The 57,318-nt window shown below is 68.8% G+C and carries 52 protein-coding genes, 1 tRNA gene and 1 pseudogene (1 of these 54 cut by a window edge); 36 read left to right on the top strand and 18 right to left on the bottom strand.

The annotated features are described in order from the left end of the window. Window positions 1-30: 30 nt before the first annotated feature. The 8 genes from proB (at window position 31) to ctaD (ending at window position 6,651) form a co-directional block, all read left to right on the top strand. Window positions 31-840 carry a glutamate 5-kinase gene (proB, locus tag ACU5E9_RS03945; protein WP_456812324.1) on the top strand — a complete coding sequence of 270 codons (810 nt, stop codon included), beginning with the start codon at window positions 31-33 and terminating at the stop codon, window positions 838-840. Between the two features lie 4 nt (window positions 841-844). Continuing rightward, entirely contained in the window at window positions 845-2,158 is a 1,314-nt protein-coding gene (locus ACU5E9_RS03940) for a glutamate-5-semialdehyde dehydrogenase (RefSeq protein ID WP_456812323.1), read from the top strand. A gap of 94 nt (window positions 2,159-2,252) precedes the next feature. Next, window positions 2,253-2,459, top strand: a complete 207-nt coding sequence (locus ACU5E9_RS03935) for a hypothetical protein (RefSeq protein ID WP_456812322.1) — start codon at window positions 2,253-2,255, stop codon at window positions 2,457-2,459. Window positions 2,460-2,474: 15 nt separating this feature from the next. Continuing rightward, the gene (gene nadD, locus ACU5E9_RS03930; protein WP_456812321.1) at window positions 2,475-3,068 is read left to right on the top strand and encodes a nicotinate-nucleotide adenylyltransferase; all 594 of its coding nucleotides are present in this window, start codon (window positions 2,475-2,477) and stop codon (window positions 3,066-3,068) included. Between the two features lie 224 nt (window positions 3,069-3,292). Beyond that, a complete protein-coding gene (locus tag ACU5E9_RS03925) occupies window positions 3,293-4,069 on the top strand; it encodes a hypothetical protein (RefSeq protein ID WP_456812320.1) in 777 nt (258 codons plus the stop codon). 48 nt (window positions 4,070-4,117) lie between these two features. Further along, on the top strand, window positions 4,118-4,537 hold the full coding sequence (gene rsfS, locus ACU5E9_RS03920; RefSeq protein WP_456812319.1) for a ribosome silencing factor: 420 nt from the start codon (window positions 4,118-4,120) through the stop codon (window positions 4,535-4,537). 73 nt (window positions 4,538-4,610) lie between these two features. Then, window positions 4,611-4,684 (top strand) — tRNA-Ala (locus ACU5E9_RS03915). A 209-nt stretch (window positions 4,685-4,893) separates the two neighbouring features. After that, complete coding sequence (ctaD, locus tag ACU5E9_RS03910; RefSeq protein ID WP_456812318.1) at window positions 4,894-6,651, top strand: aa3-type cytochrome oxidase subunit I; 1,758 nt, start codon at window positions 4,894-4,896, stop codon at window positions 6,649-6,651. 20 nt (window positions 6,652-6,671) lie between these two features. On the opposite strand, the gene ACU5E9_RS03905 is transcribed toward ctaD, so the two are convergent. Continuing rightward, entirely contained in the window at window positions 6,672-7,463 is a 792-nt protein-coding gene (locus ACU5E9_RS03905; protein ID WP_456812317.1) for a PspA/IM30 family protein, read from the bottom strand. Beyond that, window positions 7,460-8,056, bottom strand: a complete 597-nt coding sequence (locus tag ACU5E9_RS03900; protein WP_456812316.1) for a hypothetical protein — start codon at window positions 8,054-8,056, stop codon at window positions 7,460-7,462. The genes ACU5E9_RS03905 and ACU5E9_RS03900 overlap by 4 nt, the downstream gene beginning before the upstream one ends. Window positions 8,057-8,282: 226 nt before the next feature. Here ACU5E9_RS03900 and ACU5E9_RS03895 point away from each other — a divergent pair, with 226 nt between their 5' ends. Together ACU5E9_RS03895 and ACU5E9_RS03890 are read left to right on the top strand one after the other, a co-directional pair. After that, entirely contained in the window at window positions 8,283-8,633 is a 351-nt protein-coding gene (locus tag ACU5E9_RS03895; protein WP_456812315.1) for a zinc ribbon domain-containing protein YjdM, read from the top strand. A gap of 49 nt (window positions 8,634-8,682) precedes the next feature. Then, window positions 8,683-9,198 carry an SOUL family heme-binding protein gene (locus tag ACU5E9_RS03890; protein WP_456812314.1) on the top strand — a complete coding sequence of 172 codons (516 nt, stop codon included), beginning with the start codon at window positions 8,683-8,685 and terminating at the stop codon, window positions 9,196-9,198. A 9-nt stretch (window positions 9,199-9,207) separates the two neighbouring features. Here ACU5E9_RS03890 and ACU5E9_RS03885 read toward each other — a convergent pair whose 3' ends face one another. Continuing rightward, window positions 9,208-9,630 carry a hypothetical protein gene (locus tag ACU5E9_RS03885; protein ID WP_456812313.1) on the bottom strand — a complete coding sequence of 141 codons (423 nt, stop codon included), beginning with the start codon at window positions 9,628-9,630 and terminating at the stop codon, window positions 9,208-9,210. 56 nt (window positions 9,631-9,686) lie between these two features. Between ACU5E9_RS03885 and ACU5E9_RS03880 the strand changes: the two genes are divergently transcribed. The 9 genes from ACU5E9_RS03880 (at window position 9,687) to ACU5E9_RS03840 (ending at window position 22,182) form a co-directional block, all read left to right on the top strand. After that, window positions 9,687-10,091: a YchJ family protein gene (locus ACU5E9_RS03880; RefSeq protein ID WP_456812312.1), complete on the top strand. Its 405-nt coding sequence runs from the start codon at window positions 9,687-9,689 to the stop codon at window positions 10,089-10,091. A gap of 39 nt (window positions 10,092-10,130) precedes the next feature. After that, window positions 10,131-11,816, top strand: a complete 1,686-nt coding sequence (abc-f, locus tag ACU5E9_RS03875) for a ribosomal protection-like ABC-F family protein (protein ID WP_456812311.1) — start codon at window positions 10,131-10,133, stop codon at window positions 11,814-11,816. Between the two features lie 86 nt (window positions 11,817-11,902). Beyond that, entirely contained in the window at window positions 11,903-13,342 is a 1,440-nt protein-coding gene (locus tag ACU5E9_RS03870) for an FAD-binding oxidoreductase (protein ID WP_456812310.1), read from the top strand. 107 nt (window positions 13,343-13,449) lie between these two features. Beyond that, the gene (locus ACU5E9_RS03865; protein WP_456812309.1) at window positions 13,450-14,484 is read left to right on the top strand and encodes an LLM class flavin-dependent oxidoreductase; all 1,035 of its coding nucleotides are present in this window, start codon (window positions 13,450-13,452) and stop codon (window positions 14,482-14,484) included. Window positions 14,485-14,590: 106 nt separating this feature from the next. Further along, a complete protein-coding gene (gene glgX, locus ACU5E9_RS03860; RefSeq protein WP_456812308.1) occupies window positions 14,591-16,819 on the top strand; it encodes a glycogen debranching protein GlgX in 2,229 nt (742 codons plus the stop codon). Between the two features lie 5 nt (window positions 16,820-16,824). Further along, window positions 16,825-19,173, top strand: a complete 2,349-nt coding sequence (gene treY, locus ACU5E9_RS03855; protein WP_456812307.1) for a malto-oligosyltrehalose synthase — start codon at window positions 16,825-16,827, stop codon at window positions 19,171-19,173. A gap of 14 nt (window positions 19,174-19,187) precedes the next feature. Next, window positions 19,188-20,951, top strand: a complete 1,764-nt coding sequence (gene treZ, locus ACU5E9_RS03850) for a malto-oligosyltrehalose trehalohydrolase (RefSeq protein WP_456813494.1) — start codon at window positions 19,188-19,190, stop codon at window positions 20,949-20,951. A 13-nt stretch (window positions 20,952-20,964) separates the two neighbouring features. Next, complete coding sequence (locus ACU5E9_RS03845; RefSeq protein WP_456812306.1) at window positions 20,965-21,507, top strand: hypothetical protein; 543 nt, start codon at window positions 20,965-20,967, stop codon at window positions 21,505-21,507. Between the two features lie 84 nt (window positions 21,508-21,591). After that, a complete protein-coding gene (locus tag ACU5E9_RS03840; RefSeq protein WP_456812305.1) occupies window positions 21,592-22,182 on the top strand; it encodes a hypothetical protein in 591 nt (196 codons plus the stop codon). Between the two features lie 12 nt (window positions 22,183-22,194). Here the strand turns inward: ACU5E9_RS03840 and ACU5E9_RS03835 are convergent, their stop codons facing one another. Continuing rightward, window positions 22,195-23,007, bottom strand: a complete 813-nt coding sequence (locus tag ACU5E9_RS03835) for an oxygenase MpaB family protein (protein WP_456812304.1) — start codon at window positions 23,005-23,007, stop codon at window positions 22,195-22,197. Window positions 23,008-23,201: 194 nt separating this feature from the next. Here ACU5E9_RS03835 and ACU5E9_RS03830 point away from each other — a divergent pair, with 194 nt between their 5' ends. Then, the gene (locus ACU5E9_RS03830; protein ID WP_456812303.1) at window positions 23,202-23,762 is read left to right on the top strand and encodes a YceI family protein; all 561 of its coding nucleotides are present in this window, start codon (window positions 23,202-23,204) and stop codon (window positions 23,760-23,762) included. Window positions 23,763-23,848: 86 nt separating this feature from the next. On the opposite strand, the gene ACU5E9_RS03825 is transcribed toward ACU5E9_RS03830, so the two are convergent. From ACU5E9_RS03825 to sepH, 4 genes are all read right to left on the bottom strand, one after another. Further along, window positions 23,849-24,475, bottom strand: coding sequence for a TMEM175 family protein (locus tag ACU5E9_RS03825; RefSeq protein WP_456812302.1), 627 nt, complete (start codon window positions 24,473-24,475; stop codon window positions 23,849-23,851). Window positions 24,476-24,601: 126 nt separating this feature from the next. Beyond that, the gene (locus ACU5E9_RS03820; RefSeq protein ID WP_456812301.1) at window positions 24,602-25,645 is read right to left on the bottom strand and encodes an FUSC family protein; all 1,044 of its coding nucleotides are present in this window, start codon (window positions 25,643-25,645) and stop codon (window positions 24,602-24,604) included. A gap of 55 nt (window positions 25,646-25,700) precedes the next feature. Further along, window positions 25,701-26,894: a winged helix DNA-binding domain-containing protein gene (locus ACU5E9_RS03815; RefSeq protein WP_456812300.1), complete on the bottom strand. Its 1,194-nt coding sequence runs from the start codon at window positions 26,892-26,894 to the stop codon at window positions 25,701-25,703. A gap of 69 nt (window positions 26,895-26,963) precedes the next feature. After that, window positions 26,964-28,145, bottom strand: a complete 1,182-nt coding sequence (gene sepH, locus ACU5E9_RS03810) for a septation protein SepH (RefSeq protein WP_456812299.1) — start codon at window positions 28,143-28,145, stop codon at window positions 26,964-26,966. Between the two features lie 196 nt (window positions 28,146-28,341). Here sepH and ACU5E9_RS03805 point away from each other — a divergent pair, with 196 nt between their 5' ends. Further along, the gene (locus ACU5E9_RS03805) at window positions 28,342-28,635 is read left to right on the top strand and encodes a DUF4193 domain-containing protein (protein ID WP_066599570.1); all 294 of its coding nucleotides are present in this window, start codon (window positions 28,342-28,344) and stop codon (window positions 28,633-28,635) included. A gap of 8 nt (window positions 28,636-28,643) precedes the next feature. Here the strand turns inward: ACU5E9_RS03805 and ACU5E9_RS03800 are convergent, their stop codons facing one another. Continuing rightward, window positions 28,644-29,099 carry a DUF3093 domain-containing protein gene (locus ACU5E9_RS03800; protein ID WP_456812298.1) on the bottom strand — a complete coding sequence of 152 codons (456 nt, stop codon included), beginning with the start codon at window positions 29,097-29,099 and terminating at the stop codon, window positions 28,644-28,646. 38 nt (window positions 29,100-29,137) lie between these two features. Here ACU5E9_RS03800 and dut point away from each other — a divergent pair, with 38 nt between their 5' ends. The 5 genes from dut (at window position 29,138) to dxs (ending at window position 36,349) form a co-directional block, all read left to right on the top strand. Then, window positions 29,138-29,653, top strand: a complete 516-nt coding sequence (dut, locus tag ACU5E9_RS03795) for a dUTP diphosphatase (RefSeq protein WP_456812297.1) — start codon at window positions 29,138-29,140, stop codon at window positions 29,651-29,653. A gap of 188 nt (window positions 29,654-29,841) precedes the next feature. Beyond that, entirely contained in the window at window positions 29,842-30,477 is a 636-nt protein-coding gene (locus tag ACU5E9_RS03790) for a DUF3710 domain-containing protein (RefSeq protein WP_456813493.1), read from the top strand. 24 nt (window positions 30,478-30,501) lie between these two features. Continuing rightward, a complete protein-coding gene (locus ACU5E9_RS03785; protein ID WP_456812296.1) occupies window positions 30,502-31,284 on the top strand; it encodes a DUF3159 domain-containing protein in 783 nt (260 codons plus the stop codon). A 134-nt stretch (window positions 31,285-31,418) separates the two neighbouring features. Next, window positions 31,419-34,238 (top strand): aconitate hydratase AcnA, encoded by a 2,820-nt coding sequence (gene acnA, locus ACU5E9_RS03780; RefSeq protein WP_456812295.1) that lies wholly within the window; start codon window positions 31,419-31,421, stop codon window positions 34,236-34,238. A 143-nt stretch (window positions 34,239-34,381) separates the two neighbouring features. After that, window positions 34,382-36,349: a 1-deoxy-D-xylulose-5-phosphate synthase gene (dxs, locus tag ACU5E9_RS03775; RefSeq protein ID WP_456812294.1), complete on the top strand. Its 1,968-nt coding sequence runs from the start codon at window positions 34,382-34,384 to the stop codon at window positions 36,347-36,349. An 80-nt stretch (window positions 36,350-36,429) separates the two neighbouring features. Here the strand turns inward: dxs and ACU5E9_RS03770 are convergent, their stop codons facing one another. The 4 genes and pseudogenes from ACU5E9_RS03770 to ACU5E9_RS03755 all read right to left on the bottom strand — a co-directional run. Then, a complete protein-coding gene (locus ACU5E9_RS03770; RefSeq protein WP_456812293.1) occupies window positions 36,430-38,625 on the bottom strand; it encodes a 3-hydroxyacyl-CoA dehydrogenase NAD-binding domain-containing protein in 2,196 nt (731 codons plus the stop codon). Then, window positions 38,622-39,827, bottom strand: coding sequence for a thiolase family protein (locus ACU5E9_RS03765; RefSeq protein ID WP_456812292.1), 1,206 nt, complete (start codon window positions 39,825-39,827; stop codon window positions 38,622-38,624). The genes ACU5E9_RS03770 and ACU5E9_RS03765 overlap by 4 nt, the downstream gene beginning before the upstream one ends. A 77-nt stretch (window positions 39,828-39,904) precedes the next feature. Next, window positions 39,905-41,116 carry an HRDC domain-containing protein gene (locus ACU5E9_RS03760; RefSeq protein WP_456812291.1) on the bottom strand — a complete coding sequence of 404 codons (1,212 nt, stop codon included), beginning with the start codon at window positions 41,114-41,116 and terminating at the stop codon, window positions 39,905-39,907. Between the two features lie 421 nt (window positions 41,117-41,537). After that, window positions 41,538-42,083 (bottom strand): annotated as a pseudogene (locus ACU5E9_RS03755) (DUF3000 domain-containing protein); the annotation flags it as partial. A gap of 73 nt (window positions 42,084-42,156) precedes the next feature. Here ACU5E9_RS03755 and ACU5E9_RS03750 point away from each other — a divergent pair. Further along, a complete protein-coding gene (locus ACU5E9_RS03750; RefSeq protein ID WP_456812290.1) occupies window positions 42,157-43,443 on the top strand; it encodes an alpha/beta hydrolase family protein in 1,287 nt (428 codons plus the stop codon). Window positions 43,444-43,455: 12 nt separating this feature from the next. Here the strand turns inward: ACU5E9_RS03750 and ACU5E9_RS03745 are convergent, their stop codons facing one another. Next, complete coding sequence (locus tag ACU5E9_RS03745; RefSeq protein WP_456812289.1) at window positions 43,456-43,902, bottom strand: SufE family protein; 447 nt, start codon at window positions 43,900-43,902, stop codon at window positions 43,456-43,458. Between the two features lie 46 nt (window positions 43,903-43,948). After that, window positions 43,949-44,851, bottom strand: a complete 903-nt coding sequence (locus ACU5E9_RS03740; RefSeq protein WP_456812288.1) for a sulfurtransferase — start codon at window positions 44,849-44,851, stop codon at window positions 43,949-43,951. A gap of 209 nt (window positions 44,852-45,060) precedes the next feature. Between ACU5E9_RS03740 and zapE the strand changes: the two genes are divergently transcribed. The 8 genes from zapE to ACU5E9_RS03700 all read left to right on the top strand — a co-directional run bounded on the left by zapE (window position 45,061) and on the right by ACU5E9_RS03700 (window position 54,224). Then, window positions 45,061-46,116, top strand: a complete 1,056-nt coding sequence (zapE, locus tag ACU5E9_RS03735; protein ID WP_456812287.1) for a cell division protein ZapE — start codon at window positions 45,061-45,063, stop codon at window positions 46,114-46,116. A 190-nt stretch (window positions 46,117-46,306) separates the two neighbouring features. Beyond that, window positions 46,307-47,527 (top strand): ammonium transporter, encoded by a 1,221-nt coding sequence (locus ACU5E9_RS03730; protein ID WP_456812286.1) that lies wholly within the window; start codon window positions 46,307-46,309, stop codon window positions 47,525-47,527. Window positions 47,528-47,587: 60 nt separating this feature from the next. Further along, window positions 47,588-48,112 (top strand): type II toxin-antitoxin system PemK/MazF family toxin, encoded by a 525-nt coding sequence (locus ACU5E9_RS03725; protein WP_456812285.1) that lies wholly within the window; start codon window positions 47,588-47,590, stop codon window positions 48,110-48,112. Between the two features lie 227 nt (window positions 48,113-48,339). Further along, window positions 48,340-51,006, top strand: a complete 2,667-nt coding sequence (locus tag ACU5E9_RS03720; RefSeq protein WP_456812284.1) for a LuxR C-terminal-related transcriptional regulator — start codon at window positions 48,340-48,342, stop codon at window positions 51,004-51,006. Window positions 51,007-51,121: 115 nt separating this feature from the next. Then, entirely contained in the window at window positions 51,122-51,556 is a 435-nt protein-coding gene (locus tag ACU5E9_RS03715; RefSeq protein ID WP_456812283.1) for a DUF6325 family protein, read from the top strand. Between the two features lie 10 nt (window positions 51,557-51,566). After that, window positions 51,567-51,929 (top strand): SHOCT domain-containing protein, encoded by a 363-nt coding sequence (locus ACU5E9_RS03710; RefSeq protein WP_456812282.1) that lies wholly within the window; start codon window positions 51,567-51,569, stop codon window positions 51,927-51,929. A 121-nt stretch (window positions 51,930-52,050) separates the two neighbouring features. After that, a complete protein-coding gene (locus tag ACU5E9_RS03705; protein WP_456812281.1) occupies window positions 52,051-53,487 on the top strand; it encodes a flotillin family protein in 1,437 nt (478 codons plus the stop codon). A gap of 8 nt (window positions 53,488-53,495) precedes the next feature. Then, entirely contained in the window at window positions 53,496-54,224 is a 729-nt protein-coding gene (locus ACU5E9_RS03700; protein WP_456812280.1) for a YqjF family protein, read from the top strand. A gap of 30 nt (window positions 54,225-54,254) precedes the next feature. Here ACU5E9_RS03700 and ACU5E9_RS03695 read toward each other — a convergent pair whose 3' ends face one another. The 3 genes from ACU5E9_RS03695 to ACU5E9_RS03685 form a co-directional block, all read right to left on the bottom strand. Next, window positions 54,255-54,899, bottom strand: a complete 645-nt coding sequence (locus ACU5E9_RS03695) for a class I SAM-dependent methyltransferase (protein ID WP_456812279.1) — start codon at window positions 54,897-54,899, stop codon at window positions 54,255-54,257. Further along, on the bottom strand, window positions 54,899-56,062 hold the full coding sequence (locus ACU5E9_RS03690) for an NAD(P)/FAD-dependent oxidoreductase (protein ID WP_456812278.1): 1,164 nt from the start codon (window positions 56,060-56,062) through the stop codon (window positions 54,899-54,901). Before ACU5E9_RS03690 ends, ACU5E9_RS03695 begins: the two co-directional genes overlap by 1 nt. 75 nt (window positions 56,063-56,137) lie before the next feature. After that, entirely contained in the window at window positions 56,138-56,428 is a 291-nt protein-coding gene (locus tag ACU5E9_RS03685; protein ID WP_456812277.1) for an antibiotic biosynthesis monooxygenase family protein, read from the bottom strand. 54 nt (window positions 56,429-56,482) lie between these two features. Between ACU5E9_RS03685 and ACU5E9_RS03680 the strand changes: the two genes are divergently transcribed. Then, window positions 56,483-57,318, top strand: partial view of a fructose-bisphosphatase class II family protein gene (locus ACU5E9_RS03680; RefSeq protein WP_456812276.1) — the 5' portion only. It continues 85 nt past the right edge of the window; the window shows 836 of its 921 coding nt (coding positions 1-836); it begins with the start codon at window positions 56,483-56,485; its stop codon lies off the right edge, out of view.

Here is a 57,318-nt window from a genome sequence, read left to right as displayed (position 1 = left end):
GCGGTCGAGCGTGCCCGGGTGCGTGGCCGGATGAGCGGCCTGACCCGGGAATCGGTGCGGAATGCGTCCCGCATCGTCGTCAAGGTGGGCTCGTCGTCCATCAGCGGAGACAACGTCGGCCAGATCGCGAAGCTGGTCGACGCCCTCGCCGCCGCCCACGGTCGGGGGACCGAGGTCGTGCTGGTGTCCTCCGGCGCCATCGCCACCGGAATGCCCTACCTGCGCCTCGACGAACGGCCCACGGACCTGGCCACCCAGCAGGCCGCCGCCTCGGTGGGCCAGAACCTGCTCATCTTCCGCTACCAGGACAGCCTGGACCGATACGACATCATCGCCGGCCAGGTGCTCCTCACCGCCGGAGACCTCGAGAATGCGGCGCCGCGCAGTAACGCCCAGCGGGCCATGGACCGGCTGCTGGGGCTGCGCATCCTGCCGATCGTGAACGAGAACGACACCGTCGCCACCCACGAGATCCGGTTCGGCGACAACGACCGCCTGGCCGCGCTCGTGGCGACCCTCGTGAAGGCCGACCTGCTCGTGTTGCTGAGCGATGTCGACGCCCTGTACACCAAGCCGCCGCACCTGCCCGGAGCCGAACGCATCGACCACGTAGCGCTGGGGGATACCCTGCCCGGTGTCGAGTTCGGGTCGTCGCAGTCCGGGGTCGGTACCGGCGGGGCCGGAACCAAGGTCTCCGCCGCACGCATCGCGGCGCAGGCCGGCACCGCTGTGCTGGTGACGTCGACGGCGCTGGTCGCCGAGGCGCTCGGCGGGGACAGGATCGGCACCTGGTTCGAGCCGGCGCACCCGGCCCGCCAGGGTGCTCCTGGCCTAAACTAGGGGCATGTCGCAGACCCTTTCCACTTCCGTGCTGCCCACATCCTCAGCTGCCTCCGCAACCGAAACCCCGCCGGATGCCTTCACGGCCCTGCTGGCGGCCGGCCGGGAGGCGTCGCTGGCGCTGTCGACGGCGCCCACCGAGGTGAAGAACCTGGCCCTCGGCGCCATCGCGCAGGCGCTCCGTGACAATGTCACCGATATCGTCGCCGCGAACGCGCTCGACCTGGCCGCCGGTGCCGCGAACGGCCTCAGCGCCGGCCTGCTCGACCGGCTCACGCTCGACCAGGCCCGCATCCTGGCGCTGGCGGACGCGGTCGGCGACATCGAACGCCTCACCGACCCGGTCGGCGAGGTGATCCGCGGCAGCAGCCTGCCCAACGGCGTCAAGATCAGCCAGGTCCGGGTCCCGTTCGGCGTCGTCGGCGTGATCTACGAGGCCCGTCCCAACGTCACCGTCGATATCGCCGCCCTGGCGCTCAAGAGCGGCAACGCCGCCGTGCTGCGCGGCGGGTCGGCCGCCGAGAACTCCAACCGGGTGCTCGTCGAGCTGATCCAGCAGGCGCTCGTGGAGTCCGGCCTGCCCGCGGCCTCCGTGCAGACCATCGACCCGTTCGGCCGTTCGGGGGCGACCCGGCTGATGCAGGCCCGCGGATTCGTGGACGTGCTGATTCCCCGCGGCAGCGCCAGCCTGATCCAGGCCGTAGTCACGGAGTCCACGGTCCCCGTGATCGAGACCGGCGCCGGCGTCGTACACATCTTCCTGGACGCCTCCGCCGACGCCGACTGGGCACGGGACATCGTGCACAACGCCAAGGTGCAACGACCCAGTGTGTGCAACGCCGTGGAGACCGTGCTGGTGCACGAGGCCGCCGCGGCCCGGGTTCTGCCGGCGGTGCTCGCGAAACTGGCCGAAGCCGGCGTCACCATCCACGGCGACGAGGTTGTCCGGGGCCTGTTCCCGGCCGCCGTGGTGGCCACCGACGACGACTGGGCCACCGAATACATGAGCCTGGACCTCGCCGTCGCCGTCGTCGCCGACCTGGATGCGGCGATCGCGCACATCCGCCGCTACTCCACCGGTCACACCGAGTCGATCATCACCAACGACATCGTCAACGCGGAACGCTTCCTCAACGAAGTCGACTCCGCCGCGGTGATGGTCAACGCCTCCACCCGGTTCACCGACGGCGGCGAATTCGGGTTCGGCGCCGAGGTCGGCATCTCGACCCAGAAGCTCCACGCCCGCGGCCCGATGGGGCTGCCCGAGCTCACCAGCACAAAGTGGATCGTGCGCGGCTCCGGCCAGGTCCGGGCGTAACCGGCTCGCTCGGGCACCCCCGCTAGACTGGTCGCGGTGTCGCAGCCCGCCCGGCGCGCATCAGCTGAACCACGTCTTTGTGAACGGAGATCCCATGTTGTTCGTGACCGCTGTCCTTGCCGAGGTCGAGCACACCCAGCTGCCCGTACCCACCTGGGTCTACGGGCTCGTCGCCCTGGTCATCTTCGCGGCCCTCGGCTTCGTGCTGTGGACCTACCGCGACGTCGCCAACCGTCACAGCGCCAAAGCCGATGCCTACGCGGCCGCCCACGGTGGCGCAGCCAGCCACGGCGGCCACTAAGCCGACTGGCAGACGGTGACGCGTCACCGCCCACGCATCGGCGTGATGGGCGGCACCTTCGACCCCATCCATCACGGGCACCTCGTGGCCGCCAGTGAGGTGGCCCAGAGTTTCGACCTCGACGAGGTCATCTTCGTACCCACCGGTCAGCCCTGGCAGAAGCCGGACGTGACCCTGGCTGAGCATCGCTACCTGATGACCGTCATCGCGACGGCGTCGAACCCCCGGTTCACGGTGAGCAGGGTCGACGTCGACCGCACCGGCCCCACCTTCACCATCGACACGCTGCGCGACCTGCACGCCGAACGGCCGGACGCCGAACTCTTCTTCATCACCGGCGCCGACGCCATCACCCAGATCCTCGGGTGGAAAGACGTGGCGGAGCTCTGGAAACTGGCGCACTTCGTGGCTGTGAGTCGTCCGGGACACGACCTGAGCATTTCAGGTTTACCTAACCAGGACGTAAGCTTGTTGGAGGTTCCGGCTCTGGCTATTTCGTCCACTGACTGCCGGGCACGCGTGAACCGGGGATTCCCGGTCTGGTACTTGGTCCCCGATGGGGTTGTCCAGTACATCTCAAAGCATCATTTGTATCGGAGTGTGGCATGACGTTGGGTAATAGCCCGCAGCCACTGACGCGACGACAGTTGCGCGAGTTGGCTCGGGAGAATGAGCCGGCCGCTGCCGAAAACGGCCCGGCAGGCGATTCCGCCGATGCCGCACCCGTCACGCCCGAACCGCATCACTCCCGGCACACCTCGCCGCCCGTCGACCGGCCCGAAGCAGCCCGGCCCGCGCCGGCTCCACTGCCGATCCCCGATGAATCTCCAGCCGTGACTGCCGAGCCCGCTGTGGCCGAGCCGGCTGTCGCCAAGCCGGCTGTTGCTGAGCCCGCTGCTGCCAAGCCCGCCGTCGCTGAACCCGCCGTCATCGACTCCGTCGTCGTCGACCCGGGCCACACCCTGACCCGCCGCGAACTGCGGGCGCTGCAAGCCGCGGCATCCGCCGGCGTCGAACCGGCCGGCGCGAGCGCGGACCCGGCTCCGCTGCCCCTGGCGACTCCCTCCGTTCCCATCGACGCCGCCACTCCCGGTGGCGGGCTGAACCCGCCCATCGGGCACTGGTCCGTCGACCGCGAGGACGACAGTCACATCCAGAGCATCGGTCGTCGTGACGACCAGACCTTCGACGACCTGGTCGGCAGCGGCATGGGCGCCGGCGGCATCCCCACGACCACCAACGCCCTGATCCTGCCCGCCATCCCACGGCAGGGCACGGCCGGTCCCATCACGAGCACCGGCGAGATCATGATCACCGGCTCGATCGACCTGCCGCGCAGCCTCGGCGCCACCGGCCAGCACCCGAATCTCTTCGACTCGTCGGAGATGGACCGGATGCTCGACCAGCTCGACGAGGGTGGGCACCACAACGATGTCGCGCCCGTGAGCGCCAGTCGTGCCGTGAGCACCCACACGTCCACTCGGGGGGTGATGACGCCACCGCGCAAGCGGGGTGCGTCGTTGCCGACCGTCCTGGCCATCACCGCCGCGGTTCTCGCGATCGGCGTGCTGTCACTCTTCGTGGTCGGCTACGCCTTCAACATCTACTAATTCTTCTCCTGCCATCCTTTTCGCTTTACTAACTCAGGGATTCAATCCATGACCGCTTCTGCTCACGCTCTCGAGCTCCTCAAGGTGGCTGCCGCCGCCGCCGACTCGAAAGCGGGGGAGGACCTCGTTGCCATCGACGTCTCCAACCCGTTGCCGTTGGCCGACATCTTCCTCATCGTCACGGGGCGCTCCGAGCGCAACGTCGTCGCCATCGCCGGCGAAATCGAAGACAAACTGATCGAGGCCGGCTACAAGCCGTTGCGTCGTGAGGGCCGCGCCGAGGGCCGCTGGGTGCTCGTGGACTTCGGCGATCTCGTGGTGCACGTGTTCCACGAGGAAGAGCGGGTCTACTACTCCCTGGAGCGCCTGTGGAAGGACTGCCCGGTCATCCCGATCGAGCTGGCCAGCGCGCGCGCATCCGACGACGCCGAGAAGGAAATTTCCGTCGAAATTGAGTCCGCGGAATAGCGTTTGGTTCTTGAGCACTCAAAACATGTAGTAACCTAATGAAGTTGTTTCGGAGGAATTCGAAACAAAGTCTGGGTCCGTGGCGCAGCCCGGTAGCGCACCTGCATGGCATGCAGGGGGTCAGGGGTTCGAATCCCCTCGGATCCACCCAGAGACAGAAACCCCCGATGACAGTAGTCATCGGGGGTTTTTGCATACCCGCGGTCAGAAAAGTTTTTCTGATTATTTTCCGCCGGCCCGGTCGGGTCCCACCCGGCGGAAAAATGTTTCCTCGACCGATCAGGCTCTAGCCCCGGCCGCACCATCGCCTTACAGTGGCCCGAAGTATCGTCGAGACGTGTTGGGAGGTGTCGGCCATGACGTCCACCACGGATGCACCCGCCGGTTCGACCATCCCGGAACGCGGGGCCGGGCAGAGCGATACTGCGCCCGCGCCCGTCAGCCGGCGCCAGCGTTCGGTCATCGTGTCCTGGATCACGTCGACCGACCACAAGGTCATCGGGTACATGTACCTGATCACCTCGTTCCTGTATTTCTCCCTCGGCGGGGTGATGGCGCTGATCATCCGCGCCCAGCTGTTCGAACCGGGGCTGCAGATCGTGCAGACCAGGGAGCAGTACAACCAGCTCTTCACCATGCACGGCACGATCATGCTGCTGATGTTCGCGACCCCGCTGTTCTTCGGTTTCTCCAACGCGCTGATGCCGCTGCAGATCGGCGCGCCCGACGTGGCCTTCCCCCGGCTGAACGCGCTGTCGTTCTGGTTCTTCTTCTTCGGCAGCCTGATCGCCGTCGGCGGCTTCCTCACCCCACAGGGGGCGGCGTCGTTCGGCTGGTTCGCCTACCAACCGTTGTCGAGTACGACATTCTCGCCCGGCGTGGGCGGCAACCTGTGGATGGTGGGCCTCGGACTCTCCGGCTTCGGCACGATCCTCGGCGGCGTGAACTTCATCACCACGATCGTCACCATGCGCGCGCCGGGCATGACGATGTTCCGGATGCCGATCTTCACCTGGAACACGCTGGTCACGTCCCTGCTCGTGCTGATGGCCTTCCCGGTGCTGGCATCGGCGCTGCTGGCGGCAGCGAGCGACCGGGTGTTCGGCTCCCACGTGTACGACCCGGCCAACGGTGGCGCCCTCCTCTGGCAGCACCTGTTCTGGTTCTTCGGCCACCCCGAGGTGTACATCATCGCGCTGCCGTTCTTCGGCATCGTGTCCGAGGTGTTCCCGGTCTTCAGCCGCAAGCCGATCTTCGGCTACAAGACCCTGATCTACGCCACCATCTCCATCGCCGCCCTGTCGATGACGGTCTGGGCGCACCACATGTACGTCACCGGTTCGGTGCTGCTGCCGTTCTTCTCCCTGATGACCATGCTCATCGCGGTACCCACCGGCGTGAAGATCTTCAACTGGATCGGCACCATGTGGAAGGGGTCCGTGACCTTCGAGACACCCATGCTCTGGGCGATCGGTTTCCTGGTCACGTTCACCTTCGGGGGCCTCACCGGCGTGATCCTGGCGTCGCCGCCGCTGGACTTCCACGTCTCCGACACGTACTTCGTTGTGGCGCACTTCCACTACGTCGTGTTCGGAACCGTCGTCTTCGCCATGTTCAGCGGGTTCTACTTCTGGTGGCCCAAGTGGACCGGCAAGATGCTCAATGAGCGCCTCGGCAAGTGGCACTTCTGGTTGCTCTTCATCGGTTTCCACACCACCTTCCTGATCCAGCACTGGCTCGGCGTGCTGGGCATGCCGCGCCGGTACGCCTCCTACGTGCCGGAGGACGGCTTCACCTGGCTGAACCAGGTGTCGACCGTCGGCGCGATGCTCCTCGGGGTCTCGATGATCCCGTTCCTGTTGAACGTGTGGATCACGGCCCGGCGTGGGCAGAAGGTCGTGGTGAACGACCCGTGGGGTTATGGCGCCTCGCTGGAATGGGCCACGTCCTGCCCGCCGCCACGGCACAACTTCCGCTCCATTCCCCGCATCCGCTCCGAGAGGCCCGCGTTCGACCTGAACCACCCGGAGGCCGGCGCGCCGGTGGGAATCGGTCCGGCCAAGGACGCCCCGGAGGCCCCGACGGTCGAACTGAACACCGACCAGGTGAAGTGACCTAAGCGCGTGACCTGAGCTCAGGCGGGCCCCTGGCCGATGCCCAACCACGCGTCCGGATTAGCTGCGCCGTTGTCGGCGCCACCGTTCGCGCCGGCCGGCCGGGGGGACTGCGCGGCGCGCGCGGACTTCATCGACTGCAGCTGACGGTCCACGTCGGCCCGGATCGCGCCGGAGGACAGCTGGCGCTCCAGGTCCGAGTCGGGCTGAGCGGTGAGGTCGTCGAGTGCGCCGGTGGCGAGTAGTTCGTCAGTGGCGGCAGCACGGGCCTGCATCTGCGCGACCCGGTCCTTGGCGCGGTCGAGGTTGACGCCCACATCCGTCATCTGCGAGCCGATGCCGGCCGCGGCCTCATTCGCCTTGACTTGTGCGACGGATGCCGCGTAATTCGCCTTGATGGTCTCCTTCTCGGTGCGGAACGCCGCGACCCGTTCGGCGAGGCGCCGCTCGTTGTCCTGCAGGCGTTGCTGCTGCTGTTGGAGCCCGGTGTACTGGTCCCGGATCGACGCCACCTGGTTCTCCAGCAGGGTGCGCCGCTCCAGGGCGGTCCTGGCCAGGTCCTCGCGGCCCTGGTTGAGCGCTTCGTCGGCCTGTGCGCCCAGGCGGCGGTAGCGGGCACCCATCTCCTGCCCCTGCAATTCGATGCGCTTCTTTGCCGTGGCCACCTCCGCCAACCCCTGGCGCACCTGCTGCAGCATGGCGACCTGCTGGTCGTAGCTGTCGTCGAGGGCTTCCCGGGGGTCCTCCAGCCGGTCCAGCGCCTGGGAGGTCTTGCTGCGGAAGATGACGCGCAGCCGTGAGGAGAAGGTCATGATTCGCTCCGTCCGGTGAAGGGATTGATAACGCTCCGGGGCTCGCGCCCGTTGAGGGTGTGCAATTCGCGCAGCCCGGCATCGAGGGCGACTATCTCACGGTCCAGGTCGTCCGTGAGCGCGGCGAGGGAGTCATCGGTCCGGTCGCCGAGCCCCGCCGCGACGGCGGAGCGGAGGCGCCGCACCAGCCAGGCGACCTGGTCGACCCGGCGTCCGGCCACCGGAATCGATTCGGCGAGAACGACGGCGTCGCGTTCGCTGAGCAGCAGCAGGAGCTGCGCGTCGAGGGTGGTGGCGTCGGAGCGGATGCGGTCGTAGAGCCTGTGCAACTCCCCGAGCTGGCTGCCGTTGCTCCCGGCCAGGTCAAGGGCCGCGCGGCCGCTGGCGAGCGTGTCGGCCAGCCTCAGCCGCAGGGTGTGCACCTCGTGCTGCCGACCGACGCTGACCAGGGCGCGGGTGCGCAGCACCGAACTGGTCACGGTGCGGCTGCGCCGGATCCGGCGAATCAGCACCCGGGCGAGGACGATCACTGACACCGTGGAGATGACGACGATGCTCGCCAGCGCGAGCATGATTTCGGCGAGCATGCTCACAGCAACCACCCGCGTTCCGGTGAGGTCCGGTCGGTGTCGACCGTGTGGATGATTCCGTTCAGATCCATGCTTCCGCCTTCGTCACAGCAGCTCTCCGGTGCGTCCGGGTGCCGGGCTGTGGGCACCGGGTACGCGTTTCTAGCGCACAAGGTACGCTCGTTACCCGCGATTTGGCTCAATGTCTTGACTGGCCTCCGCGGCGGCGGCGCGGCTCTACGATGGGGAGGTGAATGAGACCCTGCCCCCGTGCCCGGAATGCTCCAGCGACATGACCTACGAGATGGGGTCCCTGCTGGTCTGCCCGCTGTGCGGGCACGAGTGGGCCCCGGCCACGGCTTCCACTGACGACACGCCCGCCGAGACCGTCATCACCGACGCCTTCGGCAGCCCCCTCGCCGACGGCGATTCCGTGACGATCATCAAGGGCCTCAAGGTGAAGGGCGGCTCCAACGTGATCAAGGTCGGCACCAAGGTGCGCGATATCCGCCTGCGCAACGGTGTCGGCGACCACGACATCGAGGCGCGCATCGAGGGCGTCACCACGCAGCTCAAGTCCAGCGTGGTCAAGAAGGCCTGACCCGCCCGTGGGACACCCCCGTTCGGGGTGACGGGATTACACTCCCGGTATGACCGAGCAGCTGCCGTACACGGTCGTACGGGCCTTTCCCCGCTTCGACGTCCGTCGCTATCCGGCCTGCGTGCTCGTGCAGGTGCGGGTGGACGCCGGCGTCGCCAGGGCAGCCGCCGTTGGCGCTCGGGAGCTGCACCGCTTCCTCAGCGGCGGCAACCAGGCCGAGGCGGCCTTCAGGGTGACCGCCCCGCTGTTGCAGGAGCCGACGGGGGAGTCCCAGCACCTGGTCAGCGTCGCCCTCCCGCCGGGCACCGACCCGGCCGCCGTCCCGCTTCCACTGGACGATTCCGTGCGCATCCGCTCCGTTGCCGCCCACGAGGCCGCCGCCCTGCGATTCGGTGGCGGCTGGACCGGCAAGAGGTTGTCGGAGCACAGCCGAGAACTCCTCGCCCACGTCACCGCGGTGCGGTTGGAGCCGAGCGGTGGCGTCTACTTCGCCCGGCTGGATCCGCCCTGGAAACCGGGCTTCCTGGCCCGTCACGAAGCTCTCGTCCGGGTGATCTCGGCCTGACCGGCCCCGTCAGGGACCCACCGGCGACCGCAGGACCATGCCCAGATAGCGTGTACCGGCGTGAGCGGGCTTTCTTCGGCCGTCTATTTCCCAGCCGCGCCGGACGTAGAACTCACGCGCTCGGTGATTGAGCGACCACACCTCGAGTTCCGCCCGGTCGTGGCCCGCGAGCACCTGGACGGCGGGCAACTGGACGGCGGTGAAGCCCACCAGGTCCCGGCCTGAAGACGCGCCGGTGAGTTGCCAGTCCTCCCGGCCGAGCCGGGAGTGCCACATCCGGGCGTACGCCTCCGCCTGTGCCGGCGCCCCGGACGGATCCGGCTGAACGGAGTAATACGCCTCCCTTGCCGTGAGGTGCACTCCGGCCACGGCCTCCGCCGACGCGGGGGTCAGTGACCGCAAGCTGGGCGGCGGGTCCGTCGACGTGAGCATGGGCACGAGCATAGCCAGCGGACCCGGGATGCCGCGGGTCAGGCGATAATTGCTGCGTGCCCTCTTCGGAACCCCAGACCGCTGCTCCTGTTCGCTGTCCCTGCCTGAGTGGCAACAGCTACGCCGAGTGCTGCGGACGCCTGCACAGCGGGCAGGCCAGGGCCGCCACCGCGGAGATGCTGATGCGCTCGCGCTACTCCGCCTTCGCTGTCGGTGATGCCGACTACCTGCTCCGCACCTGGCATCCGCGCAGCCGGCCGACCACCCTCGAGCTGGATCCCGGCGTGCACTGGCTGCGGCTGGATATCGAGCGCACCCAGACGGGCGGGCTCTTGGACACGGAAGGCATCGTCGAATTCACCGCCCATGCCCGGCAGGACGGCGTGCGCACGCAGCAGCACGAGGTGAGCAGGTTCGAAAAGGTCGCCGGCGAGTGGCTGTACGTCGACGCCGTCGACTGACCAGCGGGAACCGGCGGCCCGGAATGGGAAACTAGTTTCATGACCGCAACACTCGTCGCCAAGGGCCTGGCCGGCGGCTACGCCCATCGCACTCTGTTCGACTCCCTCGACCTCACGGTAGCCCCCGGCGACGTAGTCGGGGTGGTGGGCGTGAACGGCGCCGGCAAGTCCACCCTGTTGCGCCTGCTGGCCGGCCTCGACGAGCCCCAGGCCGGCACTGTCACGTTGTCGCCGGCGGATGCGTTCGTCGGGTGGTTGCCGCAGGAGCACGAGCGTGTGCCTGGCGAGACCGTCGCGGGCTACATCAACCGCCGCACCGGCTGCGCCGCGGCCACCCGGGAGATGGATGCCGCGGCAGCGGCCCTCGCCGAGCCCGCCACGCCGGGCGGGGCCGACCCCGCCGATGTGTACTCCACCGCCCTGGACCGCTGGCTGGCCAGCGGCGCCGCCGACCTCGACGACCGGCTGCCCGCCGTGCTGCACGACCTGGGCCTCACCCTCGACACCGACGTCGCCGCATCCGCCCCGATGACGTCGCTCTCCGGCGGTCAGGCCGCCCGCGTGGGACTGGCCGCGCTGCTGCTGTCCCGGTTCGACATCGTGCTGCTCGACGAGCCGACCAATGACCTCGACCTCGACGGCCTGGACCGGCTGGAGGGCTTCGTCAGGGGCCTCCGCGGCGGCGTCGTCCTGGTCAGTCACGACCGGGAGTTCCTGGCCCGCTCCGTGACCCGGGTGCTCGAACTCGACCTCGCCCAGGGCGCCAACAGGGTCTTCGGCGGCGGCTACGAGTCCTACCTCGAGGAACGCGAAACGGCCCGGCAGCAGAAGCGTGCTGCCTACGACGAATTCGCCGACACCAAGGCCGACCTCGTGGGCCGCGCCCGCACCCAGCGGGAATGGTCGAGCCAGGGGGTGCGGAACGCCATGAAGAAGGCGCCGGACAACGACAAGATCCGCCGCAAGGCGTCGGCTGAATCCAGCGAGAAGCAGGCGCAGAAGGTTCGCCAGATGGAGAGCCGGATCAATCGCCTTGACGAGGTCGAGGAGCCCCGCAAGGAGTGGCAGCTGGAGTTCACGATCGGGTCGGCGCCCCGGTCGAGCACCGTGGTGTCGATCCTGAACGAAGCCGTGATCAGACAGGGCGACTTCGTCTTCGGACCGGTGTCGCTGCAGGTCAACGCGGGGGAGCGGATCGGCATCACCGGGCCGAACGGGGCGGGCAAGACCACGCTGCTGCGGGCGCTGCTGGGCCGCAGCACAGCCGATTCCGGGACGGCGACCCTGGGCACCAGCGTCGCGATCGGCGAGATCGACCAGGCCAGGGCCAGTGTCACCGGCCAGGCGAGCCTGGTCACCATCTTCGAGGAGAGACTTCCGCACCTGGCCGCCAGTGAACTGCGCACCTTGCTGGCGAAGTTCGGCCTCACCGCCGACCACGTCAACCGGCCCGCCGACGCCCTCTCACCCGGCGAGCGCACCCGCGCCGGCCTGGCCCTGCTGCAGGCCACCGGCGTCAACCTGCTGGTGCTCGACGAGCCCACCAACCACCTCGACCTGGCCGCGATCGAACAACTCGAACAGGCGCTCGACTCCTACACCGGCACGGTGCTGCTGGTCACGCACGACCGGCGGATGCTCGCCACGGTGCGCCTGGACCGGCACTGGGCCGTCGACGCGGGCCGGGTCACCGAGAGCATGACGGGCGTTGCCATCGGCCGCTGATGGTGCTGTCATGGTCGCGGACGGCGCCGGGAGAGGGGGCTTCGCCGGCGCCGGATACCCGCCGTCGACCCGTTGGAGGTAGTCCGATGAACGCCCAGTCCAACCGCGACACCCACGGCTCCACCCACCGCTCCGTGCTCTCCCAGCTGCGGAGCCGCATTACCGGCGACTTGATCGACCGTTCCGACCCACGCTACGACGACGCTCGGCGGGTGTGGAACGGCATGATCGACCGGCGGCCGATCGCCGTCGTGCGCGCCGGATCACCCGCGGACATCGCCCCCACCCTCGACCTCGCCGCTGAGCAGGGCCTGCCGCTCGCAGTGCGCGGCGGCGGCCACAACGTCGCCGGCAACGGCACGGTCGCCGACGGGCTGGTCCTCGACCTGTCGGACCTCAACGGGGTGCAGGTGGACGCTGGGGCGCGCACGGTGCGGGTCCAGGCCGGCGCCACCCTCGCCCACATCGACCGCGCCACCGAACCGTTCAACCTGGCCGTTCCGATCGGGGTGGTCTCCAACACCGGCATCGCCGGTTTGACCCTGGGCGGCGGGGTGGGCTGGCTCACCCGGGCATACGGGCTCACCGTCGACAACCTGCTGTCGGCCGAGGTGGTGACCGTCGCCGGTGACACCGTCACGGCGAGCGAGACCGAGAACCCCGACCTGTTCTGGGGCCTGCGCGGCGGCGGCGGGAACTTCGGTGTCGTCACCGAGTTCACCTTCCGGGCCCATCCGATCCCCGCCCTGCCCTTCACCGGTACCTTCGTCTATCCGGCGCCACTCTGGGAATCCGCCCTGTCGGCTTACGAGGCCTGGACGAGGGACCTCCCGGACGAGTTGACCAGCGTGCTCACCTTCACCGTTCCACCGCCCGTGATGGGCATGGGAACCGCCCCGCTCATGCTCGTCGGGTTCGCCTGGGCGACGGATGACTCGGCGCGGGCGGAGCAGGTCGTCGACCGGCTGCGCCGCGCCGCGCCGCCCGCGATGGAGGCCACCGAACCGGTCAGCTGGCCGGCCTGGCAGTCCTCCGTCGACGCGGTCTTCCCCAAGGGATCCCGCGGCTATTGGCGGAACTCCTCCTTCGACCAACTGGACCCCGACGTGATCGCCGCCCTGATGCGCAGGGGCACCGAGCAGACCTGGGTGGGAACCGGGTTCGACATCCACCACCTCGGCGGCGCCTTCGGCCGGGTCCCCGAGGAGGCGACACCCTTCCCGAGCCGGGCCGCACGGTACTGGCTGAACATCTACGGATTCTGGGCGGCCGCCGAGGACGACCAGGCCCGGACGGCCTTCATCCGCTCCTTCGGCGCCGAGGTCGAACCGCTGGGATCCGGCGGCCGGTATGTGAATTTCCTCGGCGAAGAGCAGAACGCCGACCCCGTACAGCAGGCCGAGCAGGTCTACGGGGTGTCCAAGCTGGAACGGTTGGCGGTTCTCAAGCGCGACTACGACCCGCAGAACCTGCTCCGCCGCAACCACAACATCCTGCCGGCCGTCGCCACGGGGGACACCGACTGAACCCGGGATGACGGCTGCGCCCCGGCATGCTGGAATAGACCGGTGCCCCGCCCGGTTGGGGCTTAGTATGCGTATGCATACAAACTGATCGGAAGGGCGCACCACACATGGCACCGACACTGGAACTGGGTCTCGACACGTTCGGCGACGTCACCTACGCCGCCGACGGGAGCCTGCTCAGCCAGGCCCAGACGCTGCGGAACGTCGTCGCGGAGGGTGTGCTCGCCGACCAGGTCGGCCTGAGCTTCTTCGGCATCGGGGAGCACCACCGCGAGGACTTCGCCGTCTCCGCGCCCGAGGTCGTCCTGGCCGCCATCGCCAGCAAGACCGAGACTATCAAGCTCGGCTCGGCCGTCACCGTGCTCAGCTCAGACGACCCGGTGCGGGTGTTCCAGCGCTTCGCCACCCTCGACGCGGTCTCCAACGGGCGCGCGGAAGTCATCCTCGGCCGGGGTTCCTTCACCGAGTCCTTCCCCCTGTTCGGATTGGACCTGGGCGACTACGAACAGCTCTTCGAGGAGAAACTCGAACTGTTCACCGAACTGCTCAAGGAACAGCCCGTGACCTGGTCCGGCAGCACCCGCGGCGCGCTGAGTGAGCAGCGGGTCTTCCCACCCACCGAGTCCGGCTCCATCCGCACCTGGATCGGTGTCGGCGGCAGCCCCCAGTCGGTGGTGCGCGCCGCCCACTACGGCCTGCCCCTGATGCTGGCGATCATCGGCGGCGAGCCCCTCGCGTTCGCCCAGTTCACCGACCTCTACCACCGCGCCCTCGACCAGTTCGGCCGCGAGATGCAGCCCATCGGCGAGCACTCGCCCGGCTACGTCGCCGCCACCGATGAGCAGGCCCGCGAGGAGATGTGGCCGCACTACCGCGCCATGCAGGACCGGATCGGCCGTGAGCGCGGCTGGGGCCCGGCCACGAAGGCGAGGTTCCTGCAGGATGCCGGCCCCGACGGCGCCCTGTTCGTGGGCTCCCCGCAGACCGTCGCCACCAAGATCGCCCGGATGGCCACCGGCCTGTCGCTGTCCCGCTTCGACCTGAAATACAGCCTGGGCACCCTTTCGCACGAGAAGCTGATGACCAGTATCGAGCTGTACGGCACCGAAGTGGCGCCCCTCGTGCACGAACTCATGGCCTGACCGGCAAAGCGGGGCTCTCCGGACGGGGTAGCGTGAACTGGTGGGCCCGGCTCAGGCAAACCGCCCACGCTCACCCTTTCGTTCTTATCTCCTCGAGGAGTCCACCGTGGAAACCTGGCCCGGATCTGCCTACCCGCTCGGCGCAACCTATGACGGCAGCGGCACCAACTTCGCCCTCTTCAGTGAGGCCGCCGAACGGGTGGAGCTCTGCCTGTTCGACGAGAACGGCGCGGAAACCCCCGTCGAGGTGCGCGAGTCCAGCGCGTTCGTCTGGCACGTCTACCTGCCGGAGGTGCAGCCGGGCCAGCGCTACGGCTACCGCGTGCACGGCGAGTACAACCCCAGCGAGGGCAAGCGCGCCAACCCGAACAAGCTGCTCCTCGACCCCTACGCCAAGGCCACCTGCGGTGTCATGGACTGGGACCAGGCGTTGTTCTCCTACAACTTCGGCGACCCGGATTCCCGCAACGACGAGGACTCCGCCCCGCACATGATGCTCGGTGTCGTCGTGAACCCGTTCTTCGACTGGACCGGTGACCGCTCGCCGCGGACCCCCTACAGCGAATCGGTCATCTACGAGGCGCACGTCAAGGGCCTCACCCAGCTGCAGACCGAGGTCCCGGAGTCCCAGCGCGGCACCTACGCGGCCGTGGCGCATCCGTCGGTCATCGAGCACCTGCAGAAGCTCGGCGTCACCGCGATCGAGCTGATGCCGGTGCACCAGTTCGTCAACGACTCCACCCTGCAGGACCAGGGCCTCAGCAACTACTGGGGTTACAACACCATCGGCTTCTTCGCCCCGCACAACAGCTACTCCTCCAGCGGAGACCTCGGCCAGCAGGTGCAGGAGTTCAAGGGCATGGTCAAGAACCTGCACGCCGCGGGCATCGAGGTCATCCTCGACGTGGTGTACAACCACACCGCGGAGGGCAACCACCTCGGCCCGACCATCTCGTTCAAGGGCATCGACAACGCCGCGTACTACCGGTTGATGGACGACGACGGTCGTTACTACATGGACTACACCGGCACCGGCAACACCCTCAACGTGCGGCACCCGCACTCGCTGCAGCTGATCATGGACTCGCTGCGCTACTGGGCCATCGAGATGCACGTCGACGGTTTCCGCTTCGACCTCGCCAGCGCCCTGGCCCGCGACCTCTACGACGTCGACAAGCTGTCCACCTTCTTCGAGCTCGTGCAGCAGGACCCGATCGTCTCCCAGGTGAAGCTGATCGCCGAGCCCTGGGACGTCGGCCCCGGCGGTTACCAGGTCGGCAACTTCCCGCCCCAGTGGACGGAATGGAACGGCAAGTACCGCGACACCGTGCGCGACTTCTGGCGCGGCGAGCCGTCCACACTGGGTGAATTCGCCTCCCGCATCTCCGGTTCCGCCGACCTCTACGAGCACTCCGGCCGTCGCCCGGTCGCGTCGATCAACTTCGTCACCGCGCACGACGGCTTCACCCTCAACGACCTGGTGTCCTACAACGAGAAGCACAACGACGCCAACGGCGAGGACAACAACGACGGCGAAAGCCACAACCGGTCCTGGAACGCCGGCGTCGAGGGCCCCACCGACGACGACACCATCCGCAGCCTGCGCGGCCGCCAGCAGCGCAACTTCATCGCCACGATGCTGCTGTCCCAGGGCGTCCCGATGATCCTGCACGGCGACGAACTCGGCCGTACCCAGCAGGGCAACAACAACACCTACGCCCAGGACTCCGAGCTGAGCTGGATTCACTGGGACGAGGCCGATCAGCCACTGATCGAGTTCACGTCCGCCGTGGTGCGACTGCGCAAGGAACACCCCACCTTCCGCCGCAGCCGGTTCTTCGACGGCCACCCGGGCAAGCGTGGCGAGGGCGACCCGCTGGCGGACATCGTCTGGCTGAACACCGACGGCCAGGAGATGCGGGCGGAGGACTGGGATGAGAGCCGGTCCCGCACCGTCAGCATGTTCCTCAACGGCCAGGGAATCCGCGAGCGCGACTCCCGCGGCCGCGACGTCACCGACGTCAACTTCATCCTGCTGTTCAACGCGGATGGCGAGGACGTCGAATTCACGCTGCCGAGCGAGGAGTACTCGCCCGCCTGGGAGATCGTGATCGACACCGGGGGAGAGGGTGCCGACTCGCTGCCGCGCCCCGCCGGTGCGATCCACACCGTCATGGCCCGATCCCTGGTGGTGCTGCGGGAGTACCACGAGCCCGAGGTGGCGCCGGACCACTCGGTCGCCGCATCCCTGGCCAGTCACCCGGCCCCGCCCACCGCCACCATCACCCTGCCCGTGGTGAGCGACCCGTACGCCTCGACCGAAGGACCCTCGTAACCGCAATGAGCATCCCCGTCTCGACCTATCGCCTGCAGATCACCTCCGCCTTCGACCTGGACGAGGCGGCCGCCGTACTCGATTACGTCAACGAGCTCGGTGCCGACTGGATCTACCTCTCCCCGCTGCTGAGCGCGGAGGAGGGGTCGGACCACGGCTACGACGTTGTCGACCACGGCAGCGTTGACCCCGCCCGCGGCGGGCCGGAGGCACTCGCCCGGCTCGCCGCGCGCGCCAGCGCGGCCGGCCGGGGCATCCTGGTCGACATCGTGCCCAACCACGTCGGCGTGAACACGCCGCACGCGAACGCCTGGTGGTGGGACCTGCTGCGCGCCGGGCAGTCCTCCCGCTACGCCGAGGCCTTCGATGTGGACTGGCCCGCCGGCAACGGACGCCTGCTGCTGCCGGTGCTCGGCGACGGCGAGACCGAGCTGGACCGGCTGAGCATCGTCGGCGACGAACTGCACTACTACGACAACCGGTTCCCGATCGCCGAGGGCACCGCATCCGACGGCGCCAGCGCCCGGGTGGTACACGACCGTCAGCACTACGAACTGGTCAACTGGCGCCGGGCGGATGCGTCCCTCAACTACCGCCGCTTCTTCGCCGTGAACACCCTCGCCGGTGTCCGCGTGGAGGTGCCCTGGGTCTTCGACGAGTCCCACCGCGAGATCCTGCGTTGGGTACACACCGGCCAGGTGCAGGGTTTGCGGGTCGACCACCCCGACGGCCTCGCCGACCCGGGCGGATACCTCGACCGGCTGCGCGCGGCCATGGGCGACGGCTACCTGCTCGTTGAGAAGATCCTGGAGGGCCGTGAGCAGCTGCCCACCAACTGGTCCACCGACGGCACCACCGGCTACGACGCCCTCGCCGATTTCGACCGGGTGCTCGTCGATCCCGCCGGGCAGGACCGGCTCGACGCCCTGGAGGCCACCCTGCAGGCCGAGCGCACGGCCGGGACCCCGGCCGGCGACGTCTCCTGGCCCGAGCTGGTCTACACCGGCAAGCGCGCCATCGCCGACGGCATCCTGCAAAGTGAGGTGCGCCGGCTGGCCCGCCTGCTGCCAGAGGTGGCCGACACCGACGAGCGCACGGCCGCCGTTCGTGACGCCCTCGCCGAACTGATCGCCTGGTTCCCGGTCTACCGCTCCTACCTGCCGGTCGGCCGCCACGAGCTCGACACCGCCGTGCGGCTGGCCCGCCAGCGCCGCCCCGACCTCGATGCCATCATCACCGCGCTGCTGCCCTACCTGACCGATCCGGCCCATCCCGCCGCCGTGCGGTTCCAGCAGACCTCCGGGATGGTGATGGCCAAGGGCGTGGAAGACACGGCGTACTACCGCTACAGCCGGCTCACCTCACTCAACGAGGTCGGCGCCGACCCGAGCGAGTTCGCGGTGTCCGTCGACGAGTTCCACCGCCGGCAGCAGACCCGGCTGGCGGTCGTGCCAGCCTCGCAGACCACCCTCTCCACCCACGACACCAAGCGCGGCGAGGATGTGCGCGCCCGGATCTCGGTGCTCGCTGAGATCCCGGACGACTGGGCCGGCGTGCTGGCCGACCTCCGTGCCCTGGCCCCCCTCGGCGACGCCCCGTTCGAGAACCTGCTCTGGCAGGCCATCGTCGGGTCCTGGCCCGCCTCGACCGACCGCCTGATCGGCTACGCCGAGAAGGCCTCCCGCGAGGCGAACCTGTCCACCACCTGGACCGCCCCGAACGAGGAGTTCGAGAACGCCATGCGCGCCCTGGTGCGCGACGTGGCCGAGCCGGGTCCGCTCCAGGACACCGTGTCGGCCGTTGTCGGCCGGGTGCAGCAGGCGGGTTGGAGCAACTCACTCGCGCTCAAGCTCATCCAGCTCACCGCGCCGGGCGTGCCCGACGTCTACCAGGGCAGCGAACTCTGGGAGATGTCCCTCGTCGACCCCGACAACCGGCGCCCGGTGGACTACACCGTGCGGAGGGACTACCTGGCCCGGATCGACGACGGCTGGTTGCCACCGATCGACGAGACCGGGGCCGCGAAGCTCCTCATCACCTCCCGCGCCCTGCGGCTTCGCCGGGAACGGCCGGAGCTGTTCTCCCGGCACGCCCCCGTCGAGGCCTTCGGCCCGGCCGCCGCGCACGTGGTGGCGTACGATCGCGGCGGCGCCGTGACCGTCGCGACCCGGCTGCCGGTCGCGCTGGCCCGCACCGGCTGGGGCGACACCACGGTCCTGCTGGCCGGGCACGCCTGGCAGGACGCCCTCACCGGCGCCCGGTTCGACGGCGGCCCGGTGCGCCTGGCGGACCTGCTCTCGCGCTACCCGGTGGCGCTGCTGATTCCCGCAACGACCGAGGAGGTCTCTCAGTGACCGAACAGATCTCAGTGACCGAACAGATCGGGGCCCCACAGGCCGTCGACGTGTGGGCGCCGACCGCCGACTCCGTTGAGCTGGTGACCGGCGACAGCCGCGCCCCGATGACCCGCGACGACTCCGGCTGGTGGCACGGCACCCTGCCGGGCGCCGAATCGGACGGCACCGATTACGGCTTCCTCGTCGATGGCGCCGGCCCGTTCCCCGACCCGCGCTCCCGCCGCCAGCCGCAGGGCGTGCACAAGCTCTCGCGCACTTTCGATCCCGCCGCCCACACCTGGCAGGACGACGCCTGGACCGGCCGCCAGCTCGCCGGCAGCACCATCTACGAGCTGCACCTGGGTACCTTCACCCCCGAGGGCACCCTGGCCGCCGCCGCCGGGCGACTGGACCACCTGGTCGAGCTCGGCGTCGACTTCGTCGAGCTGCTGCCGGTGAACGGTTTCAACGGAACCCACAACTGGGGCTACGACGGCGTGCTCTGGTACGCCGTGCATGAGGGTTACGGCGGCCCGGCCGCGTACCAGGCCTTCGTCGACGCCTGCCACGCCGCCGGGATCGGCGTCATCCAGGACGTCGTGCACAACCACCTCGGCCCCAGCGGCAACTACCTGCCCAATTTCGGCCCATACCTCAGCGACGCCGAGGGCAACACCTGGGGCGCGTCGGTCAACCTCGACGGCCAGGACTCCGGTGAGGTGCGCCGGTACATCATCGACAGCGCCCTGATGTGGCTGCGCGACTACCACGTCGACGGTCTCCGGCTGGATGCCGTGCACGCCCTCAAGGACCACTCGGCCGTGCACCTGCTCGAACAGCTCGCCACCGAGGTCGCGGTGCTCAGTGCCCACGTCGGCCGCCCGCTCACCCTCATCGCCGAGTCCGATCTCAACGACCCGCGTCTGATCACCCCGCGTGAGGCCAACGGGTACGGCCTCGACGCCCAGTGGAGCGACGACTTCCACCACGCCGTGCACGTCGCCCTGACCGGCGAGACGGTGGGCTATTACGCCGACTTCGCCCCGCTCGGAGCCCTGGCCAAGGTGCTCACCCGCGGGTTCTTCCACGACGGCACCTTCTCCAGCTTCCGAGGCCGGCTGCACGGCCGCCCGGTCGATGTCGAACAGATGCCGGCCTGGCGTCTCGTCGTGGCCAACCAGAACCACGACCAGATCGGCAACCGGGCCATCGGTGACCGGCTGAGCGCCCAGCTCGACACCGGCCAGCTGGGCATCGCCGCGGCCCTCACCCTCCTGGGCCCGTTCACCCCGATGCTGTTCATGGGCGAGGAGTGGGGCGCCAGCACCCCCTGGCAGTTCTTCACCTCCCACCCGGAACCCGACCTGGGCCTGGCGACCGCCGAAGGCCGCATCGGCGAGTTCGCCCGGATGGGCTGGGACCCGGCCGTGGTGCCGGACCCGCAGGATCCCGAGACCTTCGAGCGGTCCAAGCTGGACTGGACGGAGACCACCCGGCCCGACGCCGGCCGGCTCCTGGCCTTCTACCGCGAACTCGGCGCCCTGCGGCGGCAGCTTGCCGACGTGACCGACCCGCGCTTCGGCCAGGTCTCCGTCGCCTACGACGAAGACGACGGCTGGCTGCTGCTCACCCGCGGCAGCACGGAAATCGCCATCAACCTGTCCAGGAGCGACCGGTGGATTCCCGTGTCGACGGCGGACGTGCTGGCCTCGTTCGCGAACAACGCCGACGCGCGTCCCGTTTTCGAGGGCGGCCGGGTGCTGCTGCCGCCGCATTCCGTCGCCGTGCTCGTCTAGGCCGGGAGGAACCGTGGGCCATTTCCTATCCACCGAGACCGCGGCGGCCCTTGCCCGGCTCGCGGCACTGGACGCCGACGAGACGGCCCCCGCCCTCGAACGGATGCGGGCCATCCGCGCCGTGTTACAGCACCTCGACGCCGACCCGGCGGCGCTGGCGAGCGTGCGGGATGCCCTGGCGGAGGGGGCCGGCTGGCCGCAGATCGCCGACGCTGCCGGGCTCAAGCCCACCGCCGCGAAGTGGCGGTGGCAGGGAACGGACGCCGAGATCGCCGCGCGGCTCGACGCGGGCCGCAAGCGCAGCATCCGGCCGAGCAGCGTGCCCACCGACCTGCCCGGCCATTCGGTCGCGGACGCCGCTGCCCGGCTCGGGGTGAGCCCGCAAGCGGTGTACCTGCAGGTGAGCAGGGGTAAGCTGACCAGCCGCACCGTCGAGCTGCCGGATGGCCGGAGCTACAAACGGGTGTTCCTGCCCGGCGACGCGCTACCCTCCACAACAGAATCCGCAACAGATTCCACGGGACAGGAGCCGGCGACACCCGACCAGGGTGCCTGATCCGGTAAAACCCGGCCCGCAGCCCCGAATGCACACTCGAACCGCACACCCGCCACGCAGGCGTCCAACCGACTTGGAGTGATGATGACCGACCAGAATTTCGACCCCTTCGACCGCACCCGCCCGATCGACCACGTCGCCACGACGGAGCGGCTGGAGATGCCTCGCGCCGAACCGGCCGCACCCGCCGGCAGTTCCGGCACGGCTGGGGAAGCCGACGTCCTGGCCGGTACCGAACCGGCCGCGACGGCCGCCCCCGCCAAGACCCGCAACCGCACCCTGATGTCGGACCTGCGCACGCCGCCGCCGCAGCGCGCCGCCGTCGTCGTCCTGGTCGGGATCGCGGTGTTGACCATTGCCTTCCTGATCATGATCTTCGTGAACGTCTCCAACGAGAGTGTCATCGCCCTGGCCGTGATCGCGACGCCGATCGCCTCCATGGTGGCCGCGTACTACGCCGTCACCCTGAGCATCCAGCAGGTGCGCACCGAACGCGCCGACAAAGAGAAGGCCATCGCCAAGCTCGAGGCCGTGCAGGAGAGCGCCCGCGAGACGGAGGTCTGGGCGTCGCAGATGGAGTCCGGCCTGCGTGTGGCCATGGCCATGCTCGACGGCGCCGGTGTCTCCACGGCTGCGGTCACCCGCGCCGCCGGCACCCCGGACGACTTCTTTTAGCTTCCAGTTCGCCTAGTCGGCGGCGCGGCCGGCCCGCAGGTAGTGCCGCATCGGCGCGTGCCGTAACCGGGCCGGCAGTCGCGGGTAGACCAGGCGCATCACGCCGAGCAGCGCGTCGAAGCGGCGCTGCCGGCCGGCGGACCAGGGCAGCGCGAACAGGGCCCGCTCATCCGGCTCCAGCAGCCCGGTGGTGACGAGCCGAGCCAGCGGCATGGCCAGGCGCAGCCAGGGTGGCCCCGTGCGCGAATGCAGTAGCTGGTCGGCCACGCCGCGCGTCGTCGTGTCGGTGGACAACTCCGCCGTGGCCCGGAGCCAGTAGGCGGCGAAGGCGGCCCGGTCCACAGGCCACATGCCCGGCGGCACCTGCAACGCCGTGCCCAGCACGCCGTAATCCCGGTAGACGGACTCGGCGTCGGCATCCGCCAGCGGGCCGTAGACCAGGTCGTGCATGCGGGTGGCCGACTCGTACAGGGTCGCGGCCACCCACAGCTGAAGGTGCGGGTCGAAGGCGTTGTACGCCGGTGCCGGGGAGTCCGCGCCCGGTGCGCTGTGCACCGGCCGGTGGGCGAGGGCCACCCGGCGCACGGCCGCAGCCCGGTCGATCGGGGTGCCGCAGGTGACGGCGTAGACAAAGGCCAGGGTGCCGTTCAGCCGCCCGAGCGGCCTGCTGGCGAAGTCGCTGTGCCTGGCCACCCCGTGCCCCACGGCGGGATTGGCCAGCTGGAGCAGGATCGCGCGCCCGCCCGCGAGCACCAGGACGCTTTCCGGGGCGACGTCCCGGATGCCGAGCGCCGGGCGGTCCGCCTTGGCTGGTGTGGGTCGCATGTGCAGGTCCTCTCGAGAGGCCGAGCCTACTTCCTCCGCCGGGACACAGGTGGGGAACCGGCGGGGAAGAGTCGTGAGTCGTTCCTGAAGCGTTCAGATATTTTCTTGCGAATGATGGAATAACCTACAGACGTATGCACTTGCATATATCTGAGGGCGAGGGATCGACTTGCCCCACGGACTTGAGGAGCACCATGAGCGACACCGACATCATCACCATCCCCGGCTACAAAGCCGGAACCTGGACCATCGACCCGACGCACAGCGCGGTCGGCTTCAGCATCCGTCACATCATGATCAGCAAGGTCAAGGGCACGTTCGAGAACTTCGACGCCACCTTCGTCACCACCGAGAACCCCCTCGAGACCAGCGTCACCGCTTCCGCCACGGTCGCGTCCATCAACACCAACGAGGCCAACCGCGACGGCCACCTGCGCACCGGCGACTTCTTCGACGCCGAGACCTACCCGACCATCGACTTCGTGTCGACCGGCGTGCGCGTCGTCAAGGGCGACTACCTCGTTGACGGCAACCTCACCATCAAGGGTGTCACCAAGCCCGTCACGTTCGACTTCGACTTCGGCGGCTTCGGCGGAGACCCCTACGGCAACTACAAGTTCGGCGCCACCGCCAAGACCGAGATCAACCGTGAAGACTTCGGCCTCACCTACAACGCCGCCCTCGAGACCGGCGGCGTGCTGCTCGGCGACAAGGTCACCATCACCCTCGAGCTGCAGGGCGCCCTCCAGGCCTAAGCAGTCTGCGTTTCCAACGCTTTCAACGGGGATCCCACGTGGTGGGGTCCCCGTTCTGCGTGCCGCACGGGTATGTCCGCTCGGATTCAGAGGGCGGATTCCTCGTCCGGGTCGCGCCGCAAAGTACCGGTGCGACGCAACACCCGGGCGATGAGCGGGTCGAGCGCGAAGACGAGGAACGCCACGGAGCCGATATACGCGGCCAGGACGACCACCATGAAGGCCTGGGCGAGCGAACTGGCGGAATTCACCCTGGCGTTGTGCACGCCCGCGGTCGAAGCACCCTGCACCAGCCCGCGCTTCGGGGAACTGGCGTGGAACCACTGCCAGGTGCTGAAAGCGAGGATCAGGAACACATTCACCGGCAGCAGGATGCGGCCGAGCAGGTAATCACCGTAGGCGTCGTTGAGGCTGGTGGTGAACGGAACCAGCACGACACCGAGCAGGCGGAAGTTGTTGAGCCAGACGATGGTGGTGTCGACCCGCGGGATGACCTCGAACTGGCGCACGTGGATGAGCCAGAGCAGGCTGAGCAACAGGAAGCTGATCACCACGTTGAGGATGCTGGGCGCTAGGACGAGAACGGCGTGCACGAGTGCCGTATTGGATCTCACAGCACCGACACCGTCCACGGACAGGTTCAACACCAGCAGTGTCGCCGCGATCGCGAAGACACCATCCGTATACGCCTCGAGGCGCCTCGTGGACAGCACCGTACGCTGACTCGGCCTCGCCCTGCCTGAAGCCGGCACCGCTTCGCCTACGGCCCCACTGGCGGGCTCCGGCGGTACGGTTGGCTCCTCGGGCTCAGGCTCCGGCGGGCGCTGCATGCGGGCAGCCTACTCGCCGGTGATCTCCTCGCGCACCCGGCGCAGGTCTTCCATCAGCGCGCCGATCAGGATCCAATGCAGCGGATGCGGGGTCATGATCATCAGCGGAGCCGTGAGCGCGGGCGGCTCGACCGCCGGCGGGGCCTGGGCCGACATGCTCGCCTCCGGCACCACGGTGAGCAGGCGCAGGTCATGCGCGGCCCGTTCCAACTCGATCGAGAACGCCTGCACGGTGGGCTCGAGGTGCAGGGATTCGTCGTAGTGGTCGCGCAGCGCCCGGGTCATGCCGAGGGCACGGGTGACCAGCGGCACGAGCCGGGCGTACAGCGCGGTGTCGGCGTCGAGCACCTCGCGGTGCCTGGCCTGGCGGGGGTTGAGGGTGAGGCTCTCCTCGGCCTGGCTGATGGCCTTCTCCGCCTTGGCCAGCATCGGGCGCAGCAGGCGGGCCTGGATCATCAAGGTCTCGAGGTCGGCGTACTTCTGCGGGCTCAGCAGCGCATTCGCCACCCGGTCGAAGGTTGCGGCCACCTCCAGCGTGAGCCGGGTCACGGCATCATGCGCCGGGGTGAGCAGCACCGGCGGAACGATCAGGGCGTTGACGATCACGGCGATCGCGGCACCGAGGATGGTCTCGATGATGCGGTCCCTGGCGTAGGTGGGTGTCGCGGCTCCGAGCGTCAGCACGAGCATGGCGCTGATCGGGATCTGGTTGGCGGAACCGGGGGAGAGCTTGAGCGCCCAGGCGAGCAGGATGCAGAGCACGATCGCCGAGAGCACGATCCAGCTGGACTGGCCGAACATCAGCCCGATGGCGAGGGCCACCAGCACGCCGCCCACCACGCCGAGGCTGCGCTCGAGGGCGCGGCCGAGGGACTGGTTGACGCTGGGCTGGACGACGAAGATCGCGGCCATCGCGGCGAAGATGGGCAGTTCTCCCGGCAGCAGCCACTGCGAGATGATCCAGGCCAGCGCGACGGCGACAGACGTTTTGAGGGTCTGCAGAAGCGGGATCCGTCTGGACACTCGCAGGTTGGCCGTTATTCGCACTGTCATAGGGTACAAGCCCACTGCATGGGCCCATTGCATGGGTCCGGTGCGCCCGGCCGGGTCACTCGCCGGCGGCTCCGAGCAACGCCGATACCGTGGCCGGAAGGACGTTCACCGGACGGTTCAGGAATGTGGCGTATTCGTGCAGGGAGCGGTCAGCGCTGCGGGCCGCGGCGTCGGAGAGCGGGTCGAAGGGGAGCGGCTCGACGGTGATCATCCGCGGTTGCCAGTCCCGGCGCCAGGTGCCGATGACGCGCCCGCCACGAACCAGGAGGGGCAGGAAGATGCCGTTCTTCCCCGGCACGACACGGGTCAGGTTCTCCGGCTCGATGGCGAAGCTGCGATCCCGGTAGCCGAGTAGGTACTCGTCGAACCCGGGGAGGGCGCGGACGGCATCCCTGCCCCTACCCGGAGCGGCCCGGCCGAGCGGGCCGACGTCACTGGCCTGCGGGAACAGGTGCCGAACACCATCCACCTCCAACCCGGTGAGCCGGGGTTCGGCCACGGCCAGGGCCGTCTTCGCGTCCGCCATGGTGAGCTGGGACCACCAGGCGAAGTCGGTCAGCGGGGCCGGGCCGTGGCCCACGAGGTAGCGCAGCAGGAATTCCCCCAGCGCCTCGTCGCGCTCGAGCCGACGGGGCCGGGGAACCCACTCGTCCAGCAGCACCAGCATCTGCTGCGTGTCCAGTTGGCGTCCCCAGCACAGGGTGCCGGATTGCGCGAGGTGCCAGATCAGGTGATACCCACGCTGGCCGGCGGCATCGATGCCGTTGCGGTTCAGCTCGGCCAGGAAGTCGGCCCGACTCAGCTCCCGGCCTCCGGACAGGGCGGCGATGGCGACGGCCCTGGCCCGCTCGATGGTGGACTCGTCCAGGCCGAGATCCCGGCGCCGGCTCGTTGACCCCGCCCAGAGGCGGGGTGTGGTGAGCTCTAGCATCCAGCCGAGTTCCTGCGCCGGCACCAGGTGCAGGGTTCCCCGCATCGGCCAGGAGCGGACGATCCGGCCGGAGTCGATCAGGGCATCGACATCGGCGCTGGTGGTTCCGGGCGAGCGGATGGCCACGGCCCACTTGGCCCAGCGCAGGTCCTGCGCCTGCAGGGCGAGGAACCTGTCGACGACCCAGGCCAGGTCGTCACCGTCTGTGGTGGTCGCGGTGTTGGTGGCTTTGCCGGTGTGTCGCCCGGTGAGCGGCCCGGTCAGCGCCTGGCTTTCCAGGCGCCGCCGGGTGATGTCGGTGCGGGACGCGCGCGTCATTCCACCAGAGTGCCAGGGGTCATGGCCCTGGCACCAGTGCCCGGCGGTTCACGCCGGGAGCGTGCTGGGTCAGGCCAGGTCGTCGTCGGTGCGGGCGCCGAAGACGATCTCGTCCCAGCTGGGCATCGAGGCGCGGCCGCGGCGGCCGGTCTGGGCTGCGCGTGGCTGCCCGGTCGCGGCCTGGCTCGCCCACACGTTGCGGGCCGGCTCGGGTGCGGCGGGGGCGGCTTCGGCGGCCGGAGCGGTTTCGGCGACGGCACGGATGCCCGCCTCGGTACCGGCCCGCTCCGTGTTGGCCCGCTCGGTGTTGGCCCGCTCGGTGTTGGCCCGCTCGGTGTTGACTCGCTCCGTGTTGGCCCGCTCGATGCGTGCAGCCGGAACGACCGGAGTGTCGGCCTCCACGGCTGCGGCTTCCCGTTCGCCGCGGCGACGACGCAGGGACTCGAGCAGGTCTGCGGTCTCGCTCAGGCTCTGGGCCGGCTCGGCCGCGCGCTTGATGGCCGCCTTGGAGACGGCCTCAGTCGTTCCGGCGTTCCGTCCGTAGGGAACCACATCGTGCAAAGGTGCGGTGTCGTTGAGGATGTCGTCGGCCAGGGACTCCTTGAACGTGAAGGCTCCGCTGTCGAAACGGCTCACGTCGGACAGGCTGGTCTCCGCGCCCACGGCGCGCAGGCGCGGAATGAGCGCGCCCTTGAGCTCACCCTGTTGCGACAGGGCGATGGCCTCGCTGCCGATGGGGGAGAGTGCGTTCTTCTTCGGCTCGAAGCCCCAGCGGGCGTCGTGGTCGATGTCGTCGGCCGTGAAGGCGAGCTTCACGATCCAGCCGGCTCCGGGTTCCTTCCAGCTGGCCCAGCGTTCGTTCGACGCGCCGAGCGACGCCAGGCGTTCGCGGATGACGCTGCCGAAGTTCGCTGGCTCGTCGAGCGGCTCGGGATCGATCGCGGCGTGCACGGGCACGCTGAGCGCGGAGGACACGATGTATTCGCGTTCGGCGACCACCGGCCCCTCGAACCTGCGCACGAAGTCCAGGGACGCGCCGGTGACGGCCGCCACATCCTCCGCGGACATCCCGGCGCGAATGTGCGCCTGCACCTCCCGCGGGGACAACTTGGGCCGGACGGACGCATCCGTCTGGGTTTGGCGAAGCCGGGACTGGAGAACCGCATCGATGGGGATCCTGAAACGATCACCCTCCTCTGACGCTGCAAGCAGCGCGCCGTTCTCTACTCCGATAACCTTCAAATCCTGCATGGCGAAAGCCCTCTCGCGATCACTGATGGGCCAACCTTGCCATGCAAAGTGACCAAAACGGGGGAATACTGCGGGCGTGCCGCAAGTTGATTCCAATGCCAACCTGAGAGGTTGGTGATTGGTTTGCTATTCCGCACGGATTGTTGCAAACTATGGCCGCCGATTTCGTTTATCGGCGTTAATGAAATGGATGGGCATGGCAACCGACTACGACGCACCGCGAAAGACCGAAGACGACTCAGAGTCGATCGAGGCCCTCAAGGAGCGTGTACCCGACAAGATGTCAGGTGTCGTTGATGTTGACGACTCCGACAACCCCGGTGGTTTCGACCTCCCGGGCGCCGATCTGTCCGACCTCGACCTCGACGTCGTTGTCCTGCCCCCGCAGGCTGACGAGTTCACCTGCGTGGAGTGCTTCCTCGTGAAGCACCGTTCGCAGATGTCGCACGAGACCAAGCTCGGCCCGGTCTGCCTGGAGTGCGACGCCTAAAAGCGCGCTTAGTTACTTGATGCTGGCCGTCGCGATCCATTGATCGCGGCGGCCATTTTCTGTGGCCGGCGACTGGACACGAGCCAGTACGGCGCCGGGTCGGTGGGGTCCTCGAGCGGGATCCGCACCACGGGGGCAATCCAGCCGCGAATCAACAGCCAGGCGCGGGCATCCAGGCGCTGACCGCGTTCGAGCGTGGCCTCCGCACCGTCAATGGGCACGGCCTCGCCGAGCAGGCGGGTCTCGATGCTGGCCCGGCCGGCCGTGAGCACACCACCGGCGACCTGCACGGTGGGGGAGGCCAACACCAGCAGAGCGGCGCTGCCGAGGTAGAGTCCCGCCGCCGTGAGCACGCCGACGAGGAGCGAGATCGGCAGGAAGACCAGCAGGCTCGCAGGGATGACGAGGGCGATGATGACGAACAGCCACGGGGATGGCCAGAGTTTTTCGCGATATTCGGGCATGGCTCTATTCGACCAGATAACTGCACTACCCTCGACACGTGTCCGAAAGCGTTGAAGTCCTGATTACCGCGTCCGTTCTCCCGACATACTCCCATCCGGGAGACGCCGGAGCCGACCTCCACGCCGCAGAAGCGCTCGTCCTGGCGCCGGGTGAACGAGCCCTCGTCGGCACCGGGGTGTCCATCGCCCTGCCCGACGGCTACGCGGCGTTCGTCGTACCCCGGAGCGGCCTCGCCGCCAAGCACGGCATCACCGTGGTGAATTCGCCCGGAACCGTCGACGCCGGCTACCGCGGTGAGATCAAGGTGTGCCTGCTCAACACCGACAGCGCCACGGCGTTCACGATCGCCGTCGGCGATCGGATCGCCCAGCTCATCGTGTCGCCCGTCGTGCGCGCCCAGTTCATCCCCGTCGAACGGTTGCCGGGCAGCCAGCGCGGCGACGGCGGTTTCGGCTCGACCGGCGTGGCGGCCCGTGCGGCAGCCCAGCCGACCCCACACACCATTGCGGCACCGCATCCCGCGGACGCCCCGCAGAGCGGAGAAAACCAGTGAGTGACGACGTGAACCCCAACACGCGCTCGAACATCGACGAGACCCAGCCGGCCAAGAAGAAGAAGCTGGGCAGGAACAAGCTGGGCAAGAACAAGCGGGCCGAGAACACTGACCTGGCCGGCGCCCCGGTGGCCGAGAACGAGGCCGCCGACAACGACCTGGCCGGTACCGATCTGGCCGGTACCGATCTGACCGGTACCGACCTGGCCGAGGCCGACGCCGCCCCCGACCTCACCGCCAAGTCGGCTCCGGAGGACCGCGACATCGAAGGTCCCCTGGACGAATCCGAGGCAAACCCGGTTCGACCGTACGTCGACCTCGGTGGCGTGAAGATCCTGCCGCGGGAGGGCCTGCACCTCCGCCTCGAAATCGAAGAGGGCAGCAAGCGCGTCGTCGCCATCGGCCTGGACTACGCCGGCTCCACCCTGCAGGTGCAGCCCTTCGCCGCACCCCGCTCGAGCGGTCTCTGGCACGAGATCCGCACCCAGATCGCCGACCAGATCGCCAAGCAGGGCGGTTCCACCACGCCCCGTGAAGGCCCGTTCGGCCCGGAGCTCGTCGCCGAGATCCCCGTCGCTGCCGGCCAGGGCCCCAGCGGCACCACCCGCCTGGCCCGGTTCATCGGCGTCGACGGGCCGCGTTGGTTCCTGCGCGGCGTCATCGCGGGCGAGGGCGCCATCGACCCGGAGGCCGCAGCCCAGATCGAGGACCTGTTCCGCAGCATCGTTGTCGTGCGGGGAGCATCACCGATGCCGCCGCGTGACCTCATTCCGCTGCGGATGCCGGCCACTCCCGCCGGCAACCCCGAGCCGACCGGCGTTTAGCCGGCCCCAGCCGAAAGTTCCCCGATGACCGATCACCCCTCGGCCGCAGAGCCGGAACCCCGCCCTGGCGATTCCACCTCCCCGGAAACGGGTGCACCCGAAACACCGGCCGGAGGCGCCTTCGCCGACAGCATGGCCGCCGCGGCACGCCGGGCCGGGTTCAGCCCGGCCGCCGAGGGCGAGCCGATCACCGGACACGCCCTGATCGCCGCCATGGGCGGGATCCGTGGGGTGGTCGAGGCCGTCCTGCCCGGTCTCGTCTTCCTGGTGGCCTACACGATCACGCGCGACCTCATTCCGGCCCTGATCGCCTCGGTGCTCGTCGGCGTGGTGTTCTTCGTGCTCAGGCTTGCGCAGAAGCAGACGGTCACGCAGGCCGTCGGCGGGCTCGTCGGCATCGGCATCAGCGCCGTCCTCGCGCTCCTCACCGGTCGCGCGGAGGACTTCTACCTGCCGGGCTTCTGGACCAACGGCGTCTACGGCGCCGTCCTGCTGGTCTCCGCCCTGATCGGCTGGCCGCTGATCGGCGTCGGTGTGGGGTTCCTGATGGGGGAGCAGTTCGCCTGGCGGTCGGACCCGTCCAAGCGCCGCGTCCTGACGATCCTCACCTTCATGTGGGCGGGCCTCTTCATCCTGCGACTGGCCGTCCAGCTTCCGCTGTACTACGCCGGCAACATCGAGTGGCTCGGCGCGACCAAGCTGCTGATGGGTATTCCTCTGTATGCACCGCTGCTCGTGCTCTCCTGGCTGATGGTGCGCACCGTCTACGCGACCCGCCCCCAGCCATCCGGCCCGACCGGCGCATAGCCGGCAGTGGTATAGTTATCTTGACGTCAAGATAGTTTGGTAAGGCTACCCTTGCTGGCCAAAGCGGGCGTCCCATAGTCAGGATTGGGGATTGCGGACGGTATTCCGTCGGTTTCCACAAAGGAGAGGGCATCGTGTCTGCAGTTAATAGTTTTGGAGCTCGGGACACCCTGCGCGTCGGTTCGACAGACTACGAGGTCTTTCGCCTGGACGCCGTCAAGGGCCACGAGAAGCTTCCGTTCAGCCTCAAGGTGCTGCTGGAGAACCTCCTGCGCACCGAGGACGGCGCCAACATCACCGCGGACCACATCCGCGCCCTCGGCGCGTGGGTTCCCACCGCCGATCCCGACACCGAGATCCAGTTCACGCCGGCCCGCGTGATCATGCAGGACTTCACCGGTGTGCCCTGCATCGTCGACCTCGCCACCATGCGCGAGGCTGTTGCTGCCCTCGGCGGCGACCCCAACACGATCAACCCGCTCGCCCCGGCCGAGATGGTCATCGACCACTCCGTCATCGCGGACCTCTTCGGCAGCGACAACGCCCTCGAACGCAACGTCGAGCTCGAGTACCAGCGCAACGGTGAGCGGTACCAGTTCCTCCGCTGGGGCCAGACCGCTTTCAACGACTTCAAGGTCGTCCCGCCGGGAACCGGCATCGTGCACCAGGTCAACATCGAGTACCTGGCCCGCGTCACGTTCACCCGTGAAGTCAACGGCGTGCTCCGCGCGTATCCCGACACCTGCGTCGGCACCGACTCGCACACCACCATGGTCAACGGCATCGGCGTGCTCGGCTGGGGCGTCGGCGGCATCGAGGCCGAGGCGGCAATGCTCGGCCAGCCCGTGTCGATGCTCATCCCCAAGGTCGTCGGCTTCAAGCTCAACGGCGCCATCCCCACCGGCGTCACGGCAACGGATGTCGTGCTCACCATCACCCAGATGCTGCGCAAGCACGGCGTGGTCGGCAAATTCGTCGAATTCTACGGCGACGGCGTCGCCCAGGTGCCGCTGGCCAACCGCGCCACCATCGGCAACATGAGCCCGGAATTCGGCTCCACCGCCGCCATGTTCCCCATCGACGACGTCACCCTCGACTACCTGCGCCTGACCGGCCGCAGCGAGGACCAGGTCGCCCTCGTCGAGGCGTACTCCAAGCTGCAGGGCCTCTGGCACAACCCGGCCCAGGAACCCGTCTTCAGCGAGTACCTCGAGCTCGACCTCAGCACCGTCGTTCCGTCGATCGCCGGCCCGAAGCGCCCGCAGGACCGCGTCGAACTCAGCAACGCCAAGTCGCAGTTCGAAATCGACCTGCAGAACTACGCCACGCACGACCTGTCCATGGTGGACGCTGCCGTCGAGGCATCCTTCCCGGCCTCCGACCCGATCGGCTTCACCGCTCAGGACGAGCAGAGCGCGCACCAGATCTCGCACCAGCACGTGAGCCACGCTCCCGTCTCGGTGTCGAGCCCGGTTCCCATCACGACCGCCGACGGCGCGAGCTACACGCTCGACCACGGCGCCGTCGCTGTCGCGGCCATCACCTCCTGCACCAACACCTCCAACCCCTCCGTCATGCTCGCCGCCGGCCTCCTGGCCCGGAACGCCGTGAAGAAGGGCCTCAAGTCCAAGCCGTGGGTCAAGACCACCCTGGCGCCGGGCTCGAAGGTCGTCACGGACTACTACGCCAAGGCCGGCCTCACGGGCGACCTCGAGGCCCTCGGCTTCTACACCGTCGGCTACGGCTGCACGGTCTGCATCGGCAACACCGGCCCGCTGATCGACGAGGTCTCCGCCGCGATCAACGACAACGACCTCGCCGTCACCGCCGTGCTCTCCGGAAACCGCAACTTCGAGGGCCGGATCAGCCCGGACGTCAAGATGAACTACCTGGCCAGCCCGCCGCTGGTCATCGCGTACGCCCTGGCCGGGTCGATGAACTTCGACTTCGAGACCGACTCGCTCGGCACCGGCAGCGACGGCAACGAGGTCTACCTCAAGGACATCTGGCCCGACTCCGCCGAGGTGCAGTCCACCATCGACAGCTCGATCGACACCGAGATGTTCACCAAGGAGTACGGCGAGGTCTTCGCCGGCGACGAGCGCTGGCGTTCCCTGCCGACGCCCGACAGCGAGGTCTTCGAGTGGGACCCCAAGTCCACCTACGTGCGGAAGCCCCCGTACTTCGACGGCATGACGCTGGAGACCACCCCGGTCTCCGACATCGTCGGCGCCCGGGTGCTCGCCAAGCTGGGCGACTCGGTCACCACCGACCACATCAGCCCGGCCGGCAACATCAAGGCCGACAGCCCGGCCGGTGCCTACCTGATGGAGCACGGCGTCGAACGCGCCGACTTCAACTCCTACGGCTCGCGTCGCGGCAACCACGAGATCATGATCCGCGGCACCTTCGCGAACATCCGCCTGCGCAACCAGCTGCTCGACGGCGTCGAGGGTGGCTACACCCGCGACTTCACCAAGCCGGATGCGCCGCAGTCGTTCATCTACGACGCCAGCCAGAACTACCAGGCCGCCGGCACACCACTGGTGATCTTCGGTGGCAAGGAGTACGGCTCCGGTTCCTCGCGGGACTGGGCGGCCAAGGGCACCAGCCTCCTGGGCGTCAAGGCCGTCATCACCGAGAGCTTCGAGCGCATCCACCGCTCGAACCTGATCGGCATGGGTGTTGTCCCGCTGCAGTTCCCGGCCGGCGAGAGCTGGGCGTCCCTGGGCCTTGACGGCACCGAGAGCGTGTCGATCTCCGGCATCGAGGAGCTCAACGAGGGCCGCACGCCCAAGACCGTGCGTGTCGTCGCGACGCCGACGGAGCACTCCGCCCCCGGCAAGGCCACCGTCGAGTTCGACGCAGTGGTGCGCATCGACACCCCCGGTGAGGCGGACTATTACCGCAACGGCGGCATCCTGCAGTACGTGCTGCGTTCGCTGGTCGTCTAACCGGCAACTCGCAGAATTGCTCCACACTGGCGCGTAGACTCGGGGAATCCGAACTGCGCGCCAGTTCTGCGTTCGACAGCAACACCAGCACAACAGCAAGACCAAGTGAGCCCGACAGCAAGACCGTGTGAAAGGCAGTGCCGATGACCCTTCTGGAGACGATCCACGGTCCCAGGGACCTTGACGGCCTCACGAAGGATCAACTGGTGCAGCTCGCCGCCGAGGTGCGCGCCTTCCTCGTCGCCGAGATCTCCAAGACCGGCGGGCACCTGGGCCCCAACCTCGGCGTGGTCGAGATGACCATCGCCATCCACCGGCTCTTCGACTCTCCCCGCGACGCGATCGTCTTCGACACCGGGCACCAGTCCTACGTGCACAAGATGCTCACCGGGCGCCAGGACTTCAGCCGCCTCCGCCAGACCGGCGGCCTGGCCGGCTACCCGCAGCGCCGGGAGTCCGAGCACGACATCGTGGAGTCCTCCCACGCTTCCAGCTCGTTGTCCTGGGCCGATGGCATCTCCCGCGCGTTCGAGATGACCGGCCAGAGCGACCGGCACGTGATCGCCGTCGTCGGCGACGGCTCGCTCACCGGCGGCATGACCTGGGAAGCGCTGAACAACATCAGCGACGACAACAACCGCCGACTGATCATCGTCGTCAACGACAACGGCCGCTCCTACGCGCCCACCATCGGCGGTATGGCCCGGTTCCTCAACACGGTGCGGCTGCGCCGCAGCTACAAGGCCGCGTACATCACCAGCCGCGAGGCGTTCGACCACATGGGTGCTCCCGGCCGCGCGGTGTTCCGCGGGGTCCGTGGCGGCCTGCACGGCTTCCTCAGCCGGTTCACCAACAACGAGGCGCTCTACTCCAACCTCGACATCAAGTACATCGGCCCGGTCGACGGCCACGACATGGAAGCCATGCTCGAGGCGCTCACGCAGGCCAAGGACTACGGCGCCCCGGTGATCGTGCACACCATCACCCAGAAGGGCAAGGGCTACGACCCGGCCATGCAGGACGTGGCCGACCAGTTCCACGCCGTCGGGGTCATCGACCCCGAGACCGGTGAGCCGACCGAGAGCGCCGGGGCTCCCTCGTGGACGTCGGTCTTCGCCGACGAGCTGCTAACCCTGGCCACCGGCAACCCGAAGCTGGTCGCCATCACCGCCGCCATGCTGCGGCCCACCGGGCTGCACAAGATGGCCGAGCGCTTCCCCGATCGGGTGCACGATGTCGGCATCGCCGAACAGCACGCCGTGACCAGCGCGGCCGGCCTTGCCTTCGGCGGACTGCACCCCGTCGTCGCCCTCTACGCCACGTTCATCAACCGCGCCTTCGACCAGGTGCTGATGGACGTCGCCCTGCACAAGGCCGGCGTCACCTTCGTCCTCGACCGGGCCGGCGTCACCGGACCGGACGGCCCCAGCCACCACGGCATGTGGGACCTCGCGATCCTGCAGGTCATCCCCAACATCCGGCTGGCGGCACCGCGTGACTCCACCCGGCTGCGCGAGGAACTCGCCGAGGCCGTCCTCGTCGACGACGGGCCCACCGTGCTGCGTTTCCCCAAGGGCTCCACCGGTGTCGAGTTCGACGCCCTGGAACGCCTGGACGACGGCGCCGACGTGCTCCTGCGCAGCAGCCAGCAGGATGTGCTGATCGTCACGGTCGGCCCGATGGCCGGCATGGGCCTCGAGGTCGCCGAGCGCCTCGCCGCGCAGGGGATCGGCGCCACCGTGGTCGACCCGCGCTGGGTCGTTCCGGTGCCCAAGAGCATCATCGAACTGGCCGCCCAGCACCGCATCGTCGTGAGCATCGAGGACGGCATCCGGGTCGGCGGAATCGGCACCCGCATCCGCCAGGACCTGCGTGAGGCCGGCGTCGACACCGCCGTGACCGAGCTGGGCCTGCCGGACGAGTTCCTCGACCACGGCACCCGCGCCGAGATCCTGGAACGCGTGGGTCTGACCCCGCAGCATATCGCCCGCGACGTCGTCGCCATGGTGCTCGGCAGCAAACTGCCGCACGCCCGCGCCCTGCCGGAGGACGCCGCGGCGGCCCGCTCCGACACCGGCACCGTGCCGCTGCAGCGCGCCCCCCGCGACTAACCGCAACTGTTCCCAAAACGGACAATTGCACCCGGTGTACCGGGTGCAATTGTCCGTACGGGGAACAGTTGGTGCGGGTGCTAGTGCAGGATGCTGTCTCCGGTCGGGACAGCGGAACCCACGCCGCGAATCATCGGGGTGTGGAAGGTGCCGCCGAAGACCCGCTCGCTGGCACCGACCCGGTCGAGGTACGGGGTGACCCCGCCCATCTGGAACGGCCAGCCGGCGCCGAGCAGCATGCACAGGTCGATGTCCTCCGGTGCGTGCACCACGTCGTCGTCGAGCATCCGCTTGATCTCATCGGCCAGGCCGTCCTCAACCCGGCGCAGGATCTGCTCCCCGGTCAGCGGTGTGCTCCCGCCGGCTACGATCTTCACCGCACCTTTGTCGAAGCCGGTGACCTGGCCCTTTGAGTTGCGCTCGAGGATCGTGCCGTGCTCGGCGAGCCGGTGCAGGTTGGTGCTCTCAAAGAAGCGGTCGGGGAAGGCGGCGTGGTGGGTGTCCAGCACGTGCGCGCCCACCTTGAGGCCCACCAGTTCGAGCAGTTCGAACGGTGACATCGGCAACCCGAAGGGAGCCAGTGCGCCGTTGACGACCTCGAACGGTGTGCCGGTGTCGACGGCGTGCATGGCCTCGCCGAGTAACTTGGCCAGCACCCGGTTCACCACGAAACCCGGGGTGTCGCGGGTGATGACGGCGTTCTTGCGCAGCTTGGCGGCGATCACCATCGCCGTGGACAGGGTCGCCTCGTCGGTGGCGGGGGTGTTCACGACCTCGATCAGCGGCATCACCGCTACCGGGTTGAAGAAGTGGAAGCCGACCAGCCGCTCGGGGTGGGCGAGCTTGGCGCCGATCTTCTCCACCGACAGCGACGAGGTGTTCGTGGCCAGGATGGCGGTGGGAGAGATGTGCTTCTCGATCTCGGCGAAGACGTCCTGCTTCACGCCGAGCTCCTCGAAGACCGCCTCGATGACCCAGTCGGCGTCGGCGAAGTCGGCCTTGTCGGTGGTTCCGGTCACGAGGGCGCGCAGCCGGTTGGCTTCGTCGGCGTTGATCCTGCCCTTCTTCTGCAGAGTGGCGATCTCGTCGTGGATGTAGGCCACGCCCTTGTCGACCCTGGCCTGGTCGAGGTCGGTGATGACCACCGGCACCTTGAGGCGGCGCACGAAGAGCAGCGCGAACTGGCTGGCCATCAGGCCGGCGCCGATGACGCCGACCTTGCTGATCGGCCGGGCGAGTGCTTTGTCCGGGGCTCCGGCGGGTCGCTTGGCCCGCTTCTGCACCAGGTTGAAGGCGTAAATGCTGGCGGGCAACTGGTCGCCGGAGATGAGGTCGGCGAGGGCGTCGTCCTCCCGGGCGAACCCTTCGTCCCTGGTGCCGGTCTTGGCGGCCTTGATCAAGTCGAGGGCGGCGTACGGTGAGGCGGCGACCGGGCCGATGCGGTTCTGCAGCATCTTTCGGGCGATGCCGATGGCGGCATCCCACTTGACCAGGCGTTCGATCTTGCCCGGGGCGTGCGGTCGGGTCACGGTGGTCGTGCCGGCGATGACGCCGTCGGCCCAGCGGATGGAGTCCTCGAGGAAGGTGACCGACCCGAACATGGTGTCGGCGATGCCCAGTTCGAGTGCGTCGGCGCCGGTGAGGGTGCGGTTGTTCTTGAGCGGGTTCTCCACGATCACCTTGAGCGCGTTCTCGATGCCGACCAGGTTCGGCAGCAGGTAGGAGCCGCCCCAGCCAGGGATCAGGCCGAGGAAGACCTCGGGGAGCGCGATCGCCGGCACGGTGGCGTCGACGGTGCGGTAGTCGGCGTTCAGCGCGATCTCCAGGCCGCCGCCGAGGGCCAGCCCATTGATGAAAACGAACGAGGGCACCCCCAGGGTGCCGAGCTTGCCCAGGGTGTGGTGGCCGAGCTGCGCGAGCAGCTTGCCGACGTGCCGGGACGGGATCTCGCTGACCTTGCTGAGGTCGGCGCCGGCGGCGAGGATGAACGGCTTGCCGGTCACGGCGACGCCGTGGATCTCACCGCGGGTGGCACGGGCGGCGAGCTCGTCCAGGGCCGTGTTGAGTTCCAGCAGGGTGACCGGGCCCAGCGTGTTGGGCCGGGTGTGGTCCCGCCCGTTGTCGAGGGTCAGCAGCGCCAGGGTGCGGTTGCCGGACAGCGGCACATCCCGCACCAGGGAGTGGGTGACGACCTCGTCGCCGAACAGGTCGACGAGGGGGGAGAAGTCGATGGAGGTGTAGTCGGTGCCGCCCGTGGCGGTCGTGTTGTCGGTCATCGCTTGGCTGCCTTCTTGTTGAAGTGCGGATTTTCCCAAATGACGGTGCCACCCTGGCCGAGGCCGATGCACATGGCGGTGACGCCGTAACGCACCTCGGGGTGCGCGGCGAACTGGTGGGCGAGCTGGTTCATCAGGCGCACGCCGGAGGAGGCAAGCGGATGGCCGATGGCGATCGCGCCGCCGTATTCGTTGACCCGGGGGTCGTCGTCGTCGATGCCGAAGTGGTCGAGGAAGGAGATGACCTGAACCGCGAAGGCCTCGTTGAGTTCGAACAGGCCGATGTCGGTGATCGACAGTCCGGCCTTCCGCAGCGCCTTCTCCGTCGACGGTACGGGTCCGAGCCCCATCACCTCGGGTTCGACACCGGCGAAGGCAAAGCTCACGAGCTTCATCTTCACGCTCAGGCCGAGCTCCTTCGCGGTGGCGCCGCTGGCCAGCAGGCAGGCGGTCGCGCCGTCGTTGAGGCCGGAGGCGTTGCCGGCCGTGATGCGGCCGTATGGGCGGAACGGCGTCTTCAGCCCGGCGAGGCCCTCGAGGGTCGTCTCCGGGCGGGGTGCCTCATCGCGGGTGGCCAGGCCCCAGCCGGCCTCGCTCCGGGTGGCCACCGACACCAGGTCGGGCTGGATCTTGCCGGCCGCATACGCGGCGACGACCTTCTGCTGGCTGCGCAGCGCGTACCGGTCGGAGCGTTCCTTGGTGTACTCGGGGAACCGGTCGTGGATGCGTTCGGCGGTGGCGCCCATGTTCAGGGCGTCTTCGCTGACCAGGCGTTCGCTGAGGAACCGCGGGTTCGGGTCGACGCCGGCCCCCATCGGGTGCCGTCCCATGTGCTCGACACCGCCGGCAATGGCCAGGTCGTAGGCGCCGAAACCGATCGCTGCGCCCATGGTTGTTACCGAGGTCATCGCCCCGGCGCACATCCGGTCGATCGCGAAGCCGGGCACGGAAACGGGCAGTCCGGCCAGCAGCGCCGCGGTGCGTCCAAGGGTCAGGCCCTGGTCGCCCGCCTGGGTGGTCGCGGCGATGGCGACATCGTCGATGCGCTCCGGCGGAACATTCGGGTTGCGGTCCATCAATCCGGTGATCGCCTTCACGACCAGGTCGTCGGCGCGGGTATTCCAGTACATACCCTTCTCGCCGGCACGACCGAACGGGGTGCGAACCCCGTCCACGAAGACGACGTCAGTTCTCTCGGCCACTTTGCCTCCATCACTCAAAACAGGTATCGCACGATCCTAGGGTGACGGATTAACCGGAGGGAATCCTTTGACTCTTCCTACGAAATCGACTCCGGAGGAGCGTCGGCGCTTTGGTGGACTTCCACAAAAGCATCCGCGATTAGTTGTGCGGTCGCCTCAATTTGCCAGTCCCGGGCGCCGAGAAGGGCGAGGGCGTCCCCGACAGCGTCGGCGTCGGCGGGTTCCGGCGGCTGCCACGCCACACGGCGCAGGTGATCGGGCGTGAGCAGGTTCTCCAACGGAACCGCGCGCTCCTCGGAGACCGTCGTCAGCGCCGCCCTGGCGGCCTTGAACCGCAGGTCGGCGTCCGGATTGCGGTCGGCCCAGGCGCGCGGCGGCGGCAGGGCGTCGCCGTTCGCCTTGACCGACGGCAGGTCGGCACTGGCGAGGCCCTGCTGGATGGCCTGCCACCACCGGTCGAGTTCGGTGCGGCTCGCGCGACCGTTGAATTCGCGCAGGTCGGCGAGGGCGCTCCGGGTCGCAGGCAGCAGGCGTGCCGCGGCGACCAGGGAGGCGTCGGGAACCAGCCGGCCGGGGGAGACGTCGAGTTCCTGCGCCAGGGCATCCCTGGCGACCCACAGCTGACGGGCCACGGCGAGGTTGCGTTGGCCGCGCACGGCGTGCAGGCCGGACAGCCGGCGCCACGGTTCGGCGCGGGCGGGCTTGGCCTCCTTGGCCAGGACGGCGGCGAATTCCTGGTCGGCGATGTCGGTCTTGCCGGACTCGACCAGCAGGTCGACCATGCTGTCGCGCAGGTCGGGGAGGAGTTCGACGTCGAGGGCGGCGTAGACCAGCCAGCTCTCGGGAAGCGGCCGGGTGGACCAGTTGGCCGCGGAGTGCTCCTTGGCCAGGTGGATGCCCAGGAGCTCCTCGACCACGGTGCCGAGGCCGACCCGGGGCAGGCCGAGCAGGCGGGCCGCAAGTTCGGTGTCGAAGATCCGGATGGGATCCAGGCCCACCTCCCGGAGGCAGGCGAGGTCCTGGCTGGCCGCGTGCAGGATCCACTCGACGTCCGCGAGTGCGGTGTTGAGTTCGCTGAAGTCGCCGATGGCCGGTGGGTCGAAGAGGTAGGTGCCGGCGTCTCGCCGGTAGACCTGGATCAGGTAGGCGCGCTGGGAGTAGGTGAAGCCGGACGCACGTTCGGCGTCGATGCCGACCGGGCCGGTGCCGGCCACGAGCTCATCGACGGCAGCGAGGTAGGCCGCACGGGTGTCGATGACCTGGTGGTCGACCACTGCCCGGTCAGCCACGGGCTGCACGGCGCGCCGACAGGTCTGCGACCCCGAGGACGGGCGGCGCCGGGGTGCTGAGCGCTGCGGACGACATCCGCGGGCCGCCGGTCAGGCTGCTGCTGCTGTCAACTGTGATGGGTCCGAGCGGATCGATCCCACCCGTGCTTACTGCCATGGCGTTCATTCCCAGGGTCTCCCTGCCGGCGAGTTCAGCGCCGCGCGTATCGAGGCCGGCGATATCGACACCGGCCGTTTCCATGCCACCGGAAACGATGCCGGTAGCGACCACTCCCAGCGTATGCAGTCCGGGGCCGGTTCGCCGCCCCTTGGCGGAAGAAGGGCCGATCCGGTCGATCGGGCCGAGGGTGATTCCGTCGTTGGTGTCCTCGCCGTGCCGGGGTGCGTCGCTGCCGGCGGGGTGCGGACCGCGGGGCGGAGACTCACCGACCGGGGGTAGCCCGGCGAGCATGCAGAGCAGTTCTCCCCAGCCTTCGACGTGCGCGGCGAGGTCGTTGTTCAGCGGGCTCCAGGAAGCGCGCAACTCGATCTGGGCACCGTCGCCCTGCCGGGCGAGCTCGCCGAAACCGGAGGACAGAATCTTCGTGGCGGTGCCGGACGCGGCGGTATAGACCGCGCCCCGGGTGTCCAGCGCGTCGACGAGCCACGCCCAGGCGACTTCAGCAAGGAAGGGATCGACGCCGATGTCGGTCTCGAGCGGGGCCTGGGCGAAGCACACCACCCGGAACGGGCCGCCCCAGCTGTCGGGTTCGTCGGGATCGTAGAGCAGGATAAAGCGGCCGGTGCCGAAGTCGGAGTCGCTGCCGTGCCGCACCGGCGTGACGTCTGCGGAGAGCGCAACGGCGTACGGCGCGAGGTTGCCTGGGGCGGAAATCTCGGTCACGACGAGTTCCGCGCGGGGCCTGGCGTGGCGGATGGCGTCGAGCGCCGCAGCGAACTGCGCGGGGCGCTGGGGCTCATCCTCTATATCGGGCACGTCTGCAGACTAGAGTTTTTTCCGTGCGCTGGTGCGAGGCACGCCGAACAGCGCGGAGGTAGGCATGGGCCAGAACCAGGCAGGACCGAGAAGCAACCGTTCCCTGGCCTCAACAGGGCTCGTACTGCTCGGCGGGGTCGCCGGGGTAGCGGCGGCGGCCGCTGTCGCCGCCGGCGTGTTGGCCGGCGTGATGGCCCGGCGCATCGTGACCCCGTCCACGAAGCGGTCCGACGATACCCGCGTCTACGACGTGGACCTCGACGCCGGCACGATCACCCTCCAGCTGACGCCGGATTCGGCGCTGCCCGGCGACTACAGCTTCTGGTTCGCGGCCGACTCGGGCCACGCCCGCCTCGGAGCGATCGAGAGCAGCACCGCCACAAGTGTCACCCGACGAATCCTGAATGTCGACTTCGGCGACCTCGGCACCGCGGTCGCCGGACGCCTGGGCGGATACTCCTTCCTCGGGCCGTGGGACCTCGGCCTGGAGTACGAGAACGTCACGGTGGACACCGACCTCGGTGAGGCACCGGCCTGGCTCATCCCGCCCGCCGCGCCGACGGGGCGCTGGGTGATCCAGGTGCACGGCCGCGGTGTCCGCCGGCACGAGACGCTCCGCGCGGTGCCGGTATTCCACGCGGCGGGCTACACCTCGCTGCTGATCTCCTACCGCAACGACGGCGAGGCACCGCCAAGCGCCGACGGCCGGTTCGGCCTTGGCGACACCGAGTGGCGCGACGTGGAGGCCGCCATCGACTACGCCCTGCGCCACGGCGCCACCGGGATCGTGCTGATGGGCTGGTCGATGGGAGGGGCGATCTCGTTGCAGGCCGCCACCCGAGCCGCACACGACGGTCGCCTGCTCGGCCTCGTGCTTGAGTCGCCCGTGATCGACTGGGCCGACGTCGTCGCCTACCAGGCACTCCTGCTGCGGCTGCCGCGGCCGGTGGTGCGCGGCGCCCTGATCGTGATGGGCCGCCGGTGGGGACGCGCGGTGACGGGTCTGCACCTGCCGATCGACTTCCCCCGGCTCGACTTCGTGTCCAGGGCGAACGACCTGAGCCTGCCGATCCTCATCCTGCACAGCGACGACGACGGCTACGTGCCCTCGGCCCCCTCCCGGCGCCTGGCCGAGCGCCGCCCGGACATCGTCACCCTGGTGCCGTTCGCCGTCGCCAGGCACACCAAGCTCTGGAACTACGATCCGGCGGCCTGGAACGGCTCGATCCTCGCCTGGCTGACGGGGCTGGATGCGGGCCGGCCGGCGATCGAACCCGCCGGAGACGGTGCTGTGCCATCGTCGATCCAGCCGTCGCCGGTCGAGCCGCCGCCGGTCGACCCGGCACCGTAGGATCGGGCCCGGTCAGGCCAGCGCGGCCACGCGTTCGCGCAACTGGCGCTTGGTACGGCCGAGCATCGCGGTCATGCCGCGGAGGCGAAGCGGCGAGACCGCCCGGCTGAGTCCGATGGTCTGGGGGAAGTCATCCGGGACACCCAGCACCGCCTCGACGGTGAGCCCGTCCAGGCCCTGCGCGAGGATCGACGCGAAACCGCGGGTGGTGGGCGACTCGGCCGGTGCGGTCGCGTACAGGTGCACCAGGCCGTCCGGGTCCACCTCGACGAAGATGAACACCGGGGACTGGCATTCCACGACCCTCTCGAAGAGGTCGGGGTGGTCCCGGTAGCGTTCCGGCAGGGCCGGCAGTTCGTTGGAGAACTCCAGCAGCAGTTGCAGGCGGTCCGGTTGCTCGAGGGCCAGGAAGTCCTCGCGGATCTCGGCGAGCTGGGCGGGCAGGTCAGGGGTTGTCATCGACACAATTCTCCCACAATGCAGCTTCCGCCCGGCTGGGAACCGGTCACCGGGGTGACGGCGCAACGCCCGCCGCGGCGCCCTGCACGATCGGCACCCGCACGGCGCTGCCCCACTCGGTCCAGGAGCCGTCGTAGTTGCGGACGTTCTCCACCCCGAGCAGGTGCGTGAGCACGAACCAGGTGTGGCTGGAGCGTTCGCCGATGCGGCAGTACGCGATCACCGGTTCGTCATCGCTGAGGCCGACCTCGCCGCGGTAGATGGCGTCGAGTTCCGGCCGGGAGCGGAAGGTGGCATCCTCTGCTGCCGCTCGCGCCCAGGGCACGGAGACCGCCGACGGGATGTGCCCGGCCCGCAGGGCGCCTTCCTCGGGATACGCCGGTGCGGTGGTGCGTTCGCCGCTGTATTCCTCGGGCGAGCGCACGTCGATGAGGGGGTGGCCGAAGTGGGCCAGCACGTCCTCCTTGTAGGCGCGGATGGGGGCGTCGTCGCGATCGACGACGGGGTAGTCGACCGGTTCAGCGGACTCCCGGTCGGTGGTGACCTCGCGGCCCTCTGCCAGCCACTTCTGGCGGCCGCCGTCGAGCAGGCGCACGTCCTCGTGCCCGAACAGGGTGAACACCCACAGGGCGTACGCCGCCCACCAGTTGCTCTTGTCCCCGTAGATGACGACGGTGCTGTCCCGGCTGATGCCTTTACGCCCCAGCAGCGCGGCGAAGGCGGCGCCGTCGATGTAGTCACGTTCGACGGGGTCGTTGAGGTCGGTGTGCCAGTCGATCTTGACAGCGCCAGGGATGTGGCCGGTTTCGTACAGGATCACGTCTTCGTCGGATTCGACCACGACGAGGCCTGGGGTGCCCAGGTTGGCCTGCAGCCAGTCGGTGGACACCAGGCGCTCCGGATGCGCGTAGGCGGCGAATGTGTCAGACGGGTCTGGTGCGACGGTCATGGTTCCTCCTGGCGGGCGGCCGTGGGCCTGGCCCTGGTGTTCCTGCATTTAGGCTGGTGGACATCCTGCGACACGAATCTATCGGCGTCGCAGGACGAAATGCAGTCCCCGCCGCGTAGATGACGTTTCGAGGCGTGCCTCTGAGGTCTACAAGGATGAAGCCCATACCGATATTCCGCCAGGATGCCGGTTGCACAGACAGGAACCGGATGCCAGACACGGCCGGCACGACCCGCCAGCTTCCCCTCAGGCTCGTCGACAGGTCGCCGTCGATCACCGGCGCGGAGATCGTGGCGGAGCTCGTGCCGCCGCCGCAGTTCGAACACGCCTCGTTCGAGTCCTACCGGCCGGACCTCGACTACCCCTCGCAGTTGGAGGCCGTCGAGCGGCTGAACGCCTTCGCCGCCTGGCGAGGCCGCCCCGGCGGATTCTTCGCCCGCGCGCGCCGGATCAAGCCCGAGCTTCCCGGCATCTACCTCGACGGCGGGTTCGGCGTCGGCAAGACCCACCTCCTTGCCGCCCTCTGGCACGGCGCCCCTGGACCCAAGTACTTCGGCACCTTCATCGAGTACACCGCCCTGGTGGGTGCTCTCGGCTACGCCGAGACCGTCAAGGAGCTCACCGGAGCCAAGCTCATCTGCATCGACGAGTTCGAGCTGGACGATCCGGGCGACACCATGCTGATGACGCGCCTGCTCGGCGAACTCATCGCATCGGGCACCCGGGTCGCGGCGACGTCGAACACCCCGCCGAACTCGCTGGGCGAGGGGCGCTTCGCGGCGGCGGACTTCCTGCGGGAGATCCAGGCGATGTCGGCGAACTTCGAGACGGTACGCATCGACGGGCTCGACTACCGGCGGCGGGACGCGTCCGGGCACGCGGCGACAGTGGAGCCCGAGGCGTTCGTATTGATGACGGACGCCCTTTCCGCCCGCGGCTCCCGGGTCACCATCGACGACTTCGGCGCGCTCATGCGGCACCTCAGCACCGTGCACCCGTCGAAGTACATCAAGATGATCGCGGAGATCGACGTCATCGCTCTGCGACACGTCTACCTGCTCACCGACCAGACGGATGCGCTGCGCCTGGTGGCCTTCATCGACCGGGTCTACGACGCGGAAATTCCGATCATCGCTAGCGGGATGCCCCTGCACGACGTGTTCGACGCCGAGATGATGGGCGGCGGCTACCGCAAGAAGTACCAGCGTTCGCAGTCCCGGATGGTGGCGCTGAGCACCGGGGAACTGCCGCCGCACGCCGAATGAACCGCGAGCACGAAACACGCTATTAACTTTCGTGGCGGATGCGTAACCTGCTGGAAACACGGAAGAACGGCTCTTGAAACGTCTCGGTCGGAGACTGAATGGCGTACCCGAGACTGACATCGCAACCCGCACGCACGTAGTGCCCCCCTCGCGGTACACCCAGCAAACTCGAGAGGTGTGAGGACAAACTATGGACACGGGAAGCATTGCATGGGGGTTGACGGCAACCGCACTGGTGCTGTTCATGACCCCAGGAGTCGCGTTCTTCTACGGCGGCCTGGTCAAGGCGAAGAGCGTCGTCAGCATGATGATGATGAGCTTCGGGGCCCTTGGGCTGATCTCGGTGCTCTGGATCCTGTACGGATACAACATGAGCGCGGTCGACGGACCCACGCAGTTTGCGGGTAACCCGTTCTCCGACTTCGGCCTCGGCGCCCTCGCCACCGGCGAGACCGGCAACCTCGATCTCCTCGGCGCCACCTACGGCGCCACCTTCGCGATCATCACCGTCGCCCTGATCTCCGGCGCTGTGGCCGACCGCGCCAAGTTCGGCTCCTGGATGATCTTCGCGGGAATCTGGGCAACCCTGGTGTACTTCCCGGTCGCAGCGTGGGTCTGGGGCGGCGGCTGGATCATGAACCTCGGCGACACCCTCGGCCTGCCGAGCGTCATCGACTACGCCGGCGGTACCGCCGTGCACATCAACGCCGGTGCAGCCGCACTGGCCCTTGCCCTTGTCCTCGGCAAGCGCATCGGCTTCCAGAAGGGGATCACCAAGCCGCACAACGTGCCGCTGGTCCTGCTCGGCGCTGCCATCCTGTGGTTCGGCTGGTTCGGCTTCAACGCCGGCGCCGAATGGCTGAACGGGCTGGAAAACGTCGGCCTGATCGTCGTCAACACCCTCGGTGCGACTGCCGCCGCCATCCTCGGTTGGATGATCGTGGAGAAGATCAAGGACGGCAAGGCCACCTCGGTCGGAGCCGCATCCGGAGCCGTCGCCGGCCTCGTCGCCATCACCCCGGCCTGCGCCAACCTCGAGCCCGGCTGGGCCCTGCTGCTCGGTGTCATCGCCGGTGCCGTCTGCGCCATGGCCATCGAGATGAAGTTCAAGTTCGGCTTCGATGACTCGCTCGACGTCGTGGGCATCCACCTCGTCGGTGGTGTCCTCGGCACCCTGTACCTGGGCTTCTTCGCGATCGGCACCGGCCTCTTCGTCGGTGGCGACCTCGGCCAGCTCGCCGTGCAGGCCATCGCCGCCTTCGCCGTGCTGATCTACTCCTTCGTCGTCGCCTACGTCCTGGGCCTGGCCATCGAGAAGACCATCGGTTTCCGCGTCAAGAACGAAGACGAGGTTGCCGGCATCGATACCTCGGTGCACGGCGAAGAGGGCTACGCCCTTGCCAACGTCTGACCCGGCGAATCGCGCCTGACGCGCGATGAGCCGAACAGGGCGGTGAGGTAGTGTTCGGGTGTGTCACGCACCCGGCGCCTCCTCACCGCCCTTCGTTCTGCCCTCTTGCGCACAGCACCGGTCAAGAGCACGGCGCCGACCGGACCCGTCTCCGACGCGTCCGGCCCGGGCCAGTCCGGTCCGGAAGCAACGATCGAACTCGATCCGTCGGCGGTACGCCGGGCAACCTGGGGGTACGCCCCCGAGACCGACGGGGCGCTGGACCGCGGCGAGATTGTCTGGACCTGGGTTCCGTACGAGGAACGGGACGGCCGCGGCAAGGACCGACCAGTAGTGATCATGGCCACCCTCGCCGATGGACGGATGCTTGCGGTCCAGCTCACTAGCAAGGACCACACCGATGACGACGACTACGTCCCGCTCGGGGTCGGGCCGTGGGACCGAGACCGGCGGCCGAGTTGGGCCGGGATCGACCGGGTTTTCCAGGTGCGCCAGGGCGGGGTCCGGCGCGAGGGCACCGTCGTTGACGCGGTCAGGTACACACTGATCGAGCGAGCCTTGCGGGCCCGGCACAACTGGAGCTGACCTGGCCGATGCCGCTGGCTAAGACCATGCGCCGGCCTTGACCGCGCCCTGAGGGTGAGGCATTATCACCTCACTGGCGGTGACCCGAACGCCGCGAGAAGCTCCGTCAAGGTTCCGGTGCGCCGGGACCTTGACGGAGTCACCCCCGTTTTCCCTGCAGCCGCTCAGTTCACGCTCCCGCTGACCACGCCGCTCGCGCCATGGATGCAACTCGAGGATGTCTCCCGATGCCCCCACCTCCAGCTTCCACACCCAAGTCCCCGTCGCCCCCTCAAGCCCGGACGGTCCTTCCTGACCCGGATACCGCGGAGTTCCCTCTTCCCCTCAGCATCGCCAGCGAACCGGGGTGGTACCTGCATCGCCCACGGCTGGACGCCCTGCTCGAACGGCTGAGAGCCCCCGACGCCCGGATCATCGCGCTGTGGGATGCCGCGGGTTCCGGCAAGACCACCCTGATGGCGGGGTGGGCGCGGGGCATCCGGGCGGCGAACGGGGCAGTGGATTGGATCTCCGCCGCCGACCTGGGCGATGCCCCTGACGCCGTCCAGATCATGCGCAGCCTCAGGGCGGCCGCCAGTATCGACGCGGGGGGAAGCGACCCACGGTTCGTGTTCGTCGACGACCTGCACCTCGCCGAAACGTCGTCGCCGACCGGCGCGGCGGATCTCACCAGGCTCCTCGAGGAGCTGGCCGAGCTGCCGGCTGACATGCGCATCGTGGTGTCCGGCCGTCACCGTCCCGGAGCAGGTTCGGCGCCGCTGGAAGCGGCCGGCGTGCTGATCGAGTGCCCCGAGGACACTCTGGCGTTCACCCTGGAAGAGACGCTCGCCCTCGCCGCGCACCACGACATCGACCTGTCGGCCCAGGATGCCGCGGCGCTGTGGCAACACACGGGCGGCTGGGCGACAGGGGTTTCTCTCGCCCTCACCTGGCGGAGGACGGTAGGGGAGACGCTGGACCTGAAGGGCTTCGACGGTGACAACCCGGCGGTGTCCGACTATCTGGCCGCCGAGATCGTCACGGACCTCGACGCGGGGGATCGGGAGGTCTTGCTGCACGCGGCGCTGTCCGAAGTGGTCGCCCTCGACCTGGCGGTGGCGGTATCGGAGCGCACCGACGCCGGAGACGTCCTCGAGCGCCTGGCCCGCCGCAACACGCTCATCGCCCGGGACCGGGCCGGTGAAGGCGAAACCGGATACCGGTATCACCCCATTCTGCTGGCCTATCTGCAGGCGGAAGGTCGGAGGCGGGATTCCAGCGCGGCGACGGCGAGGCACCTGCTGGCCAGTCGTTGGCACTCCGACCGCGCGCACGGCGCGGCAGCGCTGGAGCAGTCGCTGCTCGCGCACGATCCGCTCCTCGCCGACGAGCTGCTCGAACGATTCGGACTCGGTTTGGTGCTGACCGGCGCCACCGACCTGGTGGACCGTGCGCTCAGCGTGACCCACGGCCGGGTGGTCTCCCCGGCTACGGTGTGCCTGCGGGTGCTGCTCGCGCCCCTTTCCGGCCCCGGCTGGCGGGCACCGCACCAGCTTCTGCAGGCCTCCGCGGCCATGGCCGCACTGCTGCCGGGCGGACGTGGCGGCAAGGCGACAACCACCCGATGGGGATTTGTCCTCGAGACGCTGTGGGCCCTGTACGCCAGCGAGCGTTCCGACGTCGAGACCCGGTTGCGCACCTTGCAGGACCCGTCGGCCTCGGCGGCGCGGCAGGACCTGTTCGTCGACCTCCTCGCGGCGTTGGCCGAAGGCCGCTGCCTGGACAGACTCGGCCGGTCCGGCCAGGCAGAGGACGTCCTGCGGGATGTCGCGGAGTCGGCGCGGGAAGGCGGGCTCGATTGGCTCTTCCTTCAGGCCAGCGACCTGGCCGCGACGGCCGCCGGGCACGCCGGCAACTGGCTGCACGTGGCAATGCTCGAGGGGGAGATGGCGGCCGCTGCCACGCGGGCCGGTGCCGTGCGCCCGTTCGACCATGCCACGAGCCGGGCGGTGCTCTACTCGATGATCCAGCGGTATGAACGCTGCCAACCGGTCGACCCGGCCGTTCTGGCGGAACTGGCGGCCGCGGAGACTGAGGCCGGCGTCAAGGTTCCGGCGGAGGTTCTCTTGCTGATGGCCCAGTTCGACAATTCGGCGCGCGCACGCCAGGCCCTCGACAGGCTGATGCTGCTGATGCGCGAGGTGGGCGCGGAGCATCCGCGGGCGCTGAGCCTGTGCTGTGTGCCGTTGATCGAGGTGAGCGGTTCTCTCGACGGACGCTCCGAGACGTCGCTGTTCGTTCGGCTGATCGAGCGCGCGCTCGGCGAGGATTCCCTCGAGGCGGTGCTGGTGAAGTTCCTCCTCGTTCCGCCCACCAGGGCCGGGCATCCGGCGGAGGAGCGGCTACGCGGCGCGGCCCTGGAGGAACGCACCGCCTGGCGCGGGTCGACCATCGTGACCGCCTGGATCGCCCTCGCCCATGTCGCGGATGTGTCCGGCCGGCACGTCGAGTCGGACGCGCGCCTCCTCCGTGCCCTGCGGTTGTCGAGCCGCATCGGCGCTGAACGGGCCTTCCTCGCCGGCGGCGGCCAGGGCGTTTCCCTCATCCGCGGCCGGCTGGGCCGGCTCGGTGACCTTGACGAGTACGCCAGGCACGTGTTGCGGTGCGCCGACAGCATCCCCGAATACGAACGCCCGCAAGCCCAGGACCGGTCGCACAACACTCCCGCGTTGACCCCGCGCGAGCGCGACCTGTTGCGGGAACTGCCGTTCCACCAGTCCGTCGCGGACATCGCGAGGAGCCGGAACGTCAGTCCGAACACCGTGAAGACCCACCTGCGGAACATTTACCAGAAGCTCGACGCGGCGAACCGCGCGGATGCCGTCGCGATAGCCCAGGACCGTGGCCTGCTCTGAGAGTCCACCGGCGAGATTCACCCGTTCCGGGTGACTCGACGCTCGGCGTGCGCGGCGACACTGAGGCCGGGCGGGTGGTCGGTGCGACCACCCCGGGCACGAGGAGGAGATCACCGTGGAGGAATTCAGGTACGGGCCGGTGGAGATCCTCTTGATCTCCTTCGATGGGGACAGGCCGGGAGCGGCGCTGGGCGATGCGTTGCGCCAGTTGGTCGACGAGAAGACCGTCACTCTCCTCGACCTCATTTTCGTGTCCCGCAGCGTCCAAGGCGACCTGCGCATCGTCGAGGTGGAGGACCTGCCCGAGAGGGCCCAGTTGCCCGACCTGGCACTGGGTGAACTCGGCCTCGCGGGAATGGACGATGTCGAAGAGCTCGCGACCGAGCTCCCGCCGGGAACCTCCGCGGCCATCCTCGTCGTGGAGCTCACCTGGGCGCGGAACTTCGCATCCGTGCTGGCGGCGTCAGGTGGTTCCGTGCTTCATTCCGAGCGAATCCCCGCTCCCGTCGTCAACGCCGTGCTCGAAGCCGCATCAACCGACTCAGATTAAGGACACGATCATGTCACCACGTCGAATGGGACGCCCAGGGCTCATCGGAATGGCCGCGCGCACGGCAGTGGTTGCCGGCACGGCAACAGCCGTGAGCGGCAATGTGCAACGCCGTCAGATGAACCGCGCCCAGGACGCCCAGGCGCAGGCCGATGCAGAAGCCCAGGCCCAGCAGGCCGAGGCCCAGCAGGCCGAGGCCCAGCAGGCCGAGGCCCAGCAGACCGAGTACGCGGCGCAGCAGCAGGCTGCCGCGCCGTCGGCATCCGCGGCCTCTGCCCTGCTCGACCAGCTGAACCAGCTCTCCCAGCTGCACAACGCCGGGGTGCTCAGTGACACGGAGTTCACGGCGGCGAAGACAAAACTGCTGGCCTGAGAGAACAATCGGCCTTCTGGACGCCCCACGGCCGGGTGCGGACCGCTAGCCTACTGGGAGGGAGCGGGGCCCTTCTGGCTGCGCGACGTCATGTTCGCCAGGCGCGGACCGGAAGGTACACATGTTTGAACTCCTCAGTCCGATTATCGGTATCGTCTTCCTCGTCATCGTGGTGGGGGTGATCGTGCTCGTGTACGCCCGCTCGGTGTACAAGAACGCCGGGCCGGACGAAGCACTCGTCATCACCGGCAAGAAGTCGAAGAAGACCATCGTCGACGGAGCCACCCTCGAGGAGTCCGGCCAGCGCGTCGTCCACGGCCAGGGTGTGTTCATCACCCCGTTCTTCCAGAAGGCGTTCAAGATCAGCCTGCGGAGCCGGGCCATTGAGATCACGGCCGTCGCGCAGGACCGCAACGGCATCACCCTCACGGTCGAGGCCGTCGCCATCGTGAAGGTCGGCGACGACCCCACCGCGATCCGTGCCGCCGCCCAGCGCTTCACCGGCCAGGACAAGAACATCGACAACTTCGCGCAGGAAGTGCTCAGCGGTTCGCTGCGGTCCTCGATCGGCGCCACCGACGTGATGACGATCATCCAGAAGCGCGACGAGCTCGGCACCTCGGTGCTCGCCACCGCGCGGGAGTCGCTCGCGAACCAGGGCGTCGACGTCGACTCCTTCGAGATCAAGGGCATCACCGACGCGAACGACTACATCCGCGACCTCGGTCGCGCCGAGCAGGCCAAGGTGCGTCGCCAGGCCGAGGTGGCCGAGCACCAGGCCAACCGCGAGGCCCAGGAGGCGTCCATCATCGCCGAGCAGGCCGTTGCCGAGGCCCAGAACACGCTCGCCCTGCGTAAGGCCGCGCTGCAGCTGGACACCGACAAGGCCTCCGCCGAGGCCGCCGCCGCCAAGCCGCTCGCCGAGGCGAAGGCCCAGCAGAACATCGTGCAGGAGCAGGAACTCACGGCCAAGCGCCGCGCCAGCCTGCGCAAGGCCGAGCTCGACTCCGAGGTCAACGCGGTAGCGGATGCCGACGCCTACCGGGTGCGCATCTCAGCCGCCGCAGCCGCTGAGGCCCGTGTCGCAGCCGCCAACGCCGACAGGGACAGCCGGGTCGCGTCGGCCGAGGCCATCCGCGCGGAAGGCCAGGCCAACGCCGACGCCATCCTTGCCCGCGGTTCTGCCGAGGCCGAGGCCACTCGCCTCAGCGCCCAGGCCGTTGCCGAGCAGTCCGAGGCTCTCATCCAGCTGCGCCTGGTGGAGATGCTCCCCAAGATCGCGCACGAACTGGCCGCCCCGATGAGCAACATCGACCAGCTCACGGTGATCTCCACCGACGGTGCCAGCCAGCTGAGCAAGAACGTGGCATCGGGGTTCTCCGAAGTCGATGCCGTGCTCAACTCGACGATGGGCGTGGGCATCAAGGACCTGCTCGGCGGCCTCGTCGGCGGAACCGCCGCCGGGAACGCCCTGGCCCGGGCCCAGGCGTCCGACGGTTTCGTGCCCGCAGGCGCCTCGGCTGCGGCCGGGGCTGTGCCTGTGGAAGACGCCGTCTAACCCTTCCGATGTCAGAAGCCTGGCCGATCTCGACCGTCGCCCCGCCGCTCGTCGGCCGGGCGACGGCGAGCCAGCGCTGGTCGGACCTGGTCTTTCTGCACTGGCGGGTGGATGCCGAGCAGGTCGCGCCGCTGCTCCCGGCCGGCCTCCGTCCAGACGTCTTCGACGGCTCGAGCTGGGTCGGCCTGATCCCGTTCGTCCTGGACCGTGCCACGGTTTTCGGCAGCCCGCCCGTGCCGTACTTCGGCAACTTCGTGGAGGTCAACGTTCGGCTGTACGCGGTCGACTCCCGCGGTCGCCGGGGTGTCGTGTTCGTGTCCCTTGAGGCGTCCAGGCTCGCGGCGGTGCTCGCCGCCCGCGCGCTGTTCGCGATTCCCTACATGTGGTCGAAGACGCAGCTCGAGGTGGCGGCGGGGGAGTACCGCTACTCGTCCACTCGCCACCTCGCCGCCGGTGCCCACTCGAGGATCGTGGCGCGGCCGACGGGTGTTCCCGTCCGCCATGATCCGCTTGCCGACTTCCTCACCGCCCGCTGGGCCTTGTTCACCCGGGTGCGCGGCCGCACCAAGCGGCTCCGCAACCACCACGAACCGTGGCAATTGTTCACCGCGGAGCTCGTCGACCTCGATGACACCCTGCTGGCGACGGCGGGGTTTCCCGGGCTGGCGGGTGCCCGCGAACCCGACTCGGTGCTGTACTCGCCCGGGGTCACCACCTGGTTCGGCACCCGGGACTAGCCGGCCGGGCCGCGGACACTAGCGTCCGGGCTACCGGCGCCGGGCGCTGATCACGGCGTCCCTGGCCGTGACCACCGAGCCATCTGGACCCGTCGCTGCTCGCGGCCGGGACTCCGCCACCTCCACCCGCCACAGGTCAGGGTCGAGGGTGGCGGCCACCTCCGTTGCCGTGAAGAACAGGTCGGTCGGCGGAGTGTGCCCCTGGTGATGCGCGTCGGAGACGTCGTGGCCCACGATGAGCAGGGTGCCGCCCGGCGCGACCGCCTCTGCCAGGGCGCGGAACAGGGGTGTCCGTTGTGCGGATGGCAAATGCATGAACTGGGCGCTGACCAGGTCGAAGCCGCCGGCCGGTGGAACCCACTGGGTGAAGTCGTGTTGCTCCCACGAGATCCGGTCAGCGATGACAGCGGATTCGGCCGGGTCTGTGCCCGCACGCCGGCTGCGGGCAGCGGCCCGTTCGAGCGCCACCGCCGAGAAGTCCGCGGCAGTGACCTGCCAGCCCCTTGAGGCCAGCCAGATGGCGTCGCCGCCCTCGCCGCAGCCGATGTCCAGGGCGGTCCCGGCCGGGAGCGCCAACGTCTCGCTGACCAGGACAGGATTGGGCGCGCCGCTCCAGACGTCATCGCCTGCGCCGTATCGGTCGTCCCAGTAGGCCTGGTCGAAGGTTTCGGTCATCAGTTCTGTCCTCCGTTGGTGAGTGCGTGTCGGGTGGACGCGTCTCGGGTGGGCGCGAGCGTGGGGGTCACTCCGTGTCGGCGGTCACCGAGCACAATGCTGCTGTTGTGGGCCTCGGCATCAGCCGAGAACGGATGGCGGTACGCCGCCACCGAGGCTGCCACGTCCTCCATGATGAGGTCGGCATTGATGGCCGTGGCGGCTCCGAGCCCGGCGGCAGCGGATACGACGACCTGCGCCATCAGGTTGGTGGCATTGCCCGCCGTCCAGACGCCGGGGACAACGCTACCGCCGCGGAGGACCCTGCCAGTCTCGTCGCTCTCCAGGTAGGTGCCGACGCCCTTTGGATGCGGAATCGGGACGAGGTCCAGACCGGAGAGGAAGCCGGTGCGGGCGGTGAACGTCGGGGCGACCACGAGAGCCTGGAGGGTTATCAGGCGCCCACTGGACACGCGCACTCCGGTCAGCGCATCATCCTGCACGACGACGCTTGATACCGGTCCGATGACGACACTGATGCCTCGCGCGGCGAGTTGTTCCCACTCGGCCTCGGTCGGTCCGTGCTGCTCGGAAATGGAACCGGTGGCGTCGACCATGTCGCCGTGCAGGAACAGCGTGACAGTGCTGCTCCACTGCCGGAAGAGCAACGCCTGGTGCACCGACATCGGGCCGGTGCCGAGGATGCCGATGGCCTGGTCGCGTACCTCCCACCCGTGGCAGTACGGGCAGTGCAGCACGTCGCGACCCCACCGTTCACTGAGCCCGGGAACGTCCGGTAGTTCGTCGACGAGTCCCGTGGCCACCAGGAGGCGGCGTCCGGACACCGTCCGGCCGTCCTCGAGGGACACCGTGAAGCCGGCCGCCGAGCGTCGGGTGTCGACGGCACGGCCGGCCAGGAGTTTCGCACCGTAGGACCGGGCTTCGGCCTGGCCGAGCCGGATGAATTCGGCGGGGCTGATGCCGTCGCGGGTGAGGAAGCTGTGCACGCCCTCGGCGGGAGCATTGCGTGGCTCCCCGCCGTCGATGACGACGACCGAGCGGCGTGCCCGCCCGAGGACGACCGCGGCACTGAGTCCCGCTGCGCCGCCGCCGATGATGACGACATCGAAAGTCTCTGCCAGGGGGAGAGCGGGAGGGGGAGGAGGGGTTCCGAAGGTGGTCATGTGACCATGTTGAGGTGCAACCTAGATATTGACAAATAGATTTGCCGGATTGGCAACTCGCGATACCGCTGGGCATCACTGCACAGCGACGAAGTGCTGCACGTCAGGGAACGGGTCGTAGAACGGGTGCAGCAACGCCTTCCATTCGGCGTATTCGGGGGAGCCGCGGAAGCCTTCGGTGTGATCCTCGATCCGCTCCCACTCGACCAGCAGCAGGAACGACGAGGGCGCCTCGACCGACCGGGACAGGCTGAGGCTCTGGAATCCGGGCATCGATTCGATGAACGAACGAGCGGTCCGGAAAGCGGCCACGAAGGCATCTTCGAGGCCGGGACGCACGGGCAGGACGGCGTGTTCTGTGATCACCCGTCGACCCTATCCCGCAAGGCCCGTCCGGCCCGGCGGGTACCATCGACTCCCATGGGCACCAACACAACGGCCGACGCCGTCACTCCGGGAACGGGCACGATCACCAGCAGGGCCATCACGACCGTGCTCGGTGCCGAACACTACTCCGACGAGCTGGTCGAAGCCGTTCGTGCTTCGACGGCGGCCGCGGCGCTGGCCGCCGGCGCGTGGTTCGGTCGGGGCGACAAGAACGCGGCGGATGCTGCGGCCGTGGCTGCCATGCGCGCCGAGCTGCTGACCGCCCCGTTCGCGGGCTTCGTTGTGATCGGCGAGGGCGAGAAAGACGAGGCGCCGATGCTCGCCAACGGCGAGGAACTCGGCTCCGGCGATGGACCGGCCTGCGACATCGCCGTCGACCCGCTCGACGGTACCCGTCTCGTGCAGGAGGGCCTGCCCGGTTCGGTCTGCGTCATCGCACTCGCGCCGCGCGGCACACTGTTCGACCCCACAGACGTCTTCTACATGGACAAGCTCATCTCCTCGTCGCCTGCTCGTGGCGTTCTGAGCCTCCGCGCAACGCCAACCGAGAATGTGCGAAGCCTCGCCGCGGTGCTCGGCAAGTCGGTGAACGAGATCACCGTTGCAGTGCTCGACAAGCCTCGGCACGTGGGCCTTGTCGCCGAGTTGCGGGGGATCGGGGCACGGGTCCAACTGGCGGGGGAGGGCGACGTGTCAGTGGCGATCGCCGCCGCCACCGCCGGCGGAACCATCGACCTGGCCATGGGAATCGGGGGCACCCCGGAAGGTGTGCTCACAGCGTGCGCGATCAGGGCGCTGGACGGATTCATGGAGGGCAGGCTGGCGCCCCAGAACGACGACCAGCTGCGCCTAGCCCTGGCTGCCGGGCA

Source organism: Cryobacterium sp. AP23, from assembly GCF_054075385.1.
The sequence above is the reverse complement of the archived record's forward strand: the minus strand, read 5'-3'. Positions and strand labels throughout refer to the sequence as shown.

Coding starts and splice junctions, on each gene's coding strand:
- proB (WP_456812324.1), top strand. CDS start 31: ATGAGCGGCCTGACCCGGGAATCGGTGCGGAATGCGTCCCGCATCGTC.
- ACU5E9_RS03940 (WP_456812323.1), top strand. CDS start 845: ATGTCGCAGACCCTTTCCACTTCCGTGCTGCCCACATCCTCAGCTGCC.
- ACU5E9_RS03935 (WP_456812322.1), top strand. CDS start 2,253: ATGTTGTTCGTGACCGCTGTCCTTGCCGAGGTCGAGCACACCCAGCTG.
- rsfS (WP_456812319.1), top strand. CDS start 4,118: ATGACCGCTTCTGCTCACGCTCTCGAGCTCCTCAAGGTGGCTGCCGCC.
- ctaD (WP_456812318.1), top strand. CDS start 4,894: ATGACGTCCACCACGGATGCACCCGCCGGTTCGACCATCCCGGAACGC.
- ACU5E9_RS03905 (WP_456812317.1), bottom strand. CDS start 7,463: ATGACCTTCTCCTCACGGCTGCGCGTCATCTTCCGCAGCAAGACCTCC.
- ACU5E9_RS03890 (WP_456812314.1), top strand. CDS start 8,683: ATGACCGAGCAGCTGCCGTACACGGTCGTACGGGCCTTTCCCCGCTTC.
- ACU5E9_RS03885 (WP_456812313.1), bottom strand. CDS start 9,630: ATGCTCACGTCGACGGACCCGCCGCCCAGCTTGCGGTCACTGACCCCC.
- abc-f (WP_456812311.1), top strand. CDS start 10,131: ATGACCGCAACACTCGTCGCCAAGGGCCTGGCCGGCGGCTACGCCCAT.
- ACU5E9_RS03870 (WP_456812310.1), top strand. CDS start 11,903: ATGAACGCCCAGTCCAACCGCGACACCCACGGCTCCACCCACCGCTCC.
- ACU5E9_RS03865 (WP_456812309.1), top strand. CDS start 13,450: ATGGCACCGACACTGGAACTGGGTCTCGACACGTTCGGCGACGTCACC.
- treY (WP_456812307.1), top strand. CDS start 16,825: ATGAGCATCCCCGTCTCGACCTATCGCCTGCAGATCACCTCCGCCTTC.
- ACU5E9_RS03840 (WP_456812305.1), top strand. CDS start 21,592: ATGACCGACCAGAATTTCGACCCCTTCGACCGCACCCGCCCGATCGAC.
- ACU5E9_RS03835 (WP_456812304.1), bottom strand. CDS start 23,007: ATGCGACCCACACCAGCCAAGGCGGACCGCCCGGCGCTCGGCATCCGG.
- ACU5E9_RS03830 (WP_456812303.1), top strand. CDS start 23,202: ATGAGCGACACCGACATCATCACCATCCCCGGCTACAAAGCCGGAACC.
- ACU5E9_RS03820 (WP_456812301.1), bottom strand. CDS start 25,645: ATGACAGTGCGAATAACGGCCAACCTGCGAGTGTCCAGACGGATCCCG.
- ACU5E9_RS03815 (WP_456812300.1), bottom strand. CDS start 26,894: ATGACGCGCGCGTCCCGCACCGACATCACCCGGCGGCGCCTGGAAAGC.
- sepH (WP_456812299.1), bottom strand. CDS start 28,145: ATGCAGGATTTGAAGGTTATCGGAGTAGAGAACGGCGCGCTGCTTGCA.
- ACU5E9_RS03805 (WP_066599570.1), top strand. CDS start 28,342: ATGGCAACCGACTACGACGCACCGCGAAAGACCGAAGACGACTCAGAG.
- ACU5E9_RS03800 (WP_456812298.1), bottom strand. CDS start 29,099: ATGCCCGAATATCGCGAAAAACTCTGGCCATCCCCGTGGCTGTTCGTC.
- ACU5E9_RS03785 (WP_456812296.1), top strand. CDS start 30,502: ATGACCGATCACCCCTCGGCCGCAGAGCCGGAACCCCGCCCTGGCGAT.
- dxs (WP_456812294.1), top strand. CDS start 34,382: ATGACCCTTCTGGAGACGATCCACGGTCCCAGGGACCTTGACGGCCTC.
- ACU5E9_RS03770 (WP_456812293.1), bottom strand. CDS start 38,625: ATGACCGACAACACGACCGCCACGGGCGGCACCGACTACACCTCCATC.
- ACU5E9_RS03750 (WP_456812290.1), top strand. CDS start 42,157: ATGGGCCAGAACCAGGCAGGACCGAGAAGCAACCGTTCCCTGGCCTCA.
- ACU5E9_RS03745 (WP_456812289.1), bottom strand. CDS start 43,902: ATGACAACCCCTGACCTGCCCGCCCAGCTCGCCGAGATCCGCGAGGAC.
- ACU5E9_RS03740 (WP_456812288.1), bottom strand. CDS start 44,851: ATGACCGTCGCACCAGACCCGTCTGACACATTCGCCGCCTACGCGCAT.
- zapE (WP_456812287.1), top strand. CDS start 45,061: ATGCCAGACACGGCCGGCACGACCCGCCAGCTTCCCCTCAGGCTCGTC.
- ACU5E9_RS03730 (WP_456812286.1), top strand. CDS start 46,307: ATGGACACGGGAAGCATTGCATGGGGGTTGACGGCAACCGCACTGGTG.
- ACU5E9_RS03720 (WP_456812284.1), top strand. CDS start 48,340: ATGCCCCCACCTCCAGCTTCCACACCCAAGTCCCCGTCGCCCCCTCAA.
- ACU5E9_RS03710 (WP_456812282.1), top strand. CDS start 51,567: ATGTCACCACGTCGAATGGGACGCCCAGGGCTCATCGGAATGGCCGCG.
- ACU5E9_RS03705 (WP_456812281.1), top strand. CDS start 52,051: ATGTTTGAACTCCTCAGTCCGATTATCGGTATCGTCTTCCTCGTCATC.
- ACU5E9_RS03700 (WP_456812280.1), top strand. CDS start 53,496: ATGTCAGAAGCCTGGCCGATCTCGACCGTCGCCCCGCCGCTCGTCGGC.
- ACU5E9_RS03695 (WP_456812279.1), bottom strand. CDS start 54,899: ATGACCGAAACCTTCGACCAGGCCTACTGGGACGACCGATACGGCGCA.
- ACU5E9_RS03690 (WP_456812278.1), bottom strand. CDS start 56,062: ATGACCACCTTCGGAACCCCTCCTCCCCCTCCCGCTCTCCCCCTGGCA.